The following is a 46,434-nucleotide window of genomic DNA, read 5'->3' on the forward strand; positions in this document are numbered from 1 at the left end:
CCATCAAATCATTATCGTTAATCTTGATCTTCAATGTTGCAAGTCATGCGTGGTGGACCGTAATAAAGAACATTATTGTAGTGGACCGGATGGGAATTGGCACTGTGATGTCTCTTTTTTCTGTTCCATTATGACTAGAATTTGGTTTGATTTTAGTTTATTGAGATGATGGTTGATTATCTGGACAATTTAGATATTGGAACTTAGCAGATTCGAACCTGATATGATTTGCTGAATCTATTTTCATCCCTAAAACAATAGCTGAATCCTCGTGAAAGTTAAATCGAATCTTTTTCTAACTACAAAAAAGGTTCAGACCTTTTTGGGTTCAACCTATAACAGAATACAAAACTATTACTAAACACATTCATGTCTTATAGAATTCAAATTAAAAAATCTGTTTTATATTATGGCCGTCTAGAGGCGTCTATCCCTATTAATGAGACAGTTCCAATACATGGATCAATAAAATTTGAAAATTCATTTGAATTACTAATTGTTCGCATTACTGCAAAAACACGAATATTTGCATCAGGAAATGCTTCTGCAAGTCTATTTGCTGCACCTAAAACTGTAGCCCCTCTTGTAATAACATCATCAACCAAAATAATCTCTTTTGGTTTGAATAATAATTCTCTGATCCTCATTGAATCATAGTGTTGAGATGCTTTTGGTCTGTTAGGTGCTGATACTTTTGATGATCTAGGTAAAGGTGTCTCTCTGAATAAACATTCTTCATTTTTCCCTAAACCATTTTTTGCTAATGCTGATGTTATACGTTGAGGTACCCAAAGATCATCTTTTTGTGGTAGTGAACTTTTTGGGGTAGGGATTAAAATGGTATTTTCATTGAAATAATCTGAAAATGGATAATCATTTAGATTACTTTTAATCATCTGTGCAATTCTTTCAGACATTAAAATTCCTGATTTTAAAACTACGTCATTTTTGAGATTTCTCATAACTGTTCTAGATTCACTATGATTTGGCTCACTTCCTCTAGGAGTATAAGTTAACAATGAACCAAATTTGATTTCAGATATTTTCATTTTAATTATCTATTGAAACAATTCAGGCATTTTGATACCTGTTGGCAAATTTTCTAAAATATCAGTTGATTCATCAAGTTTCATTGCACCATATTGTATCATCTTCTCTGGCCATTCTAATTTGTCATTCTCTACAACATCTTTACAAATAAACAAAGGTCTTCCTATTCTGAGTGTTTCCCAACCTTGATGTAATGAACCACTTGATTCTCCTGCTTCAACAATAACAGTTGCATCAGAAATTAACGCCATAGTTCTATTTCTCAATACAAAATCTTTAGGAGTAGTTGGGTGACCAACTGGATATTGTGAAATAACTAGATGATTTTTCATTATTTCTTCTTGTAATTCAAAATTCTCTTTTGGATATACTTTATTTAATGGAGTTCCAATTACTGCAATAGTTTTACCACCATATTCAATAGCGGTTTTATGTCCTACTGTATCGATACCTTTTGCAAGTCCACTTACAATCACTACCCCATTTTCTATTAAGATCTTTGAGATTTCTTTAGCTTCTGAAAGTCCTTTTGCTGATGCATCTCTGGAACCAATAATTGAAACTCTCGGACATGGAACAGGAATTTCCATTGAACCCTCGTAGAAAATAATTTTTGGTTTAAATTTTGACTCAATGTCGTTTAATGGACGTCCAAGAAGGTTTTCTAGTTGAATAGATGGATATTCTGCTTCAACCATTTGTCACGAATCACCTATGATTATATTTTAACACTTTCATTTAGAACCTACTATTAGAAATGTAGCCATCTGAGTTAAAATTATTCTCCATTTTTAACAAAGTTTCATTATTCAAATGAGCGAAACCTTCCTGATCTTTGTGAATTTGAACCTAAGAAGAGTGTGCTTTATGACTAACTTCTATTAAGAATAAAAAATGAAAACTATATTCTGTGCCTATCTGCGTCCATTTCTGAACCCAAAAAGGTATCTGAGTCTCCGTGGAGTGGAACCAAATTAGAACTTCACAGACACAAATCCGGTCGGGTTCCGAATTTTATTCTAAGTGAAGGAACTAAACCAAAAACATGATTCTCTATTATGGAATCAAACAAGGTTCATCATTAGTAAAAATGTAAGAGGATCTTATGGCCCTATTGGATTTTAATTGAGTAATTGAACTGATAATGTATTTTTATTGTTTTTACTCTATTGGTGGTGTAATATCAAATTGAAAATATGTATCAGATTTTGTCAATATTTTTGGATCAGTGCAACCTGCTGACATTAACAGGTTTATGGTTACTTGCATGATGATCTTAGACCAATTAATTCCAAGATCGTGTTTACACGTCATTCTTATTATTTTATTTTTTTCTTTAGATTCTAATTTCAAACCTCTAATTTCAAACCAATTTTCTATTGATCTCAACACTCTTTTGAATGAAAAATCATCTGAATCACATCTCAGATAATATTCACCATATTCCTGAATTGTAGCAATAACTTTTTCTCTTCCTTTGTCATTGTTGATTTCTTGATATAATGCTTTAACAACCTCTTTAGGTGTTATGTGTGATCTTTCATCTTCTAATCTTGAATAGATCTTCTGATATTTTGTAATTATCTTTCTAACATATTCCGTAGTGGAAATCCCTTCTATTCTTGATCGGTTTTCAAGAAATTCTTTTGTTTCATCTGGAATTCCTATATACAGTGTATTTTGTTTTTTCATAATATCTGTGAAATCTGTGGAATTATATAGTTTATCAGAAATATTATAATTTCACAAAATATCTAATATCTCATATAATTTCATACAATAAACCAGCTTTTTTTATATTTCGACAACATAGATATGCTATGAATTCTAGTTCGATTTTCAATTCAGTCACTCAAAATATGAAGAAAATCAAGATGGGAAATTTTAATCACGTCGGATCTGTTTTCTTGTTGGTTGTCAGTATTTGCGGTATAACTTTTTTCGAATCGTCTTTCGGATCTGAAAATAATAATGTTAATGAAAAAACCTCTGAATTATATCATTTCACTATTGATGGTGAACCCCAAATAATTCAAAACAAGATGGATTTTTCTCCTGGTGTTATTTCTACAATATTTATAATACCAATATCATATCAATCGAATCAAGTAAATGCAACTGTGTATGTTTATCCTACTATTACTTCTCTAGATGATGAATCTCAAAAGTTTCCATTAGAAACACAAGTTTTGAAATTTACAGAAGAAGAACCATCAGCCTATCTACGAATTGCACCATCGTTATCGCCAGGTAATTATGAAATTGAAATAGATATTCGTTCCTATAATAAGAATTATCTGCATGTTTCATTTCTCAAACAATCTTTCCCCTTTTCCATAACTGTAAATGATGATCTCTTTACTGATGATTATGGTAATCTAAAATATGCACTACCTTCCAACCATGCATCTTTTACATTGATGTCTGAAGATGATTCTATATGTGATCATTATCATGTATCTAACAAAGGTAAAATTAAATTTGAAAGACAAGCTGGCGAGTGGAAAGAAACTTTTGATAGTCAATACGATCTCGGGTTTGAAAATGTTGTAATTGATTGTCTTAAAAACAACAAATTGATTTTGACAATTTTACCTTTTATGCCACAAAATAATTTCAATCCATCATTCTTTTTTCTAGCTTATGCAAATTTATCCCAAAACCCTGAACCTAATTTAGGTTTTCATATATTTGTAAATCAAAGTGATCATCAATGCAGATCAACTATGATCTGTATTCCAATTGATGATGATGGTGATGTGTTCTGGAATTTATGGGGTTGGATTAGTTATCTCATAGCTCCTATTGCAGGAGTTATAAGCATCTATGTGTTATTCAATAATAAATTCAAACTAAAAGATTATGGGCATAGTATAGAAGACAAAGATAGAATGAAATCTAAGGTAAAAGGAGGACTTAAAGTTGACTCATAACTCTGAATCAGGATATGTTTGGTTAAAAGAAAGATTTGGTAACAATGATCTTTTACTGGGATTTGAGAACAATGAAATAATATGTTTTCATCCCAATTGCACTACTATGTTGTTTACCAGTTCTTCAAATTGCTCTCATGTTAAATATGCATACACTGAAAAAAGCATCCAAAAACTATTTTTTAAAAAATTCAAAATTAAAATTCCAGATGATTTGAATGAAACGGCCAAAAAAGAGTATGAGAAATGGAATAACACTTCATAATCGTATTTTACTTATCTATTGACGTACTTTCTAATCTCACTGTGCCCAATTTTATGCAAAACTGAGTGGAATCAAACTATTGGACAATTCCCCTCAAGGGAATTACAAAATAATTGAATTGTGTATGGGTCCGATTAGTTCTAAGGTTCGAATCCGGTCGAAGTCAAACCTCTACAGATTCATTACACTGTTGTCCTCATCTAGAGTTCCAAAAATTGTAAATTTGTCATGATCTGAATCCGGTTCAAATTTGATTGGGAGTATAACGTGCATGGGGATATAGTTAAGGTATTAAATTTTGCACCCACGTGGAAGTAGAAATTTTATAAAAGAGAATTTACTTGTGTGTAAGAAATTACTTGAGAAATAAGATTAACAGATTTTTAGAAGTGTAGTCAGTTATTTCATTTTTAGTCAAGATAACTGCCAAAACCAAGAGACAATACTGTTAATACAATCACTGCCACTATTGCCATGAATTTTGTACGATCTCGACAGTATCAGGAATTGAGGTGAGTGCAGTTGCAACCAAACTAAATGAAATTACTAGTGTAATAAATGTAAAAGCAGTTTTCGTCCGTCAAATGAGTTGATTCTGAAATAAATACAGATAGATTTAGGAACAGAAGGTATAGTTTTGAGAAGTTTTTAAAAAAAGGGAATAAAATAAAAAATGGATCTAATTTCTAAATGGAATCGAATACCAACTTTGGATATTTTCATCATATTTTCTTAGATGCATCGGTTGTTTTTGATACTCTAAATTGGTCCAAGTCATTTTCAGCAACATCTTGTAGATAGAATCCAGATGTTACACCATAGGTCCTCATACAAAAACATCGGTCAATGCAGAGGTGTCGTGATTATTGATAGATCATTTTGTAAATAGTACTTTTACCCTTGATAAGAGTTACAGACTATTTAGGCATGGAATGTGTTGAACTTGAATCTCATTTAGGAAGTAAAGGAACTATTCTATTCATAAGGTTCCATGGTTGCATTCTTTTTTCACAAATTCCTTAGCCACTTCTTTAAGCTCAATATTAGAATGAACATATTATTTGTAACGTTGGAGGTTATCTTGAAGTTGTTGCGTGAAAAACATGAACAAAACATGTTGATTAATTTTTAGAAAAAAGGAAGAAAAATTATTGATTATTAACAATAATTGGATTGAATTCCTATTGCTGCATCAAGTATTGGTTGTCCAACTTCAGAAGTTAGATCACCACTGGTGATAAGACCATCCACCTGATTGATGAATGCATTTAGTTGATTACATGCTGCATTTGTATTGTTACTATCTAACTTGTTCATAATTTGATCAAGTTTTGATAATAATCCATTTGCATTATTTCCAATCTCGCCATTTGTAATTGCATCATTAATCTCTTGCTCTATATTATCCAATGCTTGCTGTTGCGTAAGAACTGTCACGGTTCGGTATACAGTGTCGGCCTCATTTAATGATGAATCCATCACATTGTAACTTACTTGGTATGTTCCTGCGTGTGCAATCTTAACTGCACTAGAGTCAATTACAAGAGCACCAGACAAATCCTCACCAGAATCATCAGTAACTGTTGCTTCAAATTCCTCATAGATTTGATTGACTATCAATTCTTGTGGATTTGGACCATTTAGAGTGATTACTGGAGGTGTTATGTCACCGTCACATGAAGCTGCTTCAGTACCTGATGGAGATCCGAAATAGATTGTTACATCACTATTCACTACAAATGTTTGTTTGTTTTCTGCAAAAGTAACTCCTTGTGGTGATACGGATATTTGTAAACCGTATGAACCATCAACAATTCCAGGAACCGCAATAGCACCATCCACATTCGTAGTTTGAATTTCAATTACAGTGTCACCTGAATCAAGTACGAGTATTGTCACCCCTTGAATTCCGCTTTCATTACAATCAAAGATTCCATTAAGATTTGCGTCATCAAATGCTACCGCATTAATAACATGCTGGTTTGATCCATGATCTGCAAATGAAACTGCAGGTGCTGCAAAAACAGCTAACAATGCAAACATCGTAATAGATGTTGCAAGTTTTTTTGTTAAAGTCATTAAGATGCGAAATGGATGTCATAAATATATGGATTGCCAAAACATCCAAATTCCTATAAATATTCATAAAATAGTGAATCGTGTATTCAATTGAGAAAAGTAGGTAAACATAGATCTTTACACAAGATGGAGTGCATTTAGATTTTTTTCTTAGAGGTTTTCATGTGATAGATTAATTCATTTGTAATTTGACAATTTTCATCCATCATGTTGGGGATAAAAATCAGACCCACGTGTAATTAATTCAAATTAGATTATTCTCAAAATGATGTATTTAGTTTTATTTTTTTATTTTTGAGCATTGATGTCTTTTTGTAATTTTTCAAGTTTTATTTCGAGTTCTTTAATTTTTTGTGATAGATCTGATTTCTTATTTGATGATGCTGTACGTATTTCATATACTCTTCCGGTTAAACTAATGTCTCCGCGTTTAGTTCTAGGCTTGCTCTCTTTATCACTTGTCACTGAAAATTGATAGATATGAACCCTTGAAAGTTTTGTGGTGGGGGTATGATGCTAGTTCACTCACTAATCATCGGAGGAGCCAGATCCTCCAACGACGGATTCATATGCATACCCAGTCACATCTGCATCACTACGTTTTTTTCGTTTTTTCTCAGTCGTCATTATTCTCACTTTCATTTTCACTACTAGGTGAACTCATGTAACTCTCTGCAACTAATTCTTTATCTCCTCTTCGTTTACGCTTTTTATCATCTGCCAACTTCATCACTACTAAATTGCAATTATTCCAAATACCAACAAGAACGATATAAAGCTGATACCTAATCCTAAAAGTGTAAAAACATTGCCAGCATACAACAACTTTGCTTTTCTATTGTTAGCTTCTTCAATATCGGCAATTAGATCAAAATATGCATAAAGTGCTTGCTCTCTTTTATCATCCAATTTATCATATTTATCAAAGAATTTTTCTGGCATGAATACAGGTAAGGTTTTTCCAAATTTTGTTAATACGCCAATGCCTATGCTCACAGATATCAATAAAATGCCTATTCCCCATCCAAAAAGTTCAGTGTATTCATTTTGTATAATCTGTTCGTAATCCATTGAACCAATTACAAAACTAAGTATGGCAATAATAACTCCTGAAAATCCAATTTGAGTGCCAGCCTTGCCATCAAGATGTTGATATCTTGAGAATTCTTGATCATATCTCTTTATTGTTAAATCATAAGCAATATCATCCGTCAATCTTTACCGAACTCCTAAACAACTTGTTTAGAATAAGTCTTTAATTTCCTTAAACTTGTCCTTCTTTCTTTTCATAATATTCTTTAGAATTGTTTTAGACTCTGAATTCCATACATGATTAGCAAAGAAATTATGTAATGTCATAATGTCTCGCCCTTCTACATCCTGCCTGATGTGTAAGGTTTGATCAAAGAATTGATCTAAGATTTCATCAATCAATGCCAATAGCTTTTCATTGACATCAAAATTTTCAAAATATGGATCTAATGATTTTGGTTCTTTCTTTAAATCTACTTTTTTACCAATAATATGATCGGTTAATGCTTGGAAGTAAGCAGTTACAAAAAGTAATCTTGCATATTTTTTCTCAGGCATGTTTGCTTTTTGGCTTCCATAATTGAATTTTTTCTCACAATAAGACTTGGTCAAATATGGATAAAGCAATAATCTATAGTCATCCTCAATTTCACCTTCTGAGAAGATTCTGGTATATTCAGATCCACCTGGCATGTATTTACTAATACTCCCATAAGGTTTTGCTGGATTTTGTTCTATTGCAGCAGCCATTGCTTGAATAGCATCATTTGCAGGTATTATCCTATCTTCATTTTCACTAAGATATTTGTTGAAAGTTTCATCTCCACGAAATATTTCTTTTTCTTGTTTAGATTTTGCCATCCAAGCACCCGCTTGTTGTTCATAGTAATAACCAAGTTTTGTAGATAATTGACTGCCAATAACATTATGGAATTTCTCCAAAGATATCAAATCTCTGCCTTTGACGGCATTTTGTGAATTTCTAAATTTAGTAATATTATTTCGTGTTGTTCTTGTATCTTCTTTAATAATTGTAATTTGAATAGCTCCTTTGATTAGCGGATCTCCTTTTACAACATCAGCAATAGTAGTAGATGTTTGAGCGCCATTTACAATCTGAGGTGCAACTAACTTTATTTTAGCATCTCCTAAAAGATCAAAATCTTTGACAACTATTGTCACACCATTATTATAATAGAACACTTCTTCAGGTTCTTCAAGCAATGATTTTCTTAATTGTTTATTGACTTTGGTTTTTACGGGTAAGAATTTTCTAATATTTGACTCAAAAATGTACTTCCCACTTCTATTTACCAATTGACCCAGTTCAGATAACGAAATTACTCCAATGATAGTTTTATCAAATTCCATCAAATTCTCTAAAGTCACTAATTCCGATTTGTCATCAAATGGTTCTGTAATTTCATTCCATAGTTTCTTAACAATTTCATCAATTCCAAAAACATGAAAATTCTCAGTATCGCGATATGTAACTTTTTGATCAGTGACATAGATTGCTTCCCAGTCCCAGCCTTTTCTTTTGATATCGATCAGGGCATCTCTAATTCGTCCCTCAGGTAATTCATTAGGACTGGTTTCAAGAAGGGTGTTTATTTTTGATTTGAATGTTTCAATAGAATCCATACTATGAGATGTTCCAAATTTAGATTGAAATATTCTGAAGAAATTCATTTCGGAACCTCGAATTTCTAAAATTGCGTCAATTCCCATGTCATTTGGACCATCTAAGGTTCCATTTTCAGCATCATCTTCAGTTGCATGGAATGCTTTTGTCAAAATCCATTCTAAAAATAATCTTCCCTTTTCAACAGAATTCTGTCCTTTCAAAACTTCATTTTCTATGCCATGTTTTACACTTTCAATAAAATTATCTGAAGGCTCAATAAATTCTGCTGGCATCTTGTAGTTGTGATGGTATTCCTAATTTAAGAATGATCATTGCTTTGAAAGTTAATTCACGTTTTCAACAATTCTTCAATTTCCCATTAAATAACCATCTAGGAATAGTTTTACATTCTCTTCAAAAAGAATCAATTTAGAAGAGTTTAATCAATCAGATAATCCTCCTTAAGAGAATCAGCGATAAGAGAGTTAAACCAAATAGAAAACTTCACTCGAGATAACCATTTGAAATTATTTCATTAAAAATACATTTAACATTTGAATGAATTTATTTAATTTTCAAAAGAATTTTCTCATAAATTTTAGGAATTTTTCCTTCAGATAGATTCTTTTTGATATACCATAACGCGGATTTGTTAATCCCTAACTCTTTTCTTTGATTAGGAGTCATATTCAAAATTTTCTCTCTTAATTCCAAATCATCATTTCTATTCAATTTCATTTTAGGAATAATAAAATTAAATTCTTTTTTCTTGTCTACAATAAAATTAGATAATTGTTGCAGGTTATCTTGTAGTATAATCTGATATGGATAATTTTTTCCATTCTTGTAATTGTATTTGGCATTAAAGTTGTAATTAATCTTCTCAATTAACAATTTAGCAACGTCCTCTTCCAATCTAGTATGATAGTTTTCTGTAAAGTTGGATTTCATACCCTCTTTGATTTTAGGTTCAAATCTATAGAGTTCCGTAACTCTGACAGTCTTTAAAACTGAAAACTTTTGTAAACTGCTGTAAACAAATGTCTAAAACTGTTTCAGCACGTATTCCGACAAAAATGCATGGGGAATTACGAGAGCGATGTAATTTGATTGGGGAATCAATCAATGATTTTATCGTTGCATGTATTGAGGTTGGTCTTTACAGCACTACTGATTTTGATTTTGGAGAGGAATTAGAAAAAGAAATGAGAGAGAAAAATAAACTTTCTAAAATCTAAAACTAAATAATGCCTAACTTCCCAGAATGGGGGATTTTCTAGTCCCTTCAATGATCTAGGTTCTACTCCTCATCTGCAATCGAAATTTTTGTTTTAGATATGCTCTCCAAAAACTCCTCTAGTTCACCATGATTTTCTGTAACAAAGTGTTCAACAAACTCATCCAAATTCATTGCATGTGAACCTATTTTTGCCATTTGAAGTGCGTCTGCTCTGTCGGGATTTTCTTCTGCCCATTGGATTAGCCTCTTCTTCATGGCCTCATTCATTTTGCTTTTGGCATCTATTCTTTTTACCTGCAATTTCAGATTGTCAATCTCCCTTTGCTGTTTCTCTAACTTCTCAATCTTTTCTGTTTTCTTCTTGTTTTCTAATCTAAGACGTTTTTCATTTGATATGGTGAGATTTGGAATTGCATTGAGATATTCCTCTGCAAGCTCCAACGTATGTGTCTTGAAGTAGTTTCTATCCAGTTTGATAAGGCCCGTATGGCCCATCATGAACTCTTTTTTGATAAGTGAACCTAACGGTGAATCCTTTGATAGCGATTCCTTGCATGTCTTGTTCCAGAATCTCCTAAAGCCATTCATTATTGGAACCTCGTACCTTTTTCCCTTGATTTTGTCTCTTAGCCCTGCTTTTTTGATCATTCTCTCGACTCTTTTCTTTACTCCAATTGGGGTTGTTCTCCTCAGGATTGTTCCTTCTTTTTTGAAGATTGGATCCTGTTCTTTTGGCTCCCTTCCTATTTCTCTTGTCCAATCTGACTTGTAATCCATTAAAGCTTCATATGCCTCAGGAGTGATGAATGCAGGATAATTGAAACTGGTTCCTTGATAAATTTTCAGCATCGCACAAACAATGACTGCATCATCCTCTTCTGATTCTGTAATCTCAAACTTTAGCTGATCATCTACCTGGTAAACTGGAGTCAAATCCTGCCAGTTCAAATCAAATCCACCTGCCCTGATTCCAGAACTTGCACTGACTAGAATGATTGCCCTGTCAATGGAACCGTTGGCAAATTTTAACATCTTTTGAATCTCATCTCTAGTCCATCCTCTGGAATCTGAAACATTGTCCTGTTCTGGAAATGTTGCATAGACTCTATTCCACGAAATCACTACCCCGTTCATGTCAAAGAGTTTCTTTATTGGCTTGAAGTAATTGTCAATTGAGCTTGGATTGAGATAATCTGAATCTTCTTTTGAAAGTATTGTCCTTTCTTTGAGTTTCATGGATAAGTTCAACAAAAGATCTCTGGTCCAATCCGGATCTTCCTTTGCGTGTTTGACAAACTGCTTGACCCGTTCCTCAAAATCCCCTTCTAGAATGTCCTCAAAAATCTTGCATAATACATGCCGTAATGTTCTGGTGTATTTCTCACGGGTCTCTTTTGCCTTGATTCCTTGGTGGAATAACTCTAGTGGACTCTCCTCTCCTATCCTTTGGAACTCTTCTTTTGTTATCTTCATCTTTTCACTCTAACTTTGGGTTTGGAACCTAAAAAAGGACTACTAGAGTAGTGGACCGGATGGGATTTGAACCCACGACCTTTGCGGGAAATTAATTTCCTTACGCAGTGTGAGTGCGTCATCCAAACCAAACTAGACGACCGGTCCAACTCCGTTAATCTAAAGGAGTTTTTTTGTCTTTGCTATCTGGATATGTTACAATTACCTTGGGCTTTATTACTGGTTGAAAAAATAACTATCATGTCATTACAAGAATTTGATACAATAATTGATAGGATGAAACTGGCTTTTGAATATGCAGATAATTTAGGACAATATGTAGATGCTGCCAGAGTTTTGTATCAAATGAATGATCAACTACCTGATGATCTGCAACTGATTTTTGAGGAATTAGATGATCCTGAATCTGCAAAATCCTTTGTAAAGGAACATTATATAGAATTAAAGTCTGCAATTGTAAATTACAGGCAAAGATTGATGAACTTCTAATCCTATTTCTTAACGCCTAGATTTCTATTCTTTAGTCGTAAGTATGGATTTCTGCATTTTCTGCATCGTGATGCATCGATATCGTTTCTACACCCACATTTGAAACAAATTTTCATTACAAGACGTGCTTGTTGAGCAATTCTTTTCTTTTCTGGGTCTGTAACTGGCATTAAATTTTCTCCTTAATCTCTCTCTTTTATTCTAATCGGATTTTTCCATCTTTCCTGCTAATAATACTGGCACTTCTGCAGGTCTTTTGGCTACTGGAATGTTTGCCTTGTTAAACATAGATACTTTGGATTCTGCCGAACCATACGTTCCCATCACGATTGCGCCTGCATGACCCATTCTCTTTTCTTTAGGTGCTGCTCTTCCTGCAATGTATGCTACCGTTGGTTTGTTAAATCCACTATCAATAATCCTTTGAGCCAAAATTTCTTCAGAATCTCCTCCTATTTCTCCTACTACTACAAGTCCTTCTAAATCTGGAATGTCTTTTACCATCTCAAACGCATCAATTAGCCTTGTGCCATTTACTGGGTCTCCTCCGATTCCAATTGTAATTGATTGACCAAATCCAGAATTTGTTAATGCATCAGAAATTTCATAGAGCAATGTTCCACTTTTTGATAATACTGCAATATTTCCTGCTTTGAAAGGCATCGGTGGCATGATTCCAATTTTAATTAATTCTGGAATCATTATTCCTGGTGTATTTGGTCCAATAACTACTGCCCCTTTTTGTTTTGCTAGCTCTAATGTCTCCATCGTATCTCTAATTGGAACATGTTCTGGAATTGCAACAAGTAATTTGATTCCTGCATTTAATGCGTCTTTGGCAGCTCCAAGAAAAAATTTTGCTGGAACAAAGATTATTGAAATTTTTGCATTTGTTGCATTCACTGCCTCTTGCATTGTATTATAGATTGGAACTTTATCTTCAAATTTCTGACCTCCTTTACCAGGGGTAACTCCTGCAACAACATTGGTTCCATATGCCATCATTTGTTTTGCATGCAATGAACCATATGCTCCAGTAATTCCTTGAACAATTACGCCTTTTTTTTCATAATCTGGTTCTCCTGGTTTTCCTTTTAGTAGTCCAAAAATATCTGTCATTTCTTTACTCCCATCACTGCTGCGTTAATTGCTTCTTCAACAGAATCAAATATTTTTGTTCTGGAACCCTGAAGCATTTCTTTTGCTTTTTCTGATTCTGTTCCTTTTAGTCTTGAAAATACTGGTAAATCAATTAGGTTATTTTCATATGCTTTGAGAAATGCTTCTGCAACTACAGTTGTCTTGACAATTCCTCCGTATAGATTTACTAGAATTCCTTTCACCCTGTTTAATTTGCTGATTAAAGTTAATGCTTCATACACTGACTCAGTTGTTGCGCCTCCTCCTACATCTAAGAAACATGCTGGTTTTCCACCATTGTCAGATAACATGTCTAGTGTTGACATTACAAGACCTGCACCGTTTCCAACAACTGCAATGTCTCCGTCTAATTCTACAAGGGAAAATCCACTCTTCTCTGCCTGTTCTTCAATAGCTGTTTTCTCTTGATATTTTTGCAATTCAGGATGTCTAAAGTTACTGTTATCATCTGTTACAAATTTACCATCAAGTGCCATGATTGTATCATCTTGCATGATGGCTAATGGATTTATTTCTACAAGTTCTGCTTCTTTTTCAATTGTAAGTTTTGATAATTTTTTTAGTGTATCGACAAATTGTTCTACGGTGTTTCCTTCTAATTTCATTTCTTTTGCAACTTCTCTTGCAAGCTCATCAGACACATCTCCTAATCCTACTTCTTTGATAATTTGATTTTTTACTGATTCAATCTCAACTCCTCCTTCTGCTGATGCAATAATGGTATAGCATCTTTTTGAACGATTCAAAAACAATGATAAGTACAATTCTTTTTTAATATCTGCCATCTTTTCTAGTAAAATTGCTCTTGCTTTTTCGCCCTTGATGGTCAAATCCATTACTTGAGGATATTTCAACTCAAATTCGTCATCATTTTGACATTTTTGAATCCCTCCTGCTTTTCCTCTGCCTCCAACTGGAACCTGGATTTTAATCACAAATGGATATCCTAATTCTTTTGCATGTTTTCGACCTTCTTCAATGTTGGTTGATGATATGCTGTCAAGGAGATTAATTCCATATTCTCGAAATAATTCTTTGGCCTGAAATTCTAGTAATTGCATGCAAAAATCATGAAATTTATGGTCTTTATTAACTATGATGCTATTCCAATTGCCCATCTAGAAAATCAATCATTTCTAAAAAGCGATCTTTGCTCTTTCTCAATAATTCTTGCGGGTATTCCTCAATTGTAAATACAAACTGTTGGTGAAAACTTGGGACCAGTATTCCTCCCGATGTGACCATCTGCTCAATAACATATCCTTTGGTAAGAGTGCAAACAATTTCTTCATAGGATTCTTCCTCCTCTTCAAGAGTTTGCCTATACAGGATTATTGGTCTGTTTGTCTTTGCTACTATGTTTGAACCCTTTTCTAACAGATCTGATAAATGCTGAATTTGCCATGCATCTAGACTGATCTGCTTTACCATGATAACAATACGTGACTTTTCTATTTAACCGTAATAAAACAACGCATCTTCACAATACGTCGTCAATAAAATCACATTAATTTAGAATTTAAAATAAAGAAAATGATTTGGCGCTTATGCCATGTCTAATGCTCTAGAGTGTTTTCTTGTATGCGGTCTTTCTCCTGCATACTTTCTTCTCATGTGTCCTGATGGTCTTCCGTAGATTAACTCTAAGAACCAAGACTCATGTTCGATCTCTTCAGCGAGAATATCTTTTGCAATATCATATGTTGCAGGATCTTTACCTAAAGTCATCCTACAAATTTTATCCCAATTGACTATTGCTCCTTGTTCTGCTTTGAGACATTTTTCTAGAATTGCTTTGTGATCTGTTGGATTTGCTGGGAGTTGTAAGAATTCACAACCGGAAATTTTGATAAATTCTGTTGCATCATTTGGAAGAGATCCACCTAATTGGTAGATTCTTTCAATACATGATTCAAAGTGGCTAAGATCTTCTAGTCTTGCATCTTCGATAATTCCTTTTAGTCCTTCACCCTCCATGCCTGTACAATGCGCTCTGAGATTGGTAAAGTAATAATATGCTGTAAATTCAACTGCTGCATTTTTGATTAACTCTTTTACCAATTCATCGACATCAAGGCCGTTTTGTTTTAGAACATTTATCCCAACAACATTTGGTTTTGATTCGGACATTTGATTATGAATTTTATTGATATAATAAAAATATTTCATACTTTTAGAATTTGATTTTCAGAGGAGATGTGGGAAATATCGGTTAGGGGAGGAGAACCTTATGTTTTACTCCTCTGGGCTTTGAACTTGTCTTGGAATGGTGATAAATAAAAAATATGTTTGCAGTGCACTCGTTCTGAATTTGAAATAACTATTCTACTGAAATTCTAATTTTTTGTCCATCTATATCGTCTTCTTTATATTCTTTACAAGAATCAGTAAAGTTGACTTGTTTGACTCTGACTAAAAATGCTAGTTCTTTAGCTTTCTCCTTTATCATTCCAAGTGATTCTTCATCTAATTCCAAAATTGATGCTACATCTAAAACATCTGTTGGTGTGTATCCTCTTTCTTTTCTTAATGTTTGTAGTCTTCTGGCAATGTCTTTTACCAGTCCTCTTGCCATCATCTCTTTGTTTCTAAATGTTGAAATTAATACAATGTAGTTGTCTCTTTTTGCAACTGCAAAATTTTCACTTGCATCAAAGTCAATAATAAAGTCCTTCTCATCTAACGAAATTGTTTCGCCGTCAATTTCAAAATTATATTTGGATTCTTTTTGCAATGATGAAATAATTTCATCAGGATTTGTTTCTTTAAATGTTGAAACTAGTTTTCCCATGTGTTGCTTTGCTTTTGGTCCTGTTCTTTTTCTTTCCAATTCTACAATTCCTTTTATTGGTAATCCCAATTGTTTTAATTCTAAAATTTGTTCTAATCCTGATTCTTTTTCAATTTCAGTAATCGTGAATTTTTCAACATTGAGTTGTGATTGTAATAGTTCTGATAATGCTTCTAGTTTTATTTTTTGACCTTTTTTCACACAAATTTGAGCCTCATTAAGTGGCCACCTTCTCTTTAGTTTTCCTTTCATTCTAGCTGCAGATGATATAGAAACAATATCCTTCATTATGTCAAATGATTCTTCTATTTTTTCATTGACTAGTGATTCTTGATATGAAGGCCATTTGTCAAGTAGGATACTTTGTTTTCCTGGAAATACTGCTTGGTATAGATGCTCACTTGTAAATGGACAAAATGGATGAATCAAAATATCTAGTGTCTTGAGCACTTCGCTGAGAACTGCATATATTGACAATCTTCTGTTTTTCTTTTCTTCATCCTCGTCCCATAATTCTCCTCTTGTAATTGGAATGTATATCTGGCTAAGATTGTTAATTATGAAATCGTCAACTGCTTTTGCTCCTTCATGGAATTTACATGTCTGATTTTTTTCAGTTAATATCAGAATCAGTTTTTGAAGTTTCGATAATAACCAAATGTCAGGTGATGTTAACAACTCGTTTTGTTTTGCCCATTCAATTGTGTTTGTTTGGTCAAAATTATCATATTGGCTATTTTGTTGAAAATATAGATGAAGATTGAATAATGTGTTGATTATTTGATATGGTCTTGACATCAATTCATCTATGCTGAAACTTAATGGTTCAATTGGGCTTGCTTTCCACATGAAATAGAATCTAATAAGATCTACTGGGTATTTTTGAAGTAATTCTGCTCCTTCTAGAACATTGCCTTTGCTTTTACTCATTTTTCCGCCTTTTTCATCTAGAACATGACCTTGAAACAAGAATGCTTTGTATGGTGGTGTTGGAGCATTGTTTAGAATTACATTTTCAATAAGTAGAGTATATGCCCACCCTCTAGTTTGATCAATTCCTTCTGTGAAAAATGGTGCTGGAATTTCTCTTTTGTATTCTTCATCAGTTAATGACGAATATGGTGCAGAACCACTATTGTGCCATGTATCTAGCACATATTCTTCTCTTTTTGTATTGACACTGCTGCATTTTTTACATTTTATTGTAATGTTATCAATCCATGGTCTATGCAATTCAAAATTAGGCCCATCAGGTAATTTGTCTGCTGATTCTACAATGTCTTTTCTTGTAAAAAACCAGTTCTTTTCACCGCAGTCTTCGCAATTCCAAACTGGTAGAGGACATCCCCAAATTCTTTCTCTGGAAATACACCATGGATGCCTTTCTTTGATAATTCCAAGAAATCTGTTTTTTGGCTGCTCAAAAAAATATTCTACGCTTTCTGCAGCGTCAATTGCCTTGTTTTCCAATCTGTCTAATTTGTAAAACCACCCTTTTCTTGCCAGCCAGACAATTGGGTGATGTGATCTCCAACAAAGTGGATACTTGTGTTTGATTTTACCAATTTTTACTAATGCGTTATGTTCCTTGAGATCTTCTACAATCAGTTTGTCTGCATCTCTTACAAACATTCCTTGATATTTTCCTGCCTTGTCTGTGAATTTTACCTCATCATCAATGGGGCTGAAAATTTTGACTTTTCTCTTATTTGCAATCTTGATATCTTCTTCTCCGTTTGCAGGTGACAAATGCACTAGCCCGCTACCAGTACTTGCGTCAACAAATGTTTCAGATACTGCAATATGATAGTTATCTGATTTTGAAATTTCATTTAATTCTGGAATTAAATCTAATAACGGATGAGTGTATTTTTTCCCTTCAAACTCTGAACCCTTTGCCAATTTCTCAATTTCATATTTCTCAACTTTTACTTCTGTCATGAATTCTTCTAATCTTGTTTTTCCAACCACCCATGTTTCATCTTCTACTTTGACATATGCATAATCCTCTTCAGGCTGTAACCCAACCATCGCATCTGTAACTAGAGTAAAAGGCATTGTAGTCCATACTATCAAAAATGCATCCTCGTTGACCAATTTGACCTTGTAGTATAGAGATGGATCTTTTACTTCTTCATATCCTTGATTAACTTCTGCATGACTAAGTGATGTCTGACAGCTTGGGCAATATGCAATTACTGTAAAATCCTCTTCTAGAATCTTGTTTTCATGTGCTTTTCTGAGAACTTGCCATTCTCTTTCAATAAACTCGTCTCTAAAAGTCCAATATGCTTTTTCATGATTAAATGACATTCCCAATAACTCATCAACCTCTACCCATGTCTTGTTGAATTTCTTTACAATTTTTTTACATTCTGACACTATTCTTTCAACCCCAAATTCTCTGATGGCTTCTGTCTTGCCTCCTGACACTCCAAGCTCTTTTTCAACTTGTAATTCTACAGGAAGTCCTTGCGTATCCCATCCTCCGTTAAATTCAATTTTTTTCCCTTGGAGTGTGTTGAATCTATACCACAAATCTTTGATGACTCTTCCTCTAAGATGCCCTGCATGTGGAATTCCATTCATTGTTGGAGGTCCTTCTATGAACCGAATTTTTTCAGGCTTGTCTGATGCGAAAATTTGTTTTTCCAAATCTATTGATTTGATGTACTCCCTTACCTGAGATTCTATTGCTTTTGCATCAAATTTGGTGGATAACTCCATCTGGATTTTGGTATGTTTGTGGCATTATAAAGCTAAATTGATTTTTTGAGACTTGGATTATATAATTGAGAGGAAGATAATTCCTGTTGGTAAATGTCTTAGTGATAGGTTCTGGTGGAAGGGAACATGCATTGTCTTGGAAATTATCTCAAAGCAATAAAGTTGACACTGTTTTTACTGCTCCTGGAAACGGGGGCACCCAAAACAATGTTTCTATCAATGTAGATGATTTGGACGGTCTGGCAGATTTTGCTCAAAAAAATAATTGTTTTACTGTGGTCGGTCCTGAGGATCCCCTTGCCGCAGGAATTGTAGATGAATTTAACAAACTTAACCTTCCAATTTTTGGACCTACTCAGAAAGCAGCCCAGCTTGAATCCAGTAAGATTTGGGCAAAAAATTTCATGAAACGAAATGAAATTCCTACTGCTCGTTTTGAAATTTTTGATGATCCTAAAAAAGCTCAAGAATATGTAAAATCACTTGATTACAATGTGGTTGTAAAGGCAGATGGCCTGGCAGCTGGAAAGGGAGTCATTGTATGTGGTAATATTGATGAGGCCATATCCGCAATTCAGACAATCCTTGTAAAGAAGACTTTTGGTGATGCTGGAAATCGAATAATTATTGAAGAAAGAATTGATGGAATTGAGGCATCCTACATTGCATTATCTGATGGCGATGTTGCTATTCCTATGGCTTCCAGTCAGGACCACAAGAGAATTTTTGATAATGATGAGGGTCCAAATACTGGTGGAATGGGTGCATATTCACCAACTCCTATAATTGATGATAATTTAGCAAAAATCATACAAGAACAAATAATTGAAAAAACAATTCTTGCAATGAAAAATGAAGGGATTTTGTTTAAAGGATTTTTGTATGCTGGTATTATGATAAGAGAAGGCAAACCATATGTTTTAGAATACAATGTTCGAATGGGTGATCCTGAATGCCAACCAATCACAATGAGGATGGATTTTGATTTGTATGATTATCTTGTTGCAAGTGTTGATGGCACTCTGTCTTCTTTGCCTGAATCTTCGTGGAAACCACAATTTGCAGTATGTGTTGTTTTGGCCTCCAAGGGTTATCCTGAATCTTATTCAAAAAATGATGAAATTTCTGGATTTGATTCTATTCCAAAGAATTCTGTTGTTTTTCACGCTGGCACAAAAAAATCTGATGGAAAAATTCTTTCAAATGGTGGACGTGTATTGGGTGTTACTGCGTTAGGTGATACTCTAAATTCTGCAATTGCAAATGCATATTCTGCAGCTGAGAAAATCAATTGGTCTCAAAAATACAATAGGTGTGATATTGGAAAAAAGGGATTGTCTTATCTCTGAGTTTGTAGCATTCTATCTTCAGTTACGATCCAATCGATTAATACATCGTGATCTGACTTTGGAATATTTTTGATGATCTGTTTTTCTAATGTAAGTGAAATTGTTGTAATCTTATTTTTGGCCAAAAATCTATCGTAAAATCCATGACCATATCCTAATCTTACTCCTACTGGAGATACTCCTACAGTTGGGACTAATATCACATCTAGGTTGTTATCTACTGGGCAGTCATCTTTAGGCTCCATAATGTCAAAACTGCCGTGTTCTAGGCTTGAAAAATCCGTGATTTTTCTAAATTCTATAGAGTCTCCTATAACTTTTGGCAAAAAAACCTCTTTTCCTTGGCTGAGTAATTCTTGGATGATGTCTTGTGTGAATATCTCGCTTCCTATTGGATAATATGCACCAATTTTTTGAGCATTTTTGAAGGCAGATATTTTTTTTAATTTTTTTTGTATGTTGGCACTTGCAATCTTCATTAAATCAAATGATGTGTTATCTCTTTTTTCTAAAAGAAGATTTCGGAGTGATTCTTTTTCAGGATTATCTACCAATTTTACTACTCAGTGATGCTGCAGTGATTGTATTTTTTAAAAGCATTGCAACTGTCATAGGTCCAACTCCTCCGGGAACTGGCGTTGCAAAAGATGCTTTTTTAATTATCTCGTCATAATCTGAATCTCCTACTAGTTTATCTTGGAATCTTGAAATTGCAACATCAATTATAATTGCCCCCTCTTTGATCATTTCAGGAGTTAGTGTGAATTTGTTTCTATCCCCCACTGCAGTAATTATGACGTCTGCTGATTGACATAATTCAGTTAAATTTTTGGTTTTGGAATGGCATGTGAGTACTGTGGCATTTTTTTCTAACAACAAGTGATATAGAGGCTTTCCTACTAGGTTGCTTCTGTTAATCAATACAACGTTTTTCCCTTCTAAATCAATACTGTGATAATCAAACATTTCCATGACTCCTGATGGGGTGCATGCCACTAATGCTGCTTTTTTCATTGCAAGCAATCCTACATTATGTGGAGTTAAACCATCCACATCTTTCAATGGCGATATTCTTGAGGTGGTAGTAAATTCATCTAGTTGTTTTGGTAGTGGAAGCTGCACTAGAATTCCGTGAACTGTGTTATCTGAATTCAATTCATCGATAATTCTTGTTAATTCTGATTGTGTGATATTGGCATCAAGTTTATGATCTTTGGTTACTATTCCGACTTCTTCGCATGCTTTGTGTTTGTTTCTTACATATGTGGCAGAAGCAGGGTTATCTCCAACTAATACTGTGGCTAAACACGGGGAAATCCCTTGATTTTTCAATTCGGTTACAGCTTTTTTGACTCTCTCTTTAACTGATTGGGCAATATTTTTGCCATCAATCCTGACTCCTACCATGTCATGATTTTGATTTGTAGATATTTAATCCTTGGAATCTACGTTGAAATTCATGGAAAAGAAATTAAATGGTTGTTTTCCTAGTCATGTCATGTTTGTTATGATAGCCGATATCCAGCTAAAAGACGGTGCTGAAGAAGATTTCAAAAACTGGTTTGCTGAATCAAACAAGGTGTTGTCTAGCTTTCCTGGGTTTATCTCAAGAAGATTTTTGAAATCTTCTGATGGTAGCTATAGAATTCTTGTGGAACATGAGAGCAAGGAGACATTTATCAAAATGCACCAGAGTCCTGAACATGAAAAAATTCATCCAACTGGACATTCGTTTATGAGTGCAGATCCTCAAAGGAAAACATATACTGTAGCTGCTGAATAAAATTGAAACTAGAGTATGATTTAGATACATACATTGAAAAAATAAAAAACAATACTTCTTATTTTGATACTTTTATCAATAAAGAAAGTTTAGCTGCGGGGATATTAGTTTTGAAACCTGGTGAAGAAGATACACAAACTCCGCACGAAAGTGATGAAGTATATTTTGTCCTTTCTGGAAATGGTTTTTTAAAAATTAAAAACAAGGATTACAAAGTATCTAAAAATAAATTATTTTTTGTTGCAAAAGATGTGGAACATTTCTTCTATGGCAATACAAAAGAACTTCAAGTATTGTATTTTTTTGGTGGACCTGATTCCTAGCTGATTATAGTTCTTCTTCCAGATATTTTGATTTTTTTTCTGGCAAAAAGATTTACTGCCTCAGGATAAATCATGTGTTCTTTTTTTAGAATTCTTTTTGAAAGTGTCTCTTCTGTATCTTTTTCATCTACTTTTACAACAGCTTGGATAATTACCGGGCCTGTATCCATCCCTGCATCTACAAAGTGCACTGAACATCCTGATACTTTGGCTCCATATTCTAATGCCTGTTTTTGTGAATTTAATCCTGGAAACGCAGGAAGCAAAGCTGGATGTATGTTGATTATCCTGTTTTTGTACTTCTTTACAAATTCTGGACTGATAATTCTCATAAATCCTGCAAGACACACAAGACCCTTTTTTGGTGTTACTCCATGTTTTGTTAGGACTGAAATAATTTTTTTATCGTATTCCTCTCTGCTCCCTTTGAACCCTTTGCTTTCGATCACTTCAATTTTTACCCCTAATTTTTCTGCAATTTTTAGTCCTCTTGCATCTGGTTTATTGGAAATTACTATGGCAGGATTGATTGGAATTTTTTTCTTTTTGATTGCCTTTAAGATGGATTCCATGTTGCTCCCGCGACCTGAAATTAGAATTCCTAGATTTAGCAACTAGTCAATACTAGATCAAACCTGCAATTTATATCAAATCCAAACACTTTGACTTTTGTTGCCTAAAAAAGTCAGGATGACAAAAAACGGAATCCTATGTGAGGTTAATGATCAACGAGTTTACTTGGATCCAAAAAATGGTGACATTACTGGGATCAATTTTGTCTCTCATGCTCATTCTGATCATCTTCCCTCAAAAAACGGTGGTACTATTCTCTCTTCTATTGAAACTAATGAGATTGCTAATTTGCGTGGCTTCAAGATGGAAAATCACATTGAATACCATGATGATTTTTCTCTAGTTGATAGTGGACACATTCTTGGATCTAAAGGTCTTCTTTTTGATGATATCTTTTATACTGGTGATGTTTGCACAAGAGACCGTGGATTTCTCAAAGGAGCAAAAATCCCAAAATGTAAAACTCTGATCACTGAATGCACTTTTGGCTTACCTGAATTTGTTTTTCCAAAACTTGACGATATTCTAAAGCAAGTAAATGAATTAATTTCTGAACTTTATGGTAAGGGCATACCTGTTATCCTGATGGGTTATCAATTAGGGAAAGCACAAACTATTACTCAATTTTTTGGTCACTGGGGTCCACTGTATCTGCATGATTCTGTAAAAAATATGAATTTACTACATCAAAAATTTGGGGTATCTCTCAAAGACGGAATTGGGCACACTGAGGCTGAAAAAAGAGGATTATTGGAAAAAAAACCTTGGATGATGGTTGCTCCAATGCTATCCAGTAAAAATAAGTTTGTTCAAGACATGAAATCAAAATATGGTGCTGTAACAATTGGATTTAGCGGATGGGCTCAATCAACTAAATTCCCTTTTGGACGACGTACAGATTACTCTATTCCAATGAGTGATCACTGTGATTACAATGAATTAATTGATTTAGTGATTCAATCTGGTGCAGAACAAGTATACACCATACATGGTTTTGTCAATGAATTTGCAGAAGATTTGAGAAAACGTGGCATTAGTGCACAACCATTACTTGAAAATTCCCTAGATGATTTCACTTAGCAAATTTATTACATTCACATTTTTCAACTAGACATATTTCTACATTTCTGATATGATCATGGGAGAAGTGTTTGCATTTTTCATTCTTACAAATTCGCCTCTGAGCTTCCTTTTGTACCACCAATTGGGCAATTTCATTTGCTTTTTCCTTTGTGTATCCTTTTTTATCAATATAGAAATGAACTACTCTGTTGTAAAGCATTTCTGGTTTGAATTGTTTTTCTAGCAATACTGTCTCTTCCTATTTCCTCGTCTAAAACTTGATCCCTTGTGACAGTCACATTTACAGCTCAAATCATTACAAAATCCGTGATTGTTTTTCATCATACTTTTAATTGTCAATTATGGTATTTGAAGGACTCTTCTAATTGACTAATCATTTGTTTAGTAAAAATTAAAAAAATTGAAATTTTTATGCACGTGTTTTTGGATTTATTTTAAAATCATGCCTATGTCCATCAGATTTGTGTGGGTTGCATGGGTGATGATGTTTCCTTTTTGTTTTTGAAAGAACCGCCCTGAATCACTATTTTTAAGAAATTCCTTCAGTATATCTAAATCCATTTTGACGTTTTCAGTAATTGCCCCTGCAAAAACAGAATTACCATCAATACCGTCCGTCCCTGCAGACGCAATAACCATCTTTTTTAATTTTTGAGTATTTTTTAATAATCTTAAAACTAATTCTTGATTTCTGCCCCCCATGCCGTTTCCCAAAACTTTGACTGTTGGTTCCCCACCAAACACAATACATGTTTTTTTACTAGTTGAAATTTTATCGAGAATTTCTATAACTACTTTTTTTATGTCTCCAAAAACATGCATTATGTCCACTGTATATCCCATCTCTTCAGCTTTTTCTTTCATTGCCTTTAGACAATCATCGTTATTTGCAATGACAAAATTTTCAATCCTTGCTTTTTTTGGAGTTTCGTCTTGTTTCTGATTCATTCTATTTTCTAATAATCTTAAAACTTCTTCTGGTATCTTTCTTTTTATTTTATATTTGTCGATAATTTCTAGTGCGTCTGCATATGTCGTGTCATCCATGTATGTTGTGCCTGATGCAATAGATGAAAGATCGTCTCCTTCAACATCTGACATTACCAAACTCACTCCATGGCATTTCATGTTTTCAACAAGCTTACCTCCTTTGATTTTAGATAGGTGTTTTCTAATACAGTTGAACTCTTGAATTGTAGCTCCTGATTTTAACAGGACATTTGTAACATGTATCTTGTCATCCAAAGTAATTCCATCCGGCATTGCTAATAGTGACGAGCCACCTCCTGAGACTAGAAAAATTATCAATTCATCACTGCGCTTGTTTTGCACAAATTTCATGACCTCTTTTGCTGCCTTCACACTTGTTTGATCCGGTTTAGGGTGTCTTGAGTTGAAAATCTGAAATTTTTTACCTTTGATTATTGATTTTGAGCCCTTGGGAATTACTATGATTCCATTTTTAATTGGGATGATTGCATTTAATGCCCTGGTCATAGAATCCCCGGCTTTTCCAAATGCTACTGAATAGATGTTTGAATATTTCTCAAGACTGAATAATTTATCTTTAATTTTGATTTCTTTAGGTGTTACAAATTTTGCAATAATATTCTCTGGATTTGCTGCTTGAAGTCCTGCCTCTAAAATTTCTAAACAATCTTTCTTCTTGTCTGTGGTTGCCAGATCGTCAAAATTTTGGATAATCATACTGTCACTCAATAATGCAAGATATAATAATAATCAATGATGCCTTTCAGTTATGAATACAGTACGCATTCCAAAAGTTATCAACTTTGGAGAAAATGCACTTGGTGAAACAGAGTATCCAAAAAATGCCCTAATTGTCACAACAGTTCCTCCTGAACTCTCTGACAAATGGATTGCAAGAATGGGAATTAAGGATTACATGTTGTATGACCAAGTAAAACCTGAACCATCAATCGATGACGTCAATACTGTTATTTCACAATTCAAAGACAAAGATCCATCATGTCTAATTGGACTTGGCGGTGGAAGTTCTATGGATGTAGTAAAATATGCTGCACCTGAGATGAAAAAAGATAAAATCTTAATTCCAACTACGTTTGGAACTGGAGCTGAAATGACAACTTATTGTGTTCTGAAATTTGATGGTAAAAAGAAATTGTTACGTGAAGACAGATTTCTAGCTGATATGGCCGTTGTAGATTCATACTTCTTGGACGGAACTCCGCAACAAGTCATAAACAACTCCGTCTGTGATGCATGTGCTCAAGCAACCGAAGGCTATGATAGCAAACTAGGTAATGACTTGACAAGAACTCTATGTAAGCAAGCATTTGAGATTCTATATGATGCAATTATGAATGACAAACCAGAAAACTATCCTTATGGATCAATGTTGTCTGGAATGGGATTTGGTAATTGCTCTACAACTTTAGGACATGCTTTGTCCTATGTGTTCTCAAATGAAGGTGTGCCTCATGGATATTCATTATCTTCTTGTACCACCGTCGCACACAAGCATAACAAGTCAATCTTCTATGACAGATTCAAAGAGGCAATGGAAAAACTAGGCTTTGATAAACTAGAACTCAAAGCTGATGTTTCAGAAGCTGCGGACACTGTAATGACTGATAAAGGTCATTTGGATCCAAATCCAATCCCAATATCAAAAGATGATGTTGTAAAGTGTCTTGAAGACATCAAAGCAGGTAATTTGTAAAAAATTCGATATTTTTTACTTTTTTTTCTATTTTATCTATAAGCTGCGAAATTGGCAGCTTGATTAAACTTTTTATTCTAATACTCTGTCGTACATGTACTTGACAGATAAAAAAATCAAATTTGGTATTCAAAATGGCCTTAATGTTGCAAGAGCTGGTTATACTGAAGACCAAATATTGACAGCATGTATGCTTGCTGATAAAACTGGCTATGATTCAATTTTCTATATGGATCACACTAATGTTCCTCAGTGGAAGAATGCCACTGTTCTTGATCCTTGGGTTATGCTATCTGCAATTGCCGCAGTTACAAATAATGTTGAACTGGGAACTTGTGTAACTGATGCTATTAGAAGACACCCTTCAAACATTGCACTAGCTGCAATAACTCTTGATAGAGTTTCAAAAGGCCGAGCAATTTTGGGAATTGGAGCAGGTGAGGCACAAAATCTAAAGGAATTTTGCATTCCCTTTGAAAAACCTGTTTCTAAATGGGAAGAACAAATTGAAACCATTCATACTTTATATCAGTCAACTCCTGATAATACTGTAAACTATAAAGGAAAATACTATCAACTTGAAGGTGCATGTTTGCAAGCACCACCAATTAGAAAACCACGTCCACCAACTTACATGGCATCTGGTGGTAAACGTACACTTGAATTAACCGGAAAATTAGGAGATGGATGGTTGCCAATTGGATACACTCCTGAATTGTTTGAAGATCATAAAAAACAAATCGAGTTCTCAATGAATAAGAACAACAGAACCCAAGCAGAAAAAGATAACTTCCAATTTGCTTTAGATATTGACGTTTACTTCTCTGACGATGCAGAAGCATCATGGGCTAAAATGAAAGAAGCCGTCAAAGTAAGTCTATTCAAGCCTGAAATTTTAAGAGTTCACGGATTAAAAGAAATTGAAGGATTTGATTTCGTCAAATACTTTACAGAATACTCCATGTCTGATCAAAGTTGGATTGTAAAGATGAGAGAAGCAGCAACTAAGATTCCTGACGGTGTTGCACGTTCATCAACCGCAGTTGGTACTCCTGAAGACATGATTCCAACATTTGAGAGATTCATGGATGCTGGTGTAAATCACTTTGTTATTAGATTCTGGGGTAAGAACTACTTTGGCTCTATTGACAAATTTGCAAGCCATGTTATGCCTGTATTGCGTGAAAAAGCCAAACAGTAAGACATTCTAGAATATACAGAAAATCATTTAGCATACTTGTTACCAGAAATTATTATGGATGAAGACCTTCCTGAATCAGTAAAAAAATGCCTGGATATTTTAGAAGAAAATGTGGAAATTTTGGCAAATCTTGAATATGATTTAGATGATGAAAAGGAAGATGAATTGACTCCTGATATGGGGTTACACAATTTGTATGATATGACTGAAGACGTTGCAGAATCAGTAAAGATTAAGCGTGCAGAATCTAATTTTGCAAGACGTCAAGCTGAAGATTCTCTATGATTTATGAGGTCTTTTCTTTTTAGTAAATGATTTTACCCTTCGTTTGTTTTTTTGTTTTTCTAGTCTTTTCCTAGTCCGTTCAGTTGCATTTGTTGATCCTTGAATGATTTTTGTTCTACTTCCATCCCTTAACATTATTTCTTTACCTTTGAATCTGTATTCCACATCCCTGCATTTGATGTAATATTTTTTTAAACAAAAAAATATTCTGTTGTTTGTCCCATGCATTTCTTTGACTTCCTTTGACTTTTTCAAGTCGTTGAGGATATTTCGTAATAATCCTTTGTCGATATCGGTAATTCTATGCAATTCTCTAAACCAGATGAACTTTGAATCAGAACCCCATTCTTCTAGAAGATTCAGTGCCTTCTTTGTAGCTTCTTCTCTTTCTTCATCTATTTCGCTCATTTTCTTATTGTGATTTAATCCTAAATTTAGCAATTTACATTAATGAAGAATTTGAATGAAAAAATCTAGAATGTTTTTGGCTTTTGATGGTTTTATTACTTTCTTTTGTAAGCAAGGGTTTCATAACTGAATGCAATGAATTAGAATGTAAAATTTCAAAGATTAAGGCAATGGCAAAAGAATTGGATGGCGATTAATCCCATCTCTTTGATTTTGCTTTTCTTTCCTTAATTCTACTTCTTGTCACTCTGACTGATTGTTTTTGATTATTTTCCATTTTATTTGCAATTGAATCAATCTGTTTGATTATTCTTGCTTGTAGTTCAGGGGAGTTTGTTTTTAGTACTCTCTTTTTCAATTTTTTTAATTGATTTGAATATCCTTGATAATCTTCTTTTAATTCATTCAGGTACGGATCATTCATGATGGTTTTTAATTCGTCTTGTATTTTAGGAATTTCGACACTGGATTTATAATATTATTTATCTTATTTTTTTTGTGCAGTTAACTGGAATTCTTCAAATTAAATCATATGAAAAAGTAAAAGAGTTTTTGAACGATGAACATGTTGGGCGTGTTGCTAGCATTGATGTAAATGGCTTTCCTCAGATAATCCCAATGAATTTCGTGTTTCTCAATGATGTTGTTTACATGCATTCCCATGTAAAAGGTGAAAAATTAGATAATATGTCTAGAAATAACAAAGTGGGATTTGAGGCAGATCGAGAACTAGAGTTTTTGCCTTCCTATTTTGAAGATCCATACAATGCATCTTTAGCTGATACGTTATACATCAGCATTGTAATCAAGGGAGTGGCCTCTTTTGTATCTGATAGAGAAGAGAAAACACTTGCACTAAATGGCTTGATGGAAAAATATCAGCCTGAGGGGCAATATGACCCGATTCAATCTGATATGCGTGTTTTAGATGCTGTTAGCGTAATCAAAGTTACTCCTCAAACATTACATGGAAAATACAAAATTGGTCAACACATGAGGTCTGATGACAGAATGATTCTTGCTCAAAAAATCCTGAAAAAAAATTCCCCCTCTGCTCGTGAAACGTTGAAAATAATGGGGTTTCAAATAACTGATACTGGTTTGAAAATGATCGATGAACCTGTATGGTGATCCTGTTTTGATATCGCCATTGCTTTAAATTCAGTTTTCAAGGATTGTATCTGTTGGAGCAACTTTCTCAATTTGAATTGGTATCAGATTATACTCCTACAGGTGATCAACCTCAAGCAATTGACGCATTAGTCAAAGGCGTAAAGAAAAAAACTGTTCAAACATTACTTGGTGTGACTGGAAGTGGCAAAACGTTTTCTATTGCAAATGTCATTGCAAGGACTGGCAAGAATACTCTTGTAGTCTCTCACAACAAAACTCTTGCAGCTCAACTTTATTCTGAATTAAAACAATTCTTTCCAAAAAACAATGTTGGATATTTTGTATCATACTATGACTATTATCAACCCGAGAGTTATCTTCCTCAAACTGACACTTATATCGAAAAAGACACTCAGATAAATGAAAAAATTGAAAAATTGAGATTAGAGGCGACTGCAATGCTGCTCTCAGGAGAACCTACAATTATTGTCTCTACCGTGTCTTGCATATACTCACTTGGAAATCCACGTGACTGGGAAGATCTGGCTATCACACTTAACATTGGGGATGAAATTAAGAGAAGCGAGATTATACGAAGATTTGTAGATGCAAGATATGAAAGAAATGACACTGAGGTGGCCCCTGGAAATTTTAGAGTAAAAGGGGACACCATTGATGTTACCCCTGCTTATTCTCAAGATTTAGTTAGGATCTCAATGTTTGGAGATGAAATAGAAAAAATTGCTCTTTTAGATCATGTGTCGCTAAAAGAAAAAAAGAAAATAAACCAAATGAAAATTTTTCCAGCAAAACACTATTTGATTGCAAAAGACGTTCGAAAAAAAGCCGTCAAATCAATTAGAGACGAATTAAAATCAAGACTGCCTGAATTAAATGAATTGGAAAAACAAAGACTGGAGATGCGTACAAAATATGATTTGGAAATGATTGAGGAGTTGGGATATTGTTCTGGCATTGAAAATTATTCGAGGCATTTTGATGGGAGAAGACCTGGAGAAAAAGCATTCTGCTTGATGGATTTTTTCGGTGATGATTATCTTATGGTAATTGATGAATCTCATGTCACCTTGCCTCAACTTCATGGAATGTACAAAGGTGATCATTCTAGAAAAAATGAATTGGTTACATATGGATTTAGGCTTCCAAGCGCATTTGATAATCGACCTTTAAAATTTGAAGAATTTGAAAAATACATACAAAACACAATTTTTGTTTCAGCAACTCCCTCTGAATATGAAAAAAAAATATCTTCTCAAATTGCTGAACAACTTGTAAGGCCTACTGGCTTACTTGATCCTCAAGTCGAAATCAGGCCCACAAAAGACCAAATGGATGATTTGATAAAAGAAATCAACAAAAGATCTGTCAATTCTGAGCGTGTTTTAGTCACAACATTGACAAAAAGAATGGCTGAGGATCTCGCTGAATACCTTTCAAAAAAACAGGTCCGAGTAAGATATATGCATTCTGAAATTGAAGGATTACAGAGAACCGAGATTATTAGACAACTGCGTCTTGGCGAATTTGATGTTCTTGTGGGAATTAATCTTCTACGAGAAGGGCTTGATATTCCAGAAGTTTCACTAGTTGCTATATTGGATGCTGATAAGGAAGGGTTTTTGAGAAACTTTACCAGTCTGATTCAAACTTGTGGTAGGGCTGCAAGAAATGCAAATGGAACTGTCATAATGTATGCTGATAAAAAAACTGAATCTATGAAGAATGCCATGAATGAAACTATTCGTCGTAGAGAAAAACAAATGCAATATAACAAAGAACACAACATTACTCCTAAAACAATAATCAAATCGGTTCCAGAACAAGAAGTTGCTTTAGATGATTCAAAATTAAAATCTGTACATGACCTTGCAGCAGAAATAATCGACTTAGATGCACAAATGAAAAAATATTCTGAAGAATTGGATTTTGAACGTGCAATTGAATGCAGGGATAGAATAAAAAGAATGGAAAAGGAGATTGAATTCAAAAATGGTAGAAAATAAACTGAAAATCAGAGGAGCAAGACATCATAATCTAAAGAATTTGGATATTGACATCCCAAAAAATAAGCTAGTTGTAATCAGTGGGTTGTCAGGTTCAGGCAAATCTACGTTGGCATTTGATACTATCTATGCTGAAGGTCAGAGAAGATACGTCGAATCACTTTCAGCTTATGCGCGTCAGTTTTTAGAAATGATGGACAAACCTGATGTTGATTCCATTGAAGGCCTTTCTCCTGCAATTTCCATACAGCAAAAAACTACTAGTAAAAATCCACGATCTACTGTTGGAACTACAACTGAGATTTATGATTACATGAGATTGCTTTTTGCAAGAATCGGCATTCCTTATTGTACAAATTGTGGACGTAAAGTTTCAAGCCAATCCGTAGAACGAATTTGTGATTCTGTACTCAAAGATTTTTCAGGAAAAAAAATCCTGGTCTTAGCTCCTCTTATTCAGAGAAAAAAAGGAACCTATGAGAAGTTATTTGAACAAATCAAAAAGGATGGGTATTCTCGAATACGCCTAAACGGTGAAATTTTGAGCCTGGACGATGAAATTCCTCCTCTTGACCGCCAAAAATGGCATAATATCGAAATTGTAGTTGATAGAATTACAACTGAAAAATCAGAACGATCTAGACTCTTTGAAGCCATACAAACTGCAATCAAAGCATCAAAAGGTGATGTGATGATTGCAACCGAGAAATCTGAAAAGATTTTCTCTCAAAACAATGCCTGTCCATACTGTGGATTAACTGTCGGTGAATTGGAACCTCGCTCTTTTTCATTTAATTCTCCTTTTGGAATGTGTAAAACATGTAATGGATTGGGAGTGAAGATGGAGTTTGATGCAGATTTAGTTGTACCTGATAAGACTAAATCTATTTTGGATGGTGCAATAGTGCCTTGGAGTGGACGATTTTCTGCATTTAGACGCCAGGCCTTAAGAGCAGTTGGTAAAAAATTTGGGTTTGATTTGATGACTCCTTTTGATAAAATCGAACCAAAACATCTTCAAATTATTTTACATGGAACAGATGATCTGATTGATTTTACATATCGTTCAAAATCTGGAGATTCTTCTTGGCAATCCACAAATACGTTTGAGGGTGTTCTATCTAATTTACAACGTACTTTCATGGAGACTGACTCTGAATCTAAACGAGAATGGCTGAAACAATTCATGAGGGATACTCCTTGTAATGCTTGCAATGGTAAAAAATTAAAACCTGAATCCCTGGCGGTCAAAATTAATGAAAAAGGAATAATGGATGTATGTGATATGTCCATTGATCATTGTTATGATTTCTTTTCTTCATTAAAACTAACTGAAAATGAACAATACATTGCAAGAGATGTACTAAAAGAAATTAGAGAGCGTCTTGAGTTTTTAATGAATGTTGGATTAAATTATCTTACTCTGAATAGATTAAGTTCCACATTGTCGGGTGGTGAATCCCAACGAATTAGATTGGCAACTCAAATTGGCTCTAATTTGACTGGCGTATTATATGTACTAGATGAACCTACAATTGGATTGCATCAAAGAGATAATACAAGACTCATTAAAACGTTAAACAAGCTACGAAATCTAGGAAATACCGTCATAGTTGTAGAGCATGACGAAGAAGTAATCCGAAATTCAGATTGGATGATTGATTTAGGACCTGGTGCAGGTGTTCATGGAGGAAATGTTGTTTTTGAAGGAACTGTAAATCAAATTCTCAAAGATGACAAATCTGTAACTGGGGCATATCTCAAAAATAATTCTTTGATAAATTTAGAAAATAAAATCCGCAATCGTTCAGGATCATTGATTGTAAAGAATGCATCTGAAAATAATCTAAAAAACATAGATGTAGAAATCCCTCTCGGCCTTTTTGTTTCTGTAACTGGAGTTTCTGGATCCGGAAAATCTACATTGATTAATGATATATTGTTAAAATCCCTAGAAAACTATTTTTACAAATCAAATGTTAGGGCTGGCTCCCACAAAGAAATCATCGGGTTGGAAAACATTGATAAAGTAATTGCAATTGACCAGTCTCCTATTGGCAGAACTCCTCGCTCAAATCCTGCAACATACATTGGGGCATTCACTCCTATTCGAGAACTTTATGCAAACACTGCATTATCTAAAGAACGAGGATATGCCCCTGGACAATTTTCATTTAATGTAGCTGATGGTAGATGTTTTGCATGTGATGGAGATGGAGTAAAACAAATTGAAATGCAGTTTTTATCGGATGTTTATGTAAAATGTGATGAATGTAAGGGAAAAAGATACAACACTGAAACTTTATCAGTATTATACAAGGGAAAAAATATTTCTGACATCTTGGACATGACCGTATTTGAAGCATTAAATTTCTTTGAGAATGTTCCTGCAATAAAACGAAAATTACAAACAGTATATGATGTTGGATTGGGATATATCAAACTCGGACAATCCTCTACCACTCTGTCAGGAGGTGAGGCTCAAAGAGTCAAACTTGCGTCTGAATTATCAAAAAGAGGTACTGGAAAAACTCTCTATATCCTTGATGAGCCTACAACAGGTTTGCATTTTGCAGATGTTCAAAAATTATTAGATGTGCTTAACCGTCTTGTGAATCTTGGAAATACTGTTGTTGTAATTGAGCATAATATGGATGTGATCAAAAATTCTGACTGGCTAATTGATCTTGGACCGGAAGGCGGTGATGAAGGTGGACAAGTTGTAGCCACTGGCATTCCAAAAGAGATTTCAAAAGCACCTGGAAGTTACACTGGAAAGTATTTGAAGAAAATATTAAAAAAATGACTTTTGAGATTTCTAAACTTATCATTCCTACTGATCCTGGAATTTATCTGATGAAAGATACTGATGGAACAATTATCTATATTGGCAAAGCAAAAAATTTAAAAAATAGAGTAAAATCATATTTTAACAAAAATCAAAATTACAAAACACAAAAACTGGTTGAAAACATTTCTGATATTGAATTTGTTTTAACTGATAATGAGAGTGAGGCATTTCTTTTAGAATCAAACATGATCAAAAAATACAGGCCTAGATTTAATATTGAATTAAAAGATCAACAGAGATACACATATCTTAGAATTTCTGATGAAAAATACCCTAGACTGCTGGTTTCAAGAAGAACAAGGGATGGAAAATTTCTTGGAAAAGGAAAGACTTTTGGACCTTTTACTCAAGGTAGTTCGAAACTACTCACGATTGGTGCATTGAGAAAGGCGTTTCAAATCAGAATTTGCAAAACTCTTCCAAAAAAAGTCTGTTTGGAATACCACTTGGGAAATTGTGAAGGACCATGTGAATTCAAGGATGCACAGGAAAGATACTCTAAACATGTTCAAGCATTACAAGATGTCCTGAAAGGAAAAAACCAAACACAAATTTTTATAAAAAAATTAGAAGAAGAAATGCAACAAGCTGCAGAATTGCAGCAATTTGAGCGTGCAAAAGACATCCGTGATACTTTGATTAGGCTTGGAAGCCTTCAAACCAAACAAAAAATGGAATATGTTGAAAATTCTGATGAAGAATATTTCGGTGTCATCATTCAGGATCAATCTGCAACTGTAATGAATTTTAGGATGATCAATGGGGTAATACGAGATAGTGACAAGTTTTTTTATGACTTGGTAGGTGATAATTCCTTTTCCAACTTTTTGTACCAATATTATTCGACACACAAAATACCCAAATTCGTTATGGTTAGTGAACTTCCGGAAAACCAAAAACTATTGGAGTCTTTACTTTCAGAACAATCTGGATTTGACGTAAAAATCTTAACTCCTAGCAGAGGAAAGAAAAAAGAAATCATTAATCTGCTACTAAAAAATATCAAATTGATTCATTCCAAAGGCGGCAATCCTGGTCTAGTTGAATTAAAAGAAATTCTTGGACTGCATGTAATTCCAAACATCATTGAATGTTTTGATGTTTCTAATCATGGTGAAGATTTTGCTGTGGGTTCTATGTCCAGATTTATTGGAGGAATCCCAAACAAGGATGGGTATAGAAAATTTAAAATCAAAACAGTTTCTGGAAGAGATGATTTTGCAATGATTGGTGAGATCATCAAAAGACGATATTATGCATTATTGGAAGAAAACTCTCAACTTCCTGATCTAATTGTAATTGATGGCGGTAAAGGACAGCTTGGTTCTGCTGTAAAGTCTTTAGAATCTCTTGGTTTGAACTTGCCTTGTATATCTTTAGCAAAAGAAAATGAAGAAGTCTATCTTCCTAAACATAAAAATCCAATTGTAATTCCAAAATACAAAGCATCCCTAAAAATTTTACAGCATGCAAGAGATGAGACTCATAGATTTGGTGTTGCATATAACAGAACAATAAGGAAAAATCAAATAAAATAAGAAAAAAGGAAAGTTTTGGTTAGTTCACTGTGACACTACCGACCATCCATGGGTGTACCATGCAAAAGTAATCGTAGCTGCCTGCGTCATTGAATGTAAATGCATAAGATGCATCTGCCATGACTAGACTGCTATCAAATACGCCAGATGGGCCATCTGATGGACTACCGCCAGTTACTGTATGTGCTGCTGTGTCGATGTTTATCCATTCTACTGTATCTCCAACATTGATTTCAATATCTGCTGGTAAGTAGCATGCATTACTTGCTTCACATCCTGGAACTGAAGTGCCTACTGGAATGTCAACTGTGTGAGTTGTTGGTCCTGCTGATTCTTTGACCATTGGTTTTTCTTCTTTGACCTCGACTTTTACAGTGTCTTTCATTTTCACCTCTTCTGCTGCCTTTGGAGCTTCTGCTTTTACTTTTGCTGCCAAGTCACCAAATGGATCTGTTTGGGTCTTGGTTTCTGAAGGTTGTGCAGTAACTTTTGGGGCTGTAGTTTTTGCAACTGGTGAATTATCCACAGAGTCTCCTACGACTGCAATTCCTACACCTACTAGTGCAATTGCAATTGAGAAAACTATTGCTGCTTTGTCTATGCCTGCCATATTGATCCATGACTTAGCATATGCTAAATAAATCTAATCGTCTCAATTATGCTAAATTTTAAAATCTGGCCAATTTGAGAATTCATGGTTTTGAAATTAGCTTCTGATATCTTTCTTTTGTTCTCTTTTTGAAATATTTACAATATTATAATATGTAAATTCCATAAGATCTCTCTAATTGAAGTCAAAAAGTTTTCAATGAATGTAAACATGTGTTTTTTATGAATATGATACAGATGATTTACAAACTGCAAATAACCTCTTACCAAGTATAACTAATCATTTTTGGTCTGTCTCTTTTGCTTCTGATATTTTTAGATGTTTATTGGATTAATTCGTATTCAACCTTTAATTTTCTTTGTGTGATTAATTGATTGATGAATTTTTTTCTTTTTTGGATAATCTGATCATTGATCATCATTTTTGTTGTTAACTGTTCAAACATTATTTTTTCATCGATCTTTACTTTTAGTGAATCTCCATTTTTTATAATAAAAACTCCGATTCCCCAAAACAAACCCACATGTAATGCCACATACTTTGATTGCAAGTCCGTTATCTTGCCTTTGTAAATTTCTATATGTTCCCTGCTTTGCTCAACAGTTGAATATCCTGTTTGAATAATCCATGAAATCTTTCTAGCATTTCCATCTGAATAAAAAACATGGTTCAATTGTCAACCAAAAAGGGGTCTTTTGTTAATATATTTTGAATCCTCCACTTATGATCAAAGATTGAAAGGTGTACTTATGCTTGAGTCTCATGCTTTCTTCTCGAAGATGGTAGATGAATTAGTTGAATTCTCAGAATATGATCCAGAATTAGCTGATGGAATTAAATGGCTGGATGATCAGGCTCAGAAAAAAGGCATCACGTTTTATGATATGGTTTTTGAAGTTCTGTACAAACATGATGTAAACACTAAAGCCAAAGATTGGCTAAGTACAAGAAATTAAATTATTTTCTCAAGTCTAGTGTTTGATATTCACAACCTTCAGGTCCGCAATACTTTCCAACATATGTGGCCTTTGGTCTGTACAATGCTGGTTTGGGTGCTGCCTCTGCAAATTTTTCTTCTATGATGTGTGCTGCCCATCCTACGACACGTGAAATTGCAAAAATCGGCGTATTGAGATCCATTGGAATTTTTAGCATATAATACAATGATGCACTGTATAGGTCTACGTTTGGATAGATGTCTTTGTTTTTTTGTTTTTTCATTTCAGCAATCGTTGTAGTTTCAATTTTCTCTGTAATGTCAAACCAAGGATCTTTAGTTTTTTCTGCTAATTTTCTTGATAATTCTTTTAGTACTTGAGCTCTTGGGTCGTATGTTTTGTAAACTGCATGACCCATTCCCATTATTCTGTGGCCTGCGTTCATTTCTTTTTTAATCCATTCTTCCACTTTTTGAATATCTCCTATTTCCAATAACATCTTCATTACTTCTGTGTTGGCTCCTCCATGCAGTTCTCCACTCAGTGCTCCTATTGCAGCACTACATGCTGAATACATGTGAGCCCTAGTTGATGCAACTTGTCTTGCAGTAAATGTAGATGCATTAAATGTATGATCTGCATGTAAAATCAAACACACGTCAAAGATCCTTTCTACTTCTGGATCTGGTCTTTCTCCTGACATCATATATAGGAAATTTGCTGCATGACTCAGAGTTGGATCTGGATCTACTATATCTAATCCGTTTCTTATTCTGTTCCAACTTGCAATGATTGTAGGGACTTTTGCGATCAGGTTTATTGCCTTATCATAACTTGCTTCCTTGTTTGCAAATTCTTCATCATAATATCCTGCAAGTGCTGCTACAAATGCCTGAAGCATATCCATGGGGTCTGCATCTTTTCTCCAATTGCCCATGTTTTTTTGCATTTGTTTTGGAATTAATCTGGCATCAATCAATTTGGCATTGAATTCGTCTAATTGGTTTCTATTTGGAAGTTTGTCATAAATGAGCAAATATGCTGTTTCTTCAAATGTTGAATATTTGGTTAATTCTAAAATATTATATCCTCGATAAATGAGCTTGCCTTGTTCTCCGTCAATATTGGAAATTTTGGTATCTGCTACTTCGATTCCACGAAGTCCAATATTTTTTGTTTCCATAATGAGCCTAGAAAATTCTTCTATATATTTTCGTTCAAGATCGTGTCTATGAAATTTAGCATTTAGTCTAATATGCCAACTTTTGACCATAAATGACAATTTTTAATCAAAAATTACTTGACTCCTAAAGAGCGTAAAGATTTACAAAAATTGGATGACCTGGTGTTAAATGCAACATCTGATGAACTAAAAAAAATTCAAGAAATTGATCATCAAACTCAACTTGAGGGTGTATCATTTTTTGATGTGTATCTTGATTCTAGATCTTTGATCCACAAAAATATCAAAAAACAGTCTCGTAAATTTTGATCACATTCTTCATTTAAATGAGGGTCTGTGAATTTTCTATCTGTATTGGCAGTATCTAAAACTAAAAAATCTACAACAAAAACTGTTAAGAAAAAAGTATCTAAAAAAACGACAAAAAAAACAGCCGCAAAAAAACCTGTAAAGAAAACCACAAAAAAAATATCAAAAAAATCTGTATCTAAAAAAACTATCAAACCACAAAGAACCAAGGTTATTTGTATTTCTCACAAAGAAGACTGTGACGGTATAAGTTCTGCTGCGATTATTCGACAAGCCTTTGGTGGTGATGCAATACTAGTTGACTATCCTGGACAAATGGAAGCACTAAATCAAGTAGTTTTAGATGAAAAATTAAAATCCTTGTTTATCTGTGATTTGGGTCTTAGCAAGAAAACCCAAGATGAGTTCATTGACATTTTAACAACTCTGAGAAAAAACAAAGTCTCTGTGACTTACATTGATCATCACGATATTGACCCTGACGTCGTAAAGGCATTAAACAAAATAAAAGTAAACGTGATTCATGATATCAATGAATGTACTGCTGTTTTAGCTTACACTGCATTCAAATCAAAATTAAATGATCATGCATCATTTGTTGCCGCATGTGCTGCAATTACTGATTACATGGAAACTAGACCTATTGGTTCAAAATTACTTCAGATTTATGATAGGCAATTTGCATTGATCAGTGCGACTGTGATGACATATAATATTGTAGGACATCAAAAAGAACCTGATTATTTGCAATATTTGGTTGAAGAATTAGCTGATTCAAAATTCCCCCATGATATTCCAAATACATATGAATTTGCACAAATACAAGTTGAAAAATTATCTCAGATGATTGCTAAAGTTAAGATGGGATTAAAAACGATGTCTAATCTTGGACATATGGAAATTTTAGATGCTGGTGCTAGCGGTGCTGTTAATTTTGTAATGGGATTGTCTGGGAAAAATGTAGGTGTTGCTTACAAAGAACGAGTTGATCATGGCATATATGCTGTATCAGTCAGAGGTTCAAAAGATTGTAAGGTTCACTTGGGTAAAATTGTAAATCTTTTGGCAACTAGCCTTGGTGGCTCCGGAGGAGGGCATGATAAAGCATGTGGTGCAGTTATTCCTAAACCAAAAATAAAAAAATTCATTACAGAATTAAATAAAAAAATAAAATAATCACGTAAAAATCTAGAAATTTTTCTGGCCAAATGAGAAATTGATATTCTTTCATGTCATACTGATATTGTTGATAGCGCTGTAGCTAGAATTGCCTATCCCATTCACATCTTGTCCCTTTGGGCTGCTGTGGTTGTATGCCTTATCCTTGCTACCTGATGTTGTTGGAACTGGAATTTTTGCAGCATTGATTGAACATGGTCTTGTCTTACGTTGGCTTGATAGCCATCTTTGGATTTGTTGATTTGACTGCTTTCAAACTAAAAGAACAAAAATCACAATCGATCAATCTTAATTGAAAATGCTACTAATTCTCCTTTATTCTTGGTAAGAAATCTTGCCACTTTAGAGAAAAATCCATATTTTTTATCTCTGCGTTTTACTGCCTCTTTGGTTTCATACTCTCCTACAATTTCCACAGTTCCTGAAACCCACTTCCCTGAAATTTTTCCTTTAATATTGCACGTTGCAATTTTTACATTGTGGTTGTTTTTTAGACGCTTTATTTTTCCTGTTTGATCTCGAGTAACAACATAAACTAAATTATCTTTGATTGTAAACCAAACTGGCGTTTTAACCGCAGTTCCGTCTTTTTTGTAAGTCTCAACTGAAATATATTTTTCTGATTTAATATCGTCTAAATTTTTCATGATAAAATAATGATCTGGAATTAATATCTAGGTGATATTGATAGTTTTGATTTTGATGATACAATAATTATTGAAATAATTGATATTGCTAAAACTAATGAAGCAACAACTCCGAATTCTGGAACTACTACTCCGTCTTTGATTTCAACTTTGATTGATTCTTTATGTTCTGATGCTACGCCTTGGTTTGCGGTAATGGTGTACATTCCATCTTCTTTCCACATTGGGCCTCCTACTCTTATTTCCACATCAAAGTTTCCGTTTATTCCTGGTGTTACTTGATCAATTGTTATCAAGTTTCCAACAGGTGATTTTACAGTTAATATAATGTCTGTGCTTTTGTAACTTGTTTTTCCAATGATTTTGATTATGTCTGAGCCGTTTTCAGCTTCTGCTTGCATAGATATGCCACTAATGATTTTTGGCTCTTTTTCTAAAATTGATTTTGATTCTGTTTGCTTGGCATCTGGATTCCTTGTAATCTCTTGAGAAATAACTGTGAATTGAGTTTGAGCAACTCTTTTTGTGTCCTCATGACTTGCTGTAACTATGTGTTTTCCTGTTGCAAAGCTTGGTATTGGTGGATTTAGTAATTTTCTAAATTCCCCATCGTCATTGATTGCTACTATTGGTGCAAAGACTATGGCTCCATCAGGACCCATGATTCTGAGTTTGACTGGTTTGAATTGAGATACGTCAGTAATCTTTCCTGTAATCCAAATTGACTCTAAAGATTTGATTTCCTCTTTTGAAGTTTCTAATTCTATGGTTGATTCTGCAAAAGCTAAAGTAGAAAACATTGATACTGCAAAAAGCAAAAACAGCGATGTCTTTAGCATGTGTCTTTTCTGAATTCATTGTATATATGAATTATTTCAATAAGTATGGTGATGTTATTATCTTTGAACATGGATCTTTTTCCACTCTTTTCTTAATCTCGATGAAATTCCGATCCATTACTCTGAAAATTCTACTATGGCATCAATTTCAGTCATTGAATTTAATGGCAAACATGCAACCCCTACTGCAATCCGTGAATGCTTTCCTTTATCTCCAAATACTTCAAAGAACAAGTCTGATGCTGGATTGATTACTTTGGGATGTTGGTAAAACTCTGCATCTGAATTTACAAACCCTGACAGCCTCACGATTCTTGTTACTTTGTCCAAACTGCCAAGTTCTCTTTTGATTTGTGCTAAGAGATTGATTGCACACATTCTTGCTGATTTTTGAGCAGTTTCTAAATTGCCATCTGTGACTTTTCCTGTAAATAGTACTTTGCCATCTTCCATTGGGATTTGACCTGAGATAAATAGCAAGTTTCCAGTTTTTATCACAGGAACATATGATCCTGCAGGCGTTGGGGGGTTTGGGAGTTTGACTCCTAATGATTCGAGTTTTTCTTCTATCATGACAATGATGCTGAATTTTTGTCTGATTTTAGTTTTTATAATTTTTAATCGGTTTTTTGTATTATTTGACTATGTGATTACTGTATATGTGAAATAATTTGCCAGTTTATGTTGCTAGAGGAATTTTATGATGAGGATCTAGATGTCTCTAGTGACATTGGGCATTTTTTTAAATTTTGAGATGGCCTGCTTTTGGAATTTTACTGCTGAAATCTTTTTGCAGCAATATTCTCTCATTTGTTTTTCTGCCTTCAAGTAATCTCTGATTTGTTTCATCCATGAATTCATTGATTTGTTTGAAACAGTTTTTTAATTCTTTTTTTAATTCATCATCATCTGTATTCTCTATTGTCCATAGAATTGATGATGCCAATTCAAACATGTTGGTCATATTTGTCAGTAATGATTCATAATTTGTTTTTGTATTTTTGTTGAATTTACGAGCAGTAAGATCTTTGGATATGTCTGAAAATATTTTTTTGTTTTCGAAATTTTTCAATGAAGTCGTAATTCCAGATTCATATGTGAAAATTAGATTGTTGATAAAACCCACATGTTCTTCAAGTGAATAGTGATAATGTTTAACATAATATGCATCATTTTTGTAACCATGTTTTTTGATGTGTCCTAACTCTTCCATTTTTTTTAATATTTCTTTTAATTTACTCCTATTGAATCGTTTTTTGTTATTCAAACAGTTTGCCCAAATATCTCCAAAATAGTTTTTTTCATCATTGATGCATTCTAAAATATAATTTATTGAAATCATCTGCATGGATCGTCTTTAATTTGGAATTATTTATTGGTGGTGAACGGTAAATTTTTGAGCGTAGTTTGTCCTTTGTTTTATCTAAATCGGAATCTATTTTCTAAAACTATCATATTTTGAGCATTTAGTACATGTTTCTTATCTACCAATGTAATGAGTACCAAAAATCTAGTTAGAATATGTTATTTCATGATGAGGAACTAGACGAAGAAGAACTGACCCGATGTTTTGAAAAATTGGATCCTAGAACTCTTGAATTAATTCAAAAGGAATACAGAAATGACTGATAGTGAAAAATTAGCAAAAAAAGTCTCTTCACATATTGAGAAAAACCTTAGAGGTGATACTCCTTTTCAAGGTACTTCGGGCTTTGTTTCATATATTGCATATGAATAATCCAAGAAAGGATCTGATTGTTCTTCTGAATAGATATTGGTTTTTGAGAATTAATTTTTACTTATTTTGATAAGTACTTTTTCGCCTTTGTTTGAATTGTTTTGATATACTGTTCTTGTCTTGTATCCTTGTTTTTGAAGACATCCGTCCAAAATTGATACCCATGGCAATGAATGTCCGCTATTCAATCTTGATTCTAGGGATATGTTTTTGGTATTTGCCTCAAAATTAACATGACCTGAACATGTAATTTGCATTACTGCATCTATGATCTCAATTATATCATCCAGCGTTTTTGATTTTAAAGAAATTCCATTCTTCTCTAATAGTTTTAACATGTCTAGATCTGTTTTTTTAGATATCATTGAAGAGTTTAGAATGTGCATTAATCCTGATTCATTAACTGTTTTGATGATTTTGTAAATCTCTTGTGCTTCTGTTTTTGTCATGTCTGCAAGAGCTTTGGTTTTAATTGCATTTTTCCAAATATCTGAAAATATCTTTTCTTGATTTATTCCTAAAATTTCTGTAGATGAAAAAATAGCTCCTTTTCCATTATCGTTGTCAATCATCAGTAACTCTGTTTCATCAAAAATGAAACAGTTTTGTGTGATGTCTGATGCTCTAATTTCCACTCCGTCTGGAATGGTTCTATATGATTCAGAACAAATTTGTGATGGTGAAACAAGAATTTTGACATCCAAATTTCTCCTTAACACTGATAGCAACTGCTCTTTGCATTCCGCTAGTAATCCAAAACCCCATTGATCTGTCATAATTTTGATCGATGATTTCGAACCTTCAATCATCGTTTTGAGCTGAGACAAAACATTGTTGGCACTCATATGAAAATATCTTCTTTCCTCTGACCCTCTTGACTTTCTGCTTTCCTCACTTGCTTTTTTCAAATCTGAAATTAGTGAATTCATTGCATTTACTTTGTTAATCTGTTCATGAATTATCCCGTCAAAAGCATCCTCTGGGGCAATTGCAGTGCACATAATTGGTTTGCTTTTTGAAATGATGACTAGTTTTTTGTTTTCTAGTTTTAGCAATGTTGGGTATGTTTTTGTTCTGGGAATTTCTGAATAATATGCTAATTCACTGGCAGAAATGGTTCCTTTTGCTATCAGGGTTACATATGCTTGTGCTTCATACTTGCTTAATCCAAATTCTTCCAAACTAACTGTTAAAACGTGTTCATTTACCATGATTCTGTTTGATTTGTTATTAGGTAAAATTGAGAGCTAAATTCCTTTACACAAATACTCAAAAAAAATCAAAATTGTATCTGCAGACGGATGTAACTGTGGTTACTAAATAATTTGATACACTGTCCTAAAATATAAAATCTAGAAGTGTTATTTGCTATGTTGGTAAAATGCAGTATTAACCCCTTAGGTATTGAAAACATCTCTCATTCTGTAACTCTAGTTCCGAGATTGGAATATTCTATGAGTCTATTGGATGAAATCATTGATGTTCTTAATTTCCGACAGTCTGAATTAAAAGAACAAAATAATAATTTAGCTCATGATTTTGACGAGTCAGATAGGACTCACGTTAATGCATTAAATCTTGAACATCTTGTGATGTATTCTCTTGAAATCTTACTCCAAGTAAGAAAGAGTATGAAAAAAATCTCTAACGTTGGAAGCATTCCTAAAGTTTTACCCTCATCAATCCCTATGATCAGGACCGTCAGTGCTCAATTGTTTGGCATTATTCCAAATTGTAGTAGAAAATTATCTGAAATTTCAGTTCATTTAGGGAGTATTGTGCTTGATTCAGCAGCTCTTACTATGGCAAAGTTTGATTTTAGCCAATCAAACACTGAATCGACTTCCTTACTTAATGAAGTAAAATTGATGGTCGGCTCTAAATTAAGTAAGCAGTATCCTAATCTTGATTTTTTCAAATTATTCAATACCTAATATGTTAACCACAAAACGAGATTTTTCAAAAGACATAGAACGTATAAGATCCATTTCCTCTAAAATCGACAAAAAATTATCTGAGGCAAAATCTTCTGATGATTTAAAAATTGATAAACTCTCTTTAGATGAATTACAGGATTTAGATAAAATCGTAAGAATTGCTGATTTTATGGTGTGTAAACATGAAGATAAAAAAGAAATGCGTTCAATTTTAAAGTATTTTACCTCTATAATCACTGAGACTGCAAATTCCCTAAATGATTTGGATGATGAGGTATCTGAACTCATTCTCTCTGCTGAAGATTCTATAAACAAGGTCAAAGACATGCATTCTCATATCTCAGAAAAATCTGATTTTAAAAAAAAATATGATCATGGACCTGATTATAATGAATATGAAACAAGTGCAATTAATTTAACCAATTTTGTTACAGAGATTCACACCGTAGGATACCAACAAAATTCTCAAAGAGATACTGCGTAGGTAATTAGAATGAGTTTAGCCCCCCAAGAATTAGAAAACACAGCAAGCAAATATGCTTCTGAAGCCATAAAATTTGATTCACAAGGTGCACGTGGAATGGCAATCACGCATTATCAGCACGCAATTGATGCTCTCGTAAAATTATTGCAACTATATCCTACCAGTAAATTAAATCAAATCTACAAAGAACGATGCAACTCTTATCATGGTAGAATTACCGCATTACAGCAGGCTCATGGTGTTGAACCCGCAGTAGATCCAAAAGCTTCTGAGGAGGATCAAAAGAAATCTGTTCAGAGACAAGAAAACGAAAATGATTTTGAAGAATTAATCATGAAAGAAAAACCTGACGTTACTTGGGATCAGGTAATTGGTCTAGATGATGCAAAAAGCGCATTACGTGAATCAATTGTATATCCAACTAAACGACCTGATCTTTTTCCACTTGGATGGCCAAAAGGAATGTTG

Annotated in this window: 50 protein-coding genes, 1 tRNA gene and 1 pseudogene; 21 read left to right on the forward strand and 31 right to left on the reverse strand. The window is 33.8% G+C overall.

Features of this window, described 5'->3' with window-relative positions:
• Nucleotides 1-407: 407 nt before the first annotated feature.
• The 3 genes from OEW78_RS04395 to OEW78_RS04405 all read right to left on the reverse strand — a co-directional run bounded on the left by OEW78_RS04395 (nt 408) and on the right by OEW78_RS04405 (nt 2,742).
• Nucleotides 408-1,049: a hypothetical protein gene (locus OEW78_RS04395; RefSeq protein ID WP_300324645.1), complete on the reverse strand. Its 642-nt coding sequence runs from the start codon at nt 1,047-1,049 to the stop codon at nt 408-410.
• A gap of 9 nt (nt 1,050-1,058) precedes the next feature.
• Complete coding sequence (locus OEW78_RS04400) at nt 1,059-1,748, reverse strand: DNA-processing protein DprA (RefSeq protein ID WP_300324648.1); 690 nt, start codon at nt 1,746-1,748, stop codon at nt 1,059-1,061.
• Nucleotides 1,749-2,211: 463 nt separating this feature from the next.
• The gene (locus tag OEW78_RS04405; protein WP_300324651.1) at nt 2,212-2,742 is read right to left on the reverse strand and encodes a hypothetical protein; all 531 of its coding nucleotides are present in this window, start codon (nt 2,740-2,742) and stop codon (nt 2,212-2,214) included.
• Between the two features lie 128 nt (nt 2,743-2,870).
• On the opposite strand from OEW78_RS04405, the gene OEW78_RS04410 reads away from it, so the two are divergent.
• Nucleotides 2,871-3,983, forward strand: coding sequence for a hypothetical protein (locus OEW78_RS04410; RefSeq protein WP_300324654.1), 1,113 nt, complete (start codon nt 2,871-2,873; stop codon nt 3,981-3,983).
• Nucleotides 3,973-4,248, forward strand: coding sequence for a hypothetical protein (locus OEW78_RS04415; RefSeq protein ID WP_300324657.1), 276 nt, complete (start codon nt 3,973-3,975; stop codon nt 4,246-4,248). The genes OEW78_RS04410 and OEW78_RS04415 overlap by 11 nt, the downstream gene beginning before the upstream one ends.
• 1,158 nt (nt 4,249-5,406) lie before the next feature.
• Here the strand turns inward: OEW78_RS04415 and OEW78_RS04420 are convergent.
• From OEW78_RS04420 to OEW78_RS04440, 5 genes are all read right to left on the reverse strand, one after another.
• Nucleotides 5,407-6,327, reverse strand: coding sequence for an immunoglobulin-like domain-containing protein (locus OEW78_RS04420; RefSeq protein WP_300324659.1), 921 nt, complete (start codon nt 6,325-6,327; stop codon nt 5,407-5,409).
• A 288-nt stretch (nt 6,328-6,615) separates the two neighbouring features.
• Nucleotides 6,616-6,792 carry a hypothetical protein gene (locus tag OEW78_RS04425; protein ID WP_300324662.1) on the reverse strand — a complete coding sequence of 59 codons (177 nt, stop codon included), beginning with the start codon at nt 6,790-6,792 and terminating at the stop codon, nt 6,616-6,618.
• Between the two features lie 270 nt (nt 6,793-7,062).
• Complete coding sequence (locus OEW78_RS04430) at nt 7,063-7,542, reverse strand: hypothetical protein (protein WP_300324666.1); 480 nt, start codon at nt 7,540-7,542, stop codon at nt 7,063-7,065.
• 27 nt (nt 7,543-7,569) lie between these two features.
• Complete coding sequence (locus tag OEW78_RS04435; RefSeq protein WP_300324669.1) at nt 7,570-9,279, reverse strand: AIPR family protein; 1,710 nt, start codon at nt 9,277-9,279, stop codon at nt 7,570-7,572.
• A gap of 271 nt (nt 9,280-9,550) precedes the next feature.
• The gene (locus tag OEW78_RS04440; RefSeq protein WP_300324672.1) at nt 9,551-9,937 is read right to left on the reverse strand and encodes a hypothetical protein; all 387 of its coding nucleotides are present in this window, start codon (nt 9,935-9,937) and stop codon (nt 9,551-9,553) included.
• Nucleotides 9,938-10,026: 89 nt separating this feature from the next.
• Here OEW78_RS04440 and OEW78_RS04445 point away from each other — a divergent pair, with 89 nt between their 5' ends.
• On the forward strand, nt 10,027-10,224 hold the full coding sequence (locus OEW78_RS04445; protein WP_300324676.1) for a YlcI/YnfO family protein: 198 nt from the start codon (nt 10,027-10,029) through the stop codon (nt 10,222-10,224).
• A 62-nt stretch (nt 10,225-10,286) separates the two neighbouring features.
• Here OEW78_RS04445 and OEW78_RS04450 read toward each other — a convergent pair whose 3' ends face one another.
• Both OEW78_RS04450 and OEW78_RS04455 read right to left on the reverse strand, forming a co-directional pair.
• Complete coding sequence (locus OEW78_RS04450) at nt 10,287-11,699, reverse strand: integrase (RefSeq protein WP_300324679.1); 1,413 nt, start codon at nt 11,697-11,699, stop codon at nt 10,287-10,289.
• A gap of 51 nt (nt 11,700-11,750) precedes the next feature.
• A tRNA-Val gene (locus OEW78_RS04455) sits at nt 11,751-11,846 on the reverse strand.
• Nucleotides 11,847-11,939: 93 nt separating this feature from the next.
• Between OEW78_RS04455 and OEW78_RS04460 the strand changes: the two genes are divergently transcribed.
• Nucleotides 11,940-12,188: a hypothetical protein gene (locus OEW78_RS04460; RefSeq protein ID WP_300324682.1), complete on the forward strand. Its 249-nt coding sequence runs from the start codon at nt 11,940-11,942 to the stop codon at nt 12,186-12,188.
• Nucleotides 12,189-12,190: 2 nt separating this feature from the next.
• Here OEW78_RS04460 and OEW78_RS04465 read toward each other — a convergent pair whose 3' ends face one another.
• From OEW78_RS04465 to ileS, 6 genes are all read right to left on the reverse strand, one after another.
• A complete protein-coding gene (locus OEW78_RS04465) occupies nt 12,191-12,358 on the reverse strand; it encodes a 50S ribosomal protein L40e (RefSeq protein WP_300324685.1) in 168 nt (55 codons plus the stop codon).
• A gap of 31 nt (nt 12,359-12,389) precedes the next feature.
• Complete coding sequence (locus OEW78_RS04470; protein ID WP_300324688.1) at nt 12,390-13,307, reverse strand: CoA-binding protein; 918 nt, start codon at nt 13,305-13,307, stop codon at nt 12,390-12,392.
• Complete coding sequence (locus OEW78_RS04475; RefSeq protein WP_300324690.1) at nt 13,304-14,410, reverse strand: ATP-grasp domain-containing protein; 1,107 nt, start codon at nt 14,408-14,410, stop codon at nt 13,304-13,306. Before OEW78_RS04475 ends, OEW78_RS04470 begins: the two co-directional genes overlap by 4 nt.
• 40 nt (nt 14,411-14,450) lie before the next feature.
• Nucleotides 14,451-14,780 carry a hypothetical protein gene (locus tag OEW78_RS04480; protein WP_300324691.1) on the reverse strand — a complete coding sequence of 110 codons (330 nt, stop codon included), beginning with the start codon at nt 14,778-14,780 and terminating at the stop codon, nt 14,451-14,453.
• Between the two features lie 114 nt (nt 14,781-14,894).
• Nucleotides 14,895-15,479, reverse strand: coding sequence for a DNA protection during starvation protein (gene dps / locus OEW78_RS04485; protein ID WP_300324694.1), 585 nt, complete (start codon nt 15,477-15,479; stop codon nt 14,895-14,897).
• A 190-nt stretch (nt 15,480-15,669) separates the two neighbouring features.
• Complete coding sequence (gene ileS / locus OEW78_RS04490) at nt 15,670-18,867, reverse strand: isoleucine--tRNA ligase (protein ID WP_300324697.1); 3,198 nt, start codon at nt 18,865-18,867, stop codon at nt 15,670-15,672.
• Nucleotides 18,868-18,953: 86 nt separating this feature from the next.
• Here ileS and purD point away from each other — a divergent pair, with 86 nt between their 5' ends.
• Complete coding sequence (purD, locus tag OEW78_RS04495; protein ID WP_300324700.1) at nt 18,954-20,216, forward strand: phosphoribosylamine--glycine ligase; 1,263 nt, start codon at nt 18,954-18,956, stop codon at nt 20,214-20,216.
• Here the strand turns inward: purD and OEW78_RS04500 are convergent.
• Nucleotides 20,207-20,770: a 5-formyltetrahydrofolate cyclo-ligase gene (locus tag OEW78_RS04500; RefSeq protein ID WP_300324703.1), complete on the reverse strand. Its 564-nt coding sequence runs from the start codon at nt 20,768-20,770 to the stop codon at nt 20,207-20,209. The two genes, purD and OEW78_RS04500, sit on opposite strands and share 10 nt — an antisense overlap.
• On the reverse strand, nt 20,760-21,623 hold the full coding sequence (locus OEW78_RS04505) for a bifunctional 5,10-methylenetetrahydrofolate dehydrogenase/5,10-methenyltetrahydrofolate cyclohydrolase (protein WP_300324705.1): 864 nt from the start codon (nt 21,621-21,623) through the stop codon (nt 20,760-20,762). Before OEW78_RS04505 ends, OEW78_RS04500 begins: the two co-directional genes overlap by 11 nt.
• Nucleotides 21,624-21,714: 91 nt before the next feature.
• Here OEW78_RS04505 and OEW78_RS04510 point away from each other — a divergent pair, with 91 nt between their 5' ends.
• Nucleotides 21,715-21,999 (forward strand): antibiotic biosynthesis monooxygenase, encoded by a 285-nt coding sequence (locus OEW78_RS04510; RefSeq protein ID WP_366523033.1) that lies wholly within the window; start codon nt 21,715-21,717, stop codon nt 21,997-21,999.
• Between the two features lie 2 nt (nt 22,000-22,001).
• Nucleotides 22,002-22,322 (forward strand): cupin domain-containing protein, encoded by a 321-nt coding sequence (locus OEW78_RS04515; RefSeq protein ID WP_300324710.1) that lies wholly within the window; start codon nt 22,002-22,004, stop codon nt 22,320-22,322.
• Here the strand turns inward: OEW78_RS04515 and purN are convergent.
• On the reverse strand, nt 22,319-22,936 hold the full coding sequence (purN, locus tag OEW78_RS04520; RefSeq protein ID WP_300324712.1) for a phosphoribosylglycinamide formyltransferase: 618 nt from the start codon (nt 22,934-22,936) through the stop codon (nt 22,319-22,321). The genes OEW78_RS04515 and purN overlap by 4 nt on opposite strands.
• Before the next feature lie 76 nt (nt 22,937-23,012).
• On the opposite strand from purN, the gene OEW78_RS04525 reads away from it, so the two are divergent.
• Nucleotides 23,013-23,975 (forward strand): exonuclease, encoded by a 963-nt coding sequence (locus OEW78_RS04525; RefSeq protein ID WP_300324780.1) that lies wholly within the window; start codon nt 23,013-23,015, stop codon nt 23,973-23,975.
• Here the strand turns inward: OEW78_RS04525 and OEW78_RS04530 are convergent.
• Together OEW78_RS04530 and OEW78_RS04535 are read right to left on the reverse strand one after the other, a co-directional pair.
• The gene (locus tag OEW78_RS04530) at nt 23,968-24,204 is read right to left on the reverse strand and encodes a hypothetical protein (protein ID WP_300324714.1); all 237 of its coding nucleotides are present in this window, start codon (nt 24,202-24,204) and stop codon (nt 23,968-23,970) included. The genes OEW78_RS04525 and OEW78_RS04530 overlap by 8 nt on opposite strands.
• Before the next feature lie 203 nt (nt 24,205-24,407).
• Nucleotides 24,408-25,685, reverse strand: coding sequence for a DUF4147 domain-containing protein (locus OEW78_RS04535; protein WP_300324716.1), 1,278 nt, complete (start codon nt 25,683-25,685; stop codon nt 24,408-24,410).
• 52 nt (nt 25,686-25,737) lie between these two features.
• Here OEW78_RS04535 and OEW78_RS04540 point away from each other — a divergent pair, with 52 nt between their 5' ends.
• The 3 genes from OEW78_RS04540 to OEW78_RS04550 all read left to right on the forward strand — a co-directional run bounded on the left by OEW78_RS04540 (nt 25,738) and on the right by OEW78_RS04550 (nt 28,168).
• Entirely contained in the window at nt 25,738-26,682 is a 945-nt protein-coding gene (locus OEW78_RS04540) for an iron-containing alcohol dehydrogenase (protein WP_300324719.1), read from the forward strand.
• Nucleotides 26,683-26,776: 94 nt separating this feature from the next.
• Nucleotides 26,777-27,883, forward strand: a complete 1,107-nt coding sequence (locus OEW78_RS04545) for an LLM class flavin-dependent oxidoreductase (protein ID WP_300324722.1) — start codon at nt 26,777-26,779, stop codon at nt 27,881-27,883.
• Nucleotides 27,884-27,937: 54 nt separating this feature from the next.
• Nucleotides 27,938-28,168: a hypothetical protein gene (locus OEW78_RS04550; RefSeq protein ID WP_300324783.1), complete on the forward strand. Its 231-nt coding sequence runs from the start codon at nt 27,938-27,940 to the stop codon at nt 28,166-28,168.
• On the opposite strand, the gene OEW78_RS04555 is transcribed toward OEW78_RS04550, so the two are convergent.
• Together OEW78_RS04555 and OEW78_RS04560 are read right to left on the reverse strand one after the other, a co-directional pair.
• Entirely contained in the window at nt 28,163-28,576 is a 414-nt protein-coding gene (locus OEW78_RS04555; protein WP_300324725.1) for a hypothetical protein, read from the reverse strand. The genes OEW78_RS04550 and OEW78_RS04555 overlap by 6 nt on opposite strands.
• A gap of 193 nt (nt 28,577-28,769) precedes the next feature.
• The gene (locus OEW78_RS04560; RefSeq protein ID WP_300324728.1) at nt 28,770-29,000 is read right to left on the reverse strand and encodes a hypothetical protein; all 231 of its coding nucleotides are present in this window, start codon (nt 28,998-29,000) and stop codon (nt 28,770-28,772) included.
• 74 nt (nt 29,001-29,074) lie between these two features.
• On the opposite strand from OEW78_RS04560, the gene OEW78_RS04565 reads away from it, so the two are divergent.
• The 4 genes from OEW78_RS04565 to uvrC are packed head-to-tail and all read left to right on the forward strand — an operon-like array spanning nt 29,075 to nt 36,102.
• Nucleotides 29,075-29,707, forward strand: coding sequence for a pyridoxamine 5'-phosphate oxidase family protein (locus OEW78_RS04565; protein WP_300324731.1), 633 nt, complete (start codon nt 29,075-29,077; stop codon nt 29,705-29,707).
• Between the two features lie 53 nt (nt 29,708-29,760).
• Complete coding sequence (gene uvrB, locus OEW78_RS04570) at nt 29,761-31,713, forward strand: excinuclease ABC subunit UvrB (protein ID WP_300324734.1); 1,953 nt, start codon at nt 29,761-29,763, stop codon at nt 31,711-31,713.
• On the forward strand, nt 31,700-34,519 hold the full coding sequence (gene uvrA, locus OEW78_RS04575; RefSeq protein WP_300324737.1) for an excinuclease ABC subunit UvrA: 2,820 nt from the start codon (nt 31,700-31,702) through the stop codon (nt 34,517-34,519). The genes uvrB and uvrA overlap by 14 nt, the downstream gene beginning before the upstream one ends.
• Complete coding sequence (gene uvrC, locus OEW78_RS04580) at nt 34,516-36,102, forward strand: excinuclease ABC subunit UvrC (RefSeq protein WP_300324740.1); 1,587 nt, start codon at nt 34,516-34,518, stop codon at nt 36,100-36,102. Before uvrA ends, uvrC begins: the two co-directional genes overlap by 4 nt.
• 19 nt (nt 36,103-36,121) lie before the next feature.
• Here uvrC and OEW78_RS04585 read toward each other — a convergent pair whose 3' ends face one another.
• Nucleotides 36,122-36,712 carry a plastocyanin/azurin family copper-binding protein gene (locus OEW78_RS04585; protein WP_300324743.1) on the reverse strand — a complete coding sequence of 197 codons (591 nt, stop codon included), beginning with the start codon at nt 36,710-36,712 and terminating at the stop codon, nt 36,122-36,124.
• Nucleotides 36,713-37,034: 322 nt separating this feature from the next.
• A complete protein-coding gene (locus tag OEW78_RS04590; protein WP_300324746.1) occupies nt 37,035-37,385 on the reverse strand; it encodes a hypothetical protein in 351 nt (116 codons plus the stop codon).
• A 76-nt stretch (nt 37,386-37,461) separates the two neighbouring features.
• On the opposite strand from OEW78_RS04590, the gene OEW78_RS04595 reads away from it, so the two are divergent.
• Nucleotides 37,462-37,668, forward strand: coding sequence for a hypothetical protein (locus OEW78_RS04595; RefSeq protein WP_300324749.1), 207 nt, complete (start codon nt 37,462-37,464; stop codon nt 37,666-37,668).
• A gap of 1 nt (nt 37,669) precedes the next feature.
• On the opposite strand, the gene OEW78_RS04600 is transcribed toward OEW78_RS04595, so the two are convergent.
• Nucleotides 37,670-38,833 (reverse strand): citrate synthase, encoded by a 1,164-nt coding sequence (locus OEW78_RS04600; protein ID WP_300324752.1) that lies wholly within the window; start codon nt 38,831-38,833, stop codon nt 37,670-37,672.
• Nucleotides 38,834-38,950: 117 nt separating this feature from the next.
• Between OEW78_RS04600 and OEW78_RS04605 the strand changes: the two genes are divergently transcribed.
• Together OEW78_RS04605 and OEW78_RS04610 are read left to right on the forward strand one after the other, a co-directional pair.
• A complete protein-coding gene (locus OEW78_RS04605; RefSeq protein ID WP_300324755.1) occupies nt 38,951-39,142 on the forward strand; it encodes a hypothetical protein in 192 nt (63 codons plus the stop codon).
• 45 nt (nt 39,143-39,187) lie between these two features.
• Complete coding sequence (locus OEW78_RS04610; RefSeq protein ID WP_300324786.1) at nt 39,188-40,318, forward strand: DHHA1 domain-containing protein; 1,131 nt, start codon at nt 39,188-39,190, stop codon at nt 40,316-40,318.
• Nucleotides 40,319-40,593: 275 nt separating this feature from the next.
• On the opposite strand, the gene OEW78_RS04615 is transcribed toward OEW78_RS04610, so the two are convergent.
• The 5 genes from OEW78_RS04615 to OEW78_RS04635 form a co-directional block, all read right to left on the reverse strand.
• Nucleotides 40,594-40,968: a PPOX class F420-dependent oxidoreductase gene (locus tag OEW78_RS04615; RefSeq protein WP_300324759.1), complete on the reverse strand. Its 375-nt coding sequence runs from the start codon at nt 40,966-40,968 to the stop codon at nt 40,594-40,596.
• A gap of 20 nt (nt 40,969-40,988) precedes the next feature.
• Complete coding sequence (locus OEW78_RS04620; RefSeq protein ID WP_300324762.1) at nt 40,989-41,807, reverse strand: PEFG-CTERM sorting domain-containing protein; 819 nt, start codon at nt 41,805-41,807, stop codon at nt 40,989-40,991.
• A 117-nt stretch (nt 41,808-41,924) separates the two neighbouring features.
• Complete coding sequence (locus tag OEW78_RS04625; protein WP_300324765.1) at nt 41,925-42,380, reverse strand: RidA family protein; 456 nt, start codon at nt 42,378-42,380, stop codon at nt 41,925-41,927.
• Between the two features lie 169 nt (nt 42,381-42,549).
• Nucleotides 42,550-43,155 carry a hypothetical protein gene (locus OEW78_RS04630; RefSeq protein ID WP_300324768.1) on the reverse strand — a complete coding sequence of 202 codons (606 nt, stop codon included), beginning with the start codon at nt 43,153-43,155 and terminating at the stop codon, nt 42,550-42,552.
• 440 nt (nt 43,156-43,595) lie between these two features.
• Nucleotides 43,596-44,756: a helix-turn-helix domain-containing protein gene (locus OEW78_RS04635; protein WP_300324772.1), complete on the reverse strand. Its 1,161-nt coding sequence runs from the start codon at nt 44,754-44,756 to the stop codon at nt 43,596-43,598.
• A 159-nt stretch (nt 44,757-44,915) separates the two neighbouring features.
• Between OEW78_RS04635 and OEW78_RS04640 the strand changes: the two genes are divergently transcribed.
• The 3 genes and pseudogenes from OEW78_RS04640 to OEW78_RS04650 all read left to right on the forward strand — a co-directional run.
• On the forward strand, nt 44,916-45,479 hold the full coding sequence (locus OEW78_RS04640) for a hypothetical protein (protein ID WP_300324775.1): 564 nt from the start codon (nt 44,916-44,918) through the stop codon (nt 45,477-45,479).
• A gap of 1 nt (nt 45,480) precedes the next feature.
• The gene (locus OEW78_RS04645; protein WP_300324777.1) at nt 45,481-45,966 is read left to right on the forward strand and encodes a hypothetical protein; all 486 of its coding nucleotides are present in this window, start codon (nt 45,481-45,483) and stop codon (nt 45,964-45,966) included.
• A gap of 9 nt (nt 45,967-45,975) precedes the next feature.
• Nucleotides 45,976-46,434: pseudogene (locus OEW78_RS04650) on the forward strand (AAA family ATPase); the annotation flags it as partial.

Origin of the sequence: Candidatus Nitrosopumilus sp., assembly GCF_029882185.1 — an archaeon.
In the GTDB taxonomy this organism is placed as follows: Archaea; Thermoproteota; Nitrososphaeria; order Nitrososphaerales; family Nitrosopumilaceae; genus Nitrosopumilus.

Coding starts and splice junctions, on each gene's coding strand:
- OEW78_RS04395 (WP_300324645.1), bottom strand. CDS start 1,049: ATGAAAATATCTGAAATCAAATTTGGTTCATTGTTAACTTATACTCCT.
- OEW78_RS04400 (WP_300324648.1), bottom strand. CDS start 1,748: ATGGTTGAAGCAGAATATCCATCTATTCAACTAGAAAACCTTCTTGGA.
- OEW78_RS04405 (WP_300324651.1), bottom strand. CDS start 2,742: ATGAAAAAACAAAATACACTGTATATAGGAATTCCAGATGAAACAAAA.
- OEW78_RS04410 (WP_300324654.1), top strand. CDS start 2,871: ATGAATTCTAGTTCGATTTTCAATTCAGTCACTCAAAATATGAAGAAA.
- OEW78_RS04420 (WP_300324659.1), bottom strand. CDS start 6,327: ATGACTTTAACAAAAAAACTTGCAACATCTATTACGATGTTTGCATTG.
- OEW78_RS04435 (WP_300324669.1), bottom strand. CDS start 9,279: ATGCCAGCAGAATTTATTGAGCCTTCAGATAATTTTATTGAAAGTGTA.
- OEW78_RS04440 (WP_300324672.1), bottom strand. CDS start 9,937: ATGAAATCCAACTTTACAGAAAACTATCATACTAGATTGGAAGAGGAC.
- OEW78_RS04445 (WP_300324676.1), top strand. CDS start 10,027: ATGTCTAAAACTGTTTCAGCACGTATTCCGACAAAAATGCATGGGGAA.
- OEW78_RS04450 (WP_300324679.1), bottom strand. CDS start 11,699: ATGAAGATAACAAAAGAAGAGTTCCAAAGGATAGGAGAGGAGAGTCCA.
- OEW78_RS04460 (WP_300324682.1), top strand. CDS start 11,940: ATGTCATTACAAGAATTTGATACAATAATTGATAGGATGAAACTGGCT.
- OEW78_RS04465 (WP_300324685.1), bottom strand. CDS start 12,358: ATGCCAGTTACAGACCCAGAAAAGAAAAGAATTGCTCAACAAGCACGT.
- OEW78_RS04470 (WP_300324688.1), bottom strand. CDS start 13,307: ATGACAGATATTTTTGGACTACTAAAAGGAAAACCAGGAGAACCAGAT.
- OEW78_RS04475 (WP_300324690.1), bottom strand. CDS start 14,410: ATGCAATTACTAGAATTTCAGGCCAAAGAATTATTTCGAGAATATGGA.
- OEW78_RS04480 (WP_300324691.1), bottom strand. CDS start 14,780: ATGGTAAAGCAGATCAGTCTAGATGCATGGCAAATTCAGCATTTATCA.
- dps (WP_300324694.1), bottom strand. CDS start 15,479: ATGTCCGAATCAAAACCAAATGTTGTTGGGATAAATGTTCTAAAACAA.
- ileS (WP_300324697.1), bottom strand. CDS start 18,867: ATGGAGTTATCCACCAAATTTGATGCAAAAGCAATAGAATCTCAGGTA.
- OEW78_RS04505 (WP_300324705.1), bottom strand. CDS start 21,623: ATGGTAGGAGTCAGGATTGATGGCAAAAATATTGCCCAATCAGTTAAA.
- OEW78_RS04510 (WP_366523033.1), top strand. CDS start 21,715: ATGTTTGTTATGATAGCCGATATCCAGCTAAAAGACGGTGCTGAAGAA.
- OEW78_RS04525 (WP_300324780.1), top strand. CDS start 23,013: ATGACAAAAAACGGAATCCTATGTGAGGTTAATGATCAACGAGTTTAC.
- OEW78_RS04535 (WP_300324716.1), bottom strand. CDS start 25,685: ATGATTATCCAAAATTTTGACGATCTGGCAACCACAGACAAGAAGAAA.
- OEW78_RS04540 (WP_300324719.1), top strand. CDS start 25,738: ATGAATACAGTACGCATTCCAAAAGTTATCAACTTTGGAGAAAATGCA.
- OEW78_RS04545 (WP_300324722.1), top strand. CDS start 26,777: ATGTACTTGACAGATAAAAAAATCAAATTTGGTATTCAAAATGGCCTT.
- OEW78_RS04550 (WP_300324783.1), top strand. CDS start 27,938: ATGGATGAAGACCTTCCTGAATCAGTAAAAAAATGCCTGGATATTTTA.
- OEW78_RS04555 (WP_300324725.1), bottom strand. CDS start 28,576: ATGAGCGAAATAGATGAAGAAAGAGAAGAAGCTACAAAGAAGGCACTG.
- OEW78_RS04560 (WP_300324728.1), bottom strand. CDS start 29,000: ATGAATGATCCGTACCTGAATGAATTAAAAGAAGATTATCAAGGATAT.
- uvrA (WP_300324737.1), top strand. CDS start 31,700: ATGGTAGAAAATAAACTGAAAATCAGAGGAGCAAGACATCATAATCTA.
- uvrC (WP_300324740.1), top strand. CDS start 34,516: ATGACTTTTGAGATTTCTAAACTTATCATTCCTACTGATCCTGGAATT.
- OEW78_RS04585 (WP_300324743.1), bottom strand. CDS start 36,712: ATGGCAGGCATAGACAAAGCAGCAATAGTTTTCTCAATTGCAATTGCA.
- OEW78_RS04595 (WP_300324749.1), top strand. CDS start 37,462: ATGCTTGAGTCTCATGCTTTCTTCTCGAAGATGGTAGATGAATTAGTT.
- OEW78_RS04600 (WP_300324752.1), bottom strand. CDS start 38,833: ATGGAAACAAAAAATATTGGACTTCGTGGAATCGAAGTAGCAGATACC.
- OEW78_RS04615 (WP_300324759.1), bottom strand. CDS start 40,968: ATGAAAAATTTAGACGATATTAAATCAGAAAAATATATTTCAGTTGAG.
- OEW78_RS04620 (WP_300324762.1), bottom strand. CDS start 41,807: ATGCTAAAGACATCGCTGTTTTTGCTTTTTGCAGTATCAATGTTTTCT.
- OEW78_RS04625 (WP_300324765.1), bottom strand. CDS start 42,380: ATGATAGAAGAAAAACTCGAATCATTAGGAGTCAAACTCCCAAACCCC.
- OEW78_RS04630 (WP_300324768.1), bottom strand. CDS start 43,155: ATGCAGATGATTTCAATAAATTATATTTTAGAATGCATCAATGATGAA.
- OEW78_RS04635 (WP_300324772.1), bottom strand. CDS start 44,756: ATGGTAAATGAACACGTTTTAACAGTTAGTTTGGAAGAATTTGGATTA.
- OEW78_RS04640 (WP_300324775.1), top strand. CDS start 44,916: ATGTTGGTAAAATGCAGTATTAACCCCTTAGGTATTGAAAACATCTCT.
- OEW78_RS04645 (WP_300324777.1), top strand. CDS start 45,481: ATGTTAACCACAAAACGAGATTTTTCAAAAGACATAGAACGTATAAGA.